The organism is Ectopseudomonas toyotomiensis, assembly GCF_017167985.1.
GTDB classification, from domain to species: domain Bacteria; phylum Pseudomonadota; class Gammaproteobacteria; order Pseudomonadales; family Pseudomonadaceae; genus Aquipseudomonas; species Aquipseudomonas toyotomiensis.
Window position 1 is genome coordinate 1,124,347 of sequence record NZ_CP070505.1, and the last position, 57,671, is coordinate 1,182,017.

At 61.7% G+C, this 57,671-nt stretch carries 44 protein-coding genes and 1 pseudogene (2 of these 45 only partly in view); 13 read left to right on the plus strand and 32 right to left on the minus strand.

Annotated features, from left to right (window positions below; genetic code table 11):
* From glmM to rlmE, 4 genes are all read right to left on the minus strand, one after another.
* Nucleotides 1-1,010, minus strand: partial view of a phosphoglucosamine mutase gene (gene glmM, locus JWV26_RS05115; RefSeq protein ID WP_079782870.1) — the 5' portion only. 328 nt of this gene lie to the left of the window's left edge; only the first 1,010 of its 1,338 coding nucleotides appear in the window; its start codon is at nt 1,008-1,010; its stop codon lies off the left edge, out of view.
* Between the two features lie 13 nt (nt 1,011-1,023).
* On the minus strand, nt 1,024-1,875 hold the full coding sequence (folP, locus tag JWV26_RS05120; protein ID WP_079782868.1) for a dihydropteroate synthase: 852 nt from the start codon (nt 1,873-1,875) through the stop codon (nt 1,024-1,026).
* An 8-nt stretch (nt 1,876-1,883) separates the two neighbouring features.
* Nucleotides 1,884-3,797 (minus strand): ATP-dependent zinc metalloprotease FtsH, encoded by a 1,914-nt coding sequence (gene ftsH, locus JWV26_RS05125; protein WP_017675334.1) that lies wholly within the window; start codon nt 3,795-3,797, stop codon nt 1,884-1,886.
* A 172-nt stretch (nt 3,798-3,969) separates the two neighbouring features.
* On the minus strand, nt 3,970-4,593 hold the full coding sequence (gene rlmE / locus JWV26_RS05130; RefSeq protein WP_017675335.1) for a 23S rRNA (uridine(2552)-2'-O)-methyltransferase RlmE: 624 nt from the start codon (nt 4,591-4,593) through the stop codon (nt 3,970-3,972).
* Between the two features lie 90 nt (nt 4,594-4,683).
* Here rlmE and yhbY point away from each other — a divergent pair, with 90 nt between their 5' ends.
* The gene (gene yhbY / locus JWV26_RS05135) at nt 4,684-4,995 is read left to right on the plus strand and encodes a ribosome assembly RNA-binding protein YhbY (protein WP_017675336.1); all 312 of its coding nucleotides are present in this window, start codon (nt 4,684-4,686) and stop codon (nt 4,993-4,995) included.
* A 72-nt stretch (nt 4,996-5,067) separates the two neighbouring features.
* On the opposite strand, the gene JWV26_RS05140 is transcribed toward yhbY, so the two are convergent.
* From JWV26_RS05140 to grpE, 8 genes are all read right to left on the minus strand, one after another.
* Nucleotides 5,068-5,508: a DUF4149 domain-containing protein gene (locus tag JWV26_RS05140; RefSeq protein ID WP_093052800.1), complete on the minus strand. Its 441-nt coding sequence runs from the start codon at nt 5,506-5,508 to the stop codon at nt 5,068-5,070.
* Nucleotides 5,486-5,962 carry a transcription elongation factor GreA gene (greA, locus tag JWV26_RS05145; RefSeq protein WP_072424263.1) on the minus strand — a complete coding sequence of 159 codons (477 nt, stop codon included), beginning with the start codon at nt 5,960-5,962 and terminating at the stop codon, nt 5,486-5,488. Before greA ends, JWV26_RS05140 begins: the two co-directional genes overlap by 23 nt.
* Nucleotides 5,959-9,180 carry a carbamoyl-phosphate synthase large subunit gene (gene carB / locus JWV26_RS05150; RefSeq protein WP_072424264.1) on the minus strand — a complete coding sequence of 1,074 codons (3,222 nt, stop codon included), beginning with the start codon at nt 9,178-9,180 and terminating at the stop codon, nt 5,959-5,961. Before carB ends, greA begins: the two co-directional genes overlap by 4 nt.
* Before the next feature lie 36 nt (nt 9,181-9,216).
* The gene (gene carA / locus JWV26_RS05155) at nt 9,217-10,365 is read right to left on the minus strand and encodes a glutamine-hydrolyzing carbamoyl-phosphate synthase small subunit (RefSeq protein WP_072424265.1); all 1,149 of its coding nucleotides are present in this window, start codon (nt 10,363-10,365) and stop codon (nt 9,217-9,219) included.
* Nucleotides 10,366-10,555: 190 nt separating this feature from the next.
* The gene (gene dapB, locus JWV26_RS05160; RefSeq protein ID WP_021489334.1) at nt 10,556-11,359 is read right to left on the minus strand and encodes a 4-hydroxy-tetrahydrodipicolinate reductase; all 804 of its coding nucleotides are present in this window, start codon (nt 11,357-11,359) and stop codon (nt 10,556-10,558) included.
* Between the two features lie 48 nt (nt 11,360-11,407).
* A complete protein-coding gene (gene dnaJ / locus JWV26_RS05165; protein WP_021489335.1) occupies nt 11,408-12,535 on the minus strand; it encodes a molecular chaperone DnaJ in 1,128 nt (375 codons plus the stop codon).
* A gap of 135 nt (nt 12,536-12,670) precedes the next feature.
* Nucleotides 12,671-14,587 carry a molecular chaperone DnaK gene (gene dnaK / locus JWV26_RS05170; RefSeq protein ID WP_072424267.1) on the minus strand — a complete coding sequence of 639 codons (1,917 nt, stop codon included), beginning with the start codon at nt 14,585-14,587 and terminating at the stop codon, nt 12,671-12,673.
* A 99-nt stretch (nt 14,588-14,686) separates the two neighbouring features.
* Nucleotides 14,687-15,256, minus strand: a complete 570-nt coding sequence (gene grpE, locus JWV26_RS05175; RefSeq protein ID WP_079782862.1) for a nucleotide exchange factor GrpE — start codon at nt 15,254-15,256, stop codon at nt 14,687-14,689.
* A 157-nt stretch (nt 15,257-15,413) separates the two neighbouring features.
* Between grpE and recN the strand changes: the two genes are divergently transcribed.
* Nucleotides 15,414-17,090, plus strand: a complete 1,677-nt coding sequence (gene recN / locus JWV26_RS05180; protein WP_206418540.1) for a DNA repair protein RecN — start codon at nt 15,414-15,416, stop codon at nt 17,088-17,090.
* A 97-nt stretch (nt 17,091-17,187) separates the two neighbouring features.
* Here recN and fur read toward each other — a convergent pair whose 3' ends face one another.
* Nucleotides 17,188-17,592, minus strand: coding sequence for a ferric iron uptake transcriptional regulator (gene fur / locus JWV26_RS05185; RefSeq protein WP_003240531.1), 405 nt, complete (start codon nt 17,590-17,592; stop codon nt 17,188-17,190).
* 94 nt (nt 17,593-17,686) lie between these two features.
* Here fur and JWV26_RS05190 point away from each other — a divergent pair, with 94 nt between their 5' ends.
* Nucleotides 17,687-18,205, plus strand: coding sequence for an outer membrane protein assembly factor BamE (locus JWV26_RS05190; protein WP_072424270.1), 519 nt, complete (start codon nt 17,687-17,689; stop codon nt 18,203-18,205).
* 69 nt (nt 18,206-18,274) lie between these two features.
* Here JWV26_RS05190 and JWV26_RS05195 read toward each other — a convergent pair whose 3' ends face one another.
* From JWV26_RS05195 to JWV26_RS05205, 3 genes are read right to left on the minus strand one after another with little or no spacing between them, the layout of a single operon-like run.
* The gene (locus JWV26_RS05195; RefSeq protein ID WP_072424271.1) at nt 18,275-18,595 is read right to left on the minus strand and encodes an RnfH family protein; all 321 of its coding nucleotides are present in this window, start codon (nt 18,593-18,595) and stop codon (nt 18,275-18,277) included.
* Nucleotides 18,588-19,022, minus strand: coding sequence for a type II toxin-antitoxin system RatA family toxin (locus JWV26_RS05200; RefSeq protein ID WP_055987035.1), 435 nt, complete (start codon nt 19,020-19,022; stop codon nt 18,588-18,590). The genes JWV26_RS05195 and JWV26_RS05200 overlap by 8 nt, the downstream gene beginning before the upstream one ends.
* Nucleotides 19,023-20,426: a sodium-dependent transporter gene (locus JWV26_RS05205; RefSeq protein WP_206418541.1), complete on the minus strand. Its 1,404-nt coding sequence runs from the start codon at nt 20,424-20,426 to the stop codon at nt 19,023-19,025.
* Nucleotides 20,427-20,553: 127 nt separating this feature from the next.
* On the opposite strand from JWV26_RS05205, the gene smpB reads away from it, so the two are divergent.
* Complete coding sequence (gene smpB, locus JWV26_RS05210; RefSeq protein WP_099526116.1) at nt 20,554-21,036, plus strand: SsrA-binding protein SmpB; 483 nt, start codon at nt 20,554-20,556, stop codon at nt 21,034-21,036.
* 189 nt (nt 21,037-21,225) lie between these two features.
* On the opposite strand, the gene JWV26_RS05215 is transcribed toward smpB, so the two are convergent.
* Nucleotides 21,226-21,993: an FCD domain-containing protein gene (locus tag JWV26_RS05215; RefSeq protein WP_206418542.1), complete on the minus strand. Its 768-nt coding sequence runs from the start codon at nt 21,991-21,993 to the stop codon at nt 21,226-21,228.
* A 295-nt stretch (nt 21,994-22,288) separates the two neighbouring features.
* On the opposite strand from JWV26_RS05215, the gene JWV26_RS05220 reads away from it, so the two are divergent.
* The 3 genes from JWV26_RS05220 (at nt 22,289) to dld (ending at nt 26,922) form a co-directional block, all read left to right on the plus strand.
* Nucleotides 22,289-23,983, plus strand: coding sequence for an L-lactate permease (locus JWV26_RS05220; protein WP_206418543.1), 1,695 nt, complete (start codon nt 22,289-22,291; stop codon nt 23,981-23,983).
* A gap of 82 nt (nt 23,984-24,065) precedes the next feature.
* A complete protein-coding gene (gene lldD / locus JWV26_RS05225; protein WP_196459058.1) occupies nt 24,066-25,205 on the plus strand; it encodes an FMN-dependent L-lactate dehydrogenase LldD in 1,140 nt (379 codons plus the stop codon).
* Between the two features lie 4 nt (nt 25,206-25,209).
* Entirely contained in the window at nt 25,210-26,922 is a 1,713-nt protein-coding gene (gene dld, locus JWV26_RS05230; protein ID WP_206418544.1) for a D-lactate dehydrogenase, read from the plus strand.
* A 250-nt stretch (nt 26,923-27,172) separates the two neighbouring features.
* On the opposite strand, the gene clpB is transcribed toward dld, so the two are convergent.
* The 4 genes from clpB to JWV26_RS05250 all read right to left on the minus strand — a co-directional run bounded on the left by clpB (nt 27,173) and on the right by JWV26_RS05250 (nt 31,893).
* Nucleotides 27,173-29,737 (minus strand): ATP-dependent chaperone ClpB, encoded by a 2,565-nt coding sequence (gene clpB / locus JWV26_RS05235; protein ID WP_072424278.1) that lies wholly within the window; start codon nt 29,735-29,737, stop codon nt 27,173-27,175.
* Between the two features lie 129 nt (nt 29,738-29,866).
* Nucleotides 29,867-30,604, minus strand: coding sequence for a nitroreductase family protein (locus tag JWV26_RS05240; protein ID WP_074916343.1), 738 nt, complete (start codon nt 30,602-30,604; stop codon nt 29,867-29,869).
* Nucleotides 30,605-30,736: 132 nt separating this feature from the next.
* Complete coding sequence (locus tag JWV26_RS05245) at nt 30,737-31,222, minus strand: glutathione peroxidase (protein WP_072424280.1); 486 nt, start codon at nt 31,220-31,222, stop codon at nt 30,737-30,739.
* Nucleotides 31,223-31,407: 185 nt separating this feature from the next.
* Nucleotides 31,408-31,893: an FKBP-type peptidyl-prolyl cis-trans isomerase gene (locus JWV26_RS05250; RefSeq protein ID WP_074916345.1), complete on the minus strand. Its 486-nt coding sequence runs from the start codon at nt 31,891-31,893 to the stop codon at nt 31,408-31,410.
* Here JWV26_RS05250 and JWV26_RS24630 point away from each other — a divergent pair.
* The 4 genes and pseudogenes from JWV26_RS24630 to JWV26_RS05270 all read left to right on the plus strand — a co-directional run bounded on the left by JWV26_RS24630 (nt 31,862) and on the right by JWV26_RS05270 (nt 36,619).
* Nucleotides 31,862-32,189 (plus strand): annotated as a pseudogene (locus JWV26_RS24630) (DUF3565 domain-containing protein). The gene JWV26_RS05250 and the pseudogene JWV26_RS24630 sit on opposite strands and share 32 nt — an antisense overlap.
* A complete protein-coding gene (locus JWV26_RS05260) occupies nt 32,190-33,374 on the plus strand; it encodes an acetate kinase (protein ID WP_206418545.1) in 1,185 nt (394 codons plus the stop codon). It begins immediately after the preceding pseudogene.
* 9 nt (nt 33,375-33,383) lie between these two features.
* On the plus strand, nt 33,384-35,477 hold the full coding sequence (pta, locus tag JWV26_RS05265; RefSeq protein WP_206418546.1) for a phosphate acetyltransferase: 2,094 nt from the start codon (nt 33,384-33,386) through the stop codon (nt 35,475-35,477).
* Nucleotides 35,478-35,722: 245 nt separating this feature from the next.
* Nucleotides 35,723-36,619 (plus strand): acyltransferase, encoded by an 897-nt coding sequence (locus tag JWV26_RS05270; RefSeq protein WP_206418547.1) that lies wholly within the window; start codon nt 35,723-35,725, stop codon nt 36,617-36,619.
* A 159-nt stretch (nt 36,620-36,778) separates the two neighbouring features.
* Here JWV26_RS05270 and JWV26_RS05275 read toward each other — a convergent pair whose 3' ends face one another.
* The 6 genes from JWV26_RS05275 to JWV26_RS05300 form a co-directional block, all read right to left on the minus strand.
* Entirely contained in the window at nt 36,779-38,926 is a 2,148-nt protein-coding gene (locus tag JWV26_RS05275; RefSeq protein WP_074916355.1) for a putative bifunctional diguanylate cyclase/phosphodiesterase, read from the minus strand.
* A 45-nt stretch (nt 38,927-38,971) separates the two neighbouring features.
* Entirely contained in the window at nt 38,972-42,688 is a 3,717-nt protein-coding gene (locus JWV26_RS05280) for a response regulator (RefSeq protein WP_206418548.1), read from the minus strand.
* Between the two features lie 246 nt (nt 42,689-42,934).
* A complete protein-coding gene (locus tag JWV26_RS05285) occupies nt 42,935-43,591 on the minus strand; it encodes a YiaD family glycine zipper/OmpA-like lipoprotein (RefSeq protein ID WP_021489349.1) in 657 nt (218 codons plus the stop codon).
* A gap of 142 nt (nt 43,592-43,733) precedes the next feature.
* Nucleotides 43,734-44,402 (minus strand): YiaD family glycine zipper/OmpA-like lipoprotein, encoded by a 669-nt coding sequence (locus tag JWV26_RS05290; RefSeq protein ID WP_072424288.1) that lies wholly within the window; start codon nt 44,400-44,402, stop codon nt 43,734-43,736.
* A gap of 64 nt (nt 44,403-44,466) precedes the next feature.
* Complete coding sequence (locus JWV26_RS05295; RefSeq protein WP_206418549.1) at nt 44,467-45,114, minus strand: MBL fold metallo-hydrolase; 648 nt, start codon at nt 45,112-45,114, stop codon at nt 44,467-44,469.
* Entirely contained in the window at nt 45,114-46,136 is a 1,023-nt protein-coding gene (locus JWV26_RS05300) for an AraC family transcriptional regulator (protein ID WP_206418550.1), read from the minus strand. Before JWV26_RS05300 ends, JWV26_RS05295 begins: the two co-directional genes overlap by 1 nt.
* A gap of 213 nt (nt 46,137-46,349) precedes the next feature.
* Between JWV26_RS05300 and JWV26_RS05305 the strand changes: the two genes are divergently transcribed.
* Complete coding sequence (locus JWV26_RS05305; protein WP_206418551.1) at nt 46,350-47,195, plus strand: metal-dependent hydrolase; 846 nt, start codon at nt 46,350-46,352, stop codon at nt 47,193-47,195.
* A gap of 93 nt (nt 47,196-47,288) precedes the next feature.
* Here the strand turns inward: JWV26_RS05305 and JWV26_RS05310 are convergent, their stop codons facing one another.
* The 5 genes from JWV26_RS05310 to JWV26_RS05330 all read right to left on the minus strand — a co-directional run bounded on the left by JWV26_RS05310 (nt 47,289) and on the right by JWV26_RS05330 (nt 56,455).
* The gene (locus JWV26_RS05310; RefSeq protein WP_206418552.1) at nt 47,289-48,230 is read right to left on the minus strand and encodes an alpha/beta fold hydrolase; all 942 of its coding nucleotides are present in this window, start codon (nt 48,228-48,230) and stop codon (nt 47,289-47,291) included.
* A 117-nt stretch (nt 48,231-48,347) separates the two neighbouring features.
* Entirely contained in the window at nt 48,348-51,089 is a 2,742-nt protein-coding gene (locus tag JWV26_RS05315) for a winged helix-turn-helix domain-containing protein (protein WP_206418553.1), read from the minus strand.
* 149 nt (nt 51,090-51,238) lie between these two features.
* A complete protein-coding gene (locus tag JWV26_RS05320) occupies nt 51,239-52,606 on the minus strand; it encodes a DUF1329 domain-containing protein (RefSeq protein WP_031306640.1) in 1,368 nt (455 codons plus the stop codon).
* A gap of 32 nt (nt 52,607-52,638) precedes the next feature.
* Nucleotides 52,639-54,555, minus strand: coding sequence for a DUF1302 domain-containing protein (locus JWV26_RS05325; protein ID WP_206418554.1), 1,917 nt, complete (start codon nt 54,553-54,555; stop codon nt 52,639-52,641).
* Nucleotides 54,556-54,772: 217 nt separating this feature from the next.
* Nucleotides 54,773-56,455 (minus strand): fatty acid--CoA ligase, encoded by a 1,683-nt coding sequence (locus JWV26_RS05330; RefSeq protein ID WP_206418555.1) that lies wholly within the window; start codon nt 56,453-56,455, stop codon nt 54,773-54,775.
* A 190-nt stretch (nt 56,456-56,645) separates the two neighbouring features.
* On the opposite strand from JWV26_RS05330, the gene JWV26_RS05335 reads away from it, so the two are divergent.
* A protein-coding gene (locus tag JWV26_RS05335) for a thiolase family protein (RefSeq protein ID WP_206418556.1) crosses the window boundary here: on the plus strand, nt 56,646-57,671 show its 5' portion. 150 nt of this gene lie beyond the right edge of the window; only the first 1,026 of its 1,176 coding nucleotides appear in the window; it begins with the start codon at nt 56,646-56,648; its stop codon lies beyond the right edge, outside the window.

Sequence of the window (57,671 nt, forward strand, 5' to 3'; positions counted from 1 at the left end):
GTCGTGGTGTGCTGGAAGCACACCAGGTGCCCGGAGTTCTCGCCACCGAGCTGCCAGTTGCGCGCCAGCAATTCAGCGATCACATAACGATCGCCCACATTGGCGCGAATGAATGGGATGTTCAGATCGGCCAGAGCCAGTTCCAGCCCGAGATTGCTCATCAGCGTGCCGACCACACCACCACGCAGCCGCCCCCGCTCCTGCAGATCACGCGCAATGATGAACAACAGCTCATCACCATCGACCACCGCACCATATTGGTCGACCATCAGCACACGATCAGCATCGCCATCGAAGGCGATACCCAGATCGGCCTCCTGCGCGACCACTTCGGCCTGCAGCGCGGCAATATGTGTGGAACCGCAAGCATCATTGATATTGAGGCCATCGGGCTGCGCCGAAATGACTCGAACCTCCGCACCCAGCTCGCGAAATACACTCGGCGCGACCTTGTAGGCAGCGCCATGGGCGCAATCGATGACGATCTTCAGACCTTTGAAGCTGGTGCCACTGGGCACGCTGCCCTTGCAGAACTCGATGTAGCGACCGGAGGCATCGTTGATCCGCGAAGCTTTGCCAATACCGGCAGATTCGACCACGGTCATCGGCTGATCGAGCAACTCTTCGATCATCGCCTCGACATCGTCCGGAAGCTTGGTGCCTTCGCTGGAAAAGAACTTGATGCCGTTATCGTCATGCGGATTGTGCGAAGCACTGATGACGATACCGGCATCGGCCTGAAAAGTGCGCGTCAGGTAGGCAATGGCCGGCGTCGGCATTGGCCCGAGCAGTTGCACGTCCGCCCCCGCTGCAGCCAGCCCCGCCTCGAGGGCGGACTCGAACATGTAGCCAGAGATACGCGTGTCCTTGCCGATCAGGATCCGGCACTTGCCCTGCTTGCGAAACGCCATGCCAGCCGCCCAACCGAGCTTGAGCATGAAATCCGGAGTAATGGGAAACTGGCCAACGCGACCACGAATACCGTCGGTGCCGAAGTACTTTCTAGCCATAACGCTTTCCTTGTTATTGCGCCGCTTCAACCGCAGCGATCATGCGCACCACGTCCACCGTTTCGGCGACATCGTGCACACGCAAAATATGTGCGCCCTTGGTCAATGCCAGAGCAGCCAATGCCAGACTGCCGTAGAGGCGCCCGCCCACCTCGTGACCGAGCACCTTGCCGATCATGCTCTTGCGTGACACACCAACCAGCAATGGCCGCCCCAACGCAGAGAGCTCACTCATGCGCTTGAACAGGGCGAGATTGTGCTCCAGGGTCTTGGCAAAACCAAAGCCCGGATCGAGCAGGATCCGCTCAGCGGGAATACCGGCTGTCGCGCAGACAGCCATGCGCTCGACGAGAAAATCACGCACCTCAGCGACGATATCCGGATACTGCGGATCATCCTGCATGTTGCCGGGCTCGCCGCGCATATGCATCAGACACACCGGCAGCCCCGTATCTGCCGCCGCATCCAGAGCGCCATCACGCTGTAACGAACGCACATCATTGATCAGCCCCGCACCCAGCCTTGCACTTTCGCGCATGACTGCGGGGGTCGAGGTGTCCACGGAAATGATCACGTCGAGCTGACGAGCGATAGCTTCGACCACCGGCGCAACCCGTTCCAGCTCCTCGGTAGGCGAAACGCTTCGCGCCCCAGGGCGGGTGGACTCACCACCGATATCGATCAGCGTCGCACCGGCCGCGACCATCTGCTCGGCGTGACGCAATGCAGCATCGCGCGCCGTAAAGCGCCCACCGTCGGAGAAAGAATCAGGGGTGACATTGAGGATGCCCATCACCTGCGGACGGGACAAATCAAGAAGCCGGCTACCACAGGGTAGCCGGCTCGGGTGTTGCGCTTGAGACATATGAAACCTTAGTGCTCGGCCGCCGGCCCACCAATGGGCTTTTCAGAACGATCTGGCTCGTCGACCTTGGCCTGCGGAGCACCGGAGTCACCGCCACCATCCCAGCCGCGCGGCTCACGAGGCTCGCGACCATTCATGATGTCATCGATCTGCTCGGCGTCGATGGTTTCGTACTTCATCAGCGCTTCGGCCATGGCATCGAGCTTGTCACGGTTCTCAACCAGTAGTTTCTTGGCCGTGGCATAGCATTCATCGATGATACGACGCACTTCCTCGTCGATCTGCTTGGCAGTCTCGCCGGAAACGTTGCTGGCCTGGCTGCCCATGCTGCGACCGAGGAAAACTTCACCCTCTTCTTCCGCATACATCAGCGGGCCCAGCTTCTCGGAAAGACCCCACTTGGTGACCATGTTCTTGGCCAGCTGGGTGGCGCGCATGATGTCGTTCGAGGCGCCCGTGGTGACACCATCGAAGCCCAGAGTCATCTCTTCGGCGATACGACCACCGAACAGCGAGCAAATCTGGCTGATCAGCGCGCGCTTGCTGAGGCTGTAACGATCCTCTTCCGGCAGGAACATGGTCACGCCCAGGGCACGACCACGCGGAATGATAGACACCTTGTAAACTGGATCGTGCTCGGGCACCAGGCGACCAACGATGGCATGGCCCGCCTCGTGGAACGCAGTGTTGAGCTTCTCCTTGTCGGACATGACCATGGTCTTGCGCTCGGCACCCATCATGATCTTGTCCTTGGCCAGCTCGAATTCCTTCATTTCCACTAAGCGCTTGCCAGCACGAGCGGCGAACAGAGAGGCTTCGTTGACCAGGTTGGCCAGATCGGCACCGGAGAATCCCGGGGTACCGCGCGCGATGACCGCCGGATTGACGTCGTCGCCCATCGGCACCTTGCGCATGTGCACTTTCAGAATTTGCTCGCGACCGCGAATATCCGGCAGACCAACGACCACCTGGCGGTCGAAGCGGCCAGGACGCAGCAGCGCAGGGTCGAGAACGTCCGGACGGTTGGTGGCAGCGATGACGATGATGCCGTCATTCATCTCGAAACCGTCCATCTCCACCAGCAGCTGGTTGAGAGTCTGCTCACGCTCGTCGTGACCGCCGCCCATGCCGGCGCCACGATGGCGACCCACGGCGTCGATCTCGTCGATGAAGATGATGCACGGCGCGTGCTTCTTGGCCTGATCGAACATGTCGCGAACGCGGGAAGCACCCACACCCACGAACATCTCGACGAAATCGGAACCGGAAATGGTGAAGAACGGCACTTTCGCCTCACCGGCCACGGCCTTGGCCAGCAGCGTCTTACCGGTACCCGGCGAGCCGACCATCAGTACGCCACGCGGGATACGACCGCCCAGGCGCTGGAACTTGCCCGGATCGCGGAGGAATTCCACCAGCTCGCTGACTTCTTCCTTGGCCTCGTCGCAACCGGCGACGTCGGCAAAGGTGGTCTTGACCTGATCCTCGGAGAGCAGGCGCGCCTTGGACTTACCAAAGCTCATCGGCCCGCCCTTGCCGCCGGCCCCGCCTTGCATCTGACGCATGAAGAACATGAATACGGCGATGATCACCAGAATCGGGAAGCTTGCCACCAGCAGTTGAGTCCAGATGCTTTGCTGCTCAGGCTGCTTGCCTTCGATGACCACGTTGTTGTCGATCAGGTCGCCAATAAGGCCGCCGTCCTGGATCGCCGGACGAATGGTCTTGAACCCCTCGCCATCGGTGCGCTTGCCGGTGATCACGTAACCATCGACGGTCACGCGCTCGACGCGCCCTTCCTTCACCTGCTCGATGAATTGCGAGTAGCTCAGGGTCTGCGGCTCGCTCGGACTGGAGAAGTTGTTCATCACGGTAACCAGCACCGCCGCGATGATCAGCCACAGGATCAGATTCTTTGCCATGTCGTTCAATTAGCTACCCTCTGAAGCAGGCCTCGTGGCGAAGCAGGCTTCCCATGACGACCAATGATATACCGACTAACTTACACCAAACGCCCGCTTCCCGCAGGCGCCGTCTGTAACCCTTTATGAGGTTTCTGCCACTGAGACCGACAGGGCGGACACCAGTTTCAACTCACATCCCGCGAAAGCCGCGCGCCAACAGATATTGCTCACGGGAGCGATCGCGCGAGGACAGCGGCTTGCGCATCTGCACCTTGTCGAACGTCTCGCGCACCTGCTTGTGGTAGGCGTCGAAACCTTCGCCCTGGAAAATCTTGATCAGAAAATCGCCACCTGGGCGCAAGACACGCCCGGCCAGATCCAGCGCCAGCTCGCACAGATACATGGCACGTGCCTGATCGGCGGTTCTCACCCCACTCATATTGGGGGCCATATCGGAAATAACAAGGTCCACCGGATTTTCGCCGATGGCCTCGAGAATCTGCGCGAAGACCGCGTCATCGGTGAAATCACCCTGAATGAAGGTGACATCGGGAATGCTGTCCATCTCCAGGATGTCGGAGGCGATCAGACGCCCTTTGTCGCCGATCACTCGACTGGTGACCTGCGACCAGCCGCCTGGCGCGGCGCCAAGATCGACCACGGTCATGCCCGGGCGCAGGATGCGATCCTTCTCCTGGATTTCCAGCAACTTGTAGCTGGCACGCGAACGATAGCCGTCCTTCTGCGCCATCTTCACGTATGGATCATCGAAATGTTCTTTCAGCCAACGCTGGCTGGTCTTGGAACGTGCCACTGAAACCTCTGACTCAACGGGTCATGAATAACTGCGCGGGCTCGGGTAAGATAGGCGCCGTTTTCCAGACCGAATTAGGTACTAACGATTATGCCGCTCACTCAAGAGCAGAAGAAACAATTCAAATCTATCGGCCACCACCTGAAACCTGTATTGATCGTGGCTGACAATGGTTTGACCGAGGGCGTGCTGGCCGAACTGGACCGCGCCCTGAACGATCACGAGCTGATCAAGGTACAGCTGCGCCTCACCGAACGCGAGGATCGCCAGGCCGCCATTGTAGCCCTGTGCGAGAGCGGACGCGCTGAACTGGTCCAGTCGATTGGCAAGGTCGCCCTGCTCTATCGCAAGAACCCCAAGCCGAATCGCAACCTGTCCAACGTTATTCGTTACCAGGGTTGAGGCGCTTCCATCGCGATCAGAGGCAGGCATGGCGTGCCCTGATCGCGAATGAATTCGCGTCTGAAAGCGTCGTTAGCGCCTGACCGGCGCCCCAGGCACGGGCTGCAGCACCAGCAACAGCCCACAAAACGCCATCACCAGATAGCTGAAGCGCAGCCAGTACTCGACATCGGGCCAGTAGCGCAACACAGCGAAGTAGCTCAGGGCCATGACCGCAACGGTCAGCAGTAGTTGCCCACGCATATCCCGCAATAGGCTCGACAGACCTTCACTGCGCAGCAAGGCAAAAGCCTGCAGAGCAACGCATACCGCTGTCAGACCGACCAGTAGCGACACCAGCCGCGTGGCTATCTCCTGCACCAGCAGAGGTGCCAGGCCGGTCTGGCCGATGGCTGGCAGAATGACGAATTGCAGCAACCACAAGCCGCCGACCCAAAGAGTCTGGGCCAGCTGCCAGCTAACGGCAGCCGCCCGCGACGGCTGCTGTGACTTATATGTGGCGGACTTCGACAATCTCGTACTCGATCAGGCCACTGGGGGTCTGCACCGCAACCACGTCGCCTTCATTCTTGCCAATCAAGGCACGGGCGATAGGCGAGCCGACGGAGATCTTGCCCTGCTTGATGTCGGCTTCATCTTCGCCAACGATCTGGTAGGTCACGCTTTCGTCAGTCTCGACGTTGGCGATTTCCACCGTAGTGCCGAAGATCACCTTGCCGGTGTGCTCGATAGTGGTGACATCGATGATCACCGCGTTCTGCAGACGACCTTCGATATCACGCACACGCGCTTCGACCATGCCCTGCTGCTCACGCGCGGCGTGGTACTCGGCGTTTTCCTTGAGATCACCCAGCTCGCGGGCTTCACCGATGTCCTGACTGAGTTTCGGGCGAACCACCTTGGTCAGGTGCGCCAGCTCTTCTTCCAGGGCGCGAGCGCCCTGAACGGTCATTGGATATTTGTTCATGCCTTGATTCCTGCATGCAGATCCTGCAGCCGGCGCACAGTCTTCTCCGGGCCGAACTTGAGCGCTTCACAGACCGCCTGACCCGCCGCGATGGTCGTGGTGCAGTAGATCTTGTGCTGCAGGGCGTTACGACGGATCGAGTAGGAGTCAGCGATGGACTGGCGCCCCTCGGTGGTATTGATGATCAGGGTGACCTCATCATTCTTGATCATGTCGACGACATGCGGACGACCTTCAGTCACCTTGTTCACGCGACGAACTGGCAGACCAGCAGCCTCGATCACCTTGGCGGTGCCGGCAGTGGCAACCACTTCAAAGCCCAGCGCGACCAGATCACGGGCGACCTGAACGGCTTCCGGCTTGTCATCTTCACGTACGCTGATGAAGGCGCAACCGGAGTTCGGCAGGATCTCGCTGGCACCGAGCTGGGCCTTGGCGAAGGCTTCGCCGAAGGTGTCACCGACCCCCATGACTTCACCGGTGGACTTCATCTCCGGGCCGAGAATCGGGTCGACGCCGGGGAACTTGGCGAAGGGGAACACCGCTTCCTTGACGCTGAAGAACGGCGGGATGATTTCCTTGCTGTAACCGGCCTCGGCCAGGCTCTTGCCAGCCATGACGCGTGCAGCCACCTTGGCCAGCGACTCGCCGACGCACTTGGAGACGAACGGCACGGTACGCGAGGCGCGCGGGTTCACCTCGATGACGTAGATGTCTTCGCCCTGCACCGCCATCTGCACGTTCATCAGGCCAACCACGCCGAGCTCCAGGGCCATTTTCTTGACCTGGTCGCGGATCTCGTCCTGGATGTGCATCGGCAGCGAGTATGGCGGCAGCGAGCAGGCGGAGTCACCAGAGTGCACGCCGGCCTGTTCGATGTGCTGCATGATCGCGCCGATCACCACGGTCTCGCCGTCGCACACCGCATCCACGTCCACCTCGATGGCGCAGTTGAGGAAGCGATCGAGCAGCACTGGGCTGTCGTTGGAGACTTTCACCGCTTCGCGCATGTAGCGCTTGAGTTCTTCTTCCTGGTAGACGATTTCCATCGCCCGGCCGCCCAGTACATAGGACGGACGCACCACCATCGGGTAACCGATGTTCTTCGACAAGGCCAGGGCCTCGTCTTCGCTGCGCGCAGTGGCGTTGGCCGGCTGACGCAGATTCAGGCGCTGCACCATCTGCTGGAAGCGCTCGCGGTCTTCGGCGCGGTCGATGGCCTCGGGGCTGGTGCCGATGATCGGTACGCCCGCTTCTTCCAGGGCGCGGCAGATCTTCAGCGGAGTCTGGCCGCCGTACTGGACGATGACGCCTTTCGGCTGCTCGACACGGACGATTTCCAGCACGTCTTCCAGGGTCACCGGCTCGAAGTACAGGCGATCGGAGGTGTCGTAGTCGGTGGAGACGGTTTCCGGGTTGCAGTTGACCATGATGGTCTCGTAACCGTCTTCACGCATGGCCAGCGCGGCGTGTACGCAGCAGTAGTCGAACTCGATGCCCTGGCCGATACGGTTGGGGCCACCACCGAGGATCATGATCTTCTCGCGACTCGACGGATTGGCCTCGCACTCTTCCTCGTAGGTCGAGTACATGTAGGCGGTGTCGGTGGCGAACTCGGCGGCGCAGGTGTCCACGCGCTTGTACACCGGCAGCACCTTGAGCTTGTGGCGATGGGCACGCAGACTCTTCTCGGAAACACCCAGCAGCTTGGCCAGGCGCGCATCGGAGAAGCCCTTGCGCTTGAGCTTGAACATCAGGTCGCGGTCGATAGCCGACAGACCGAGGGTCTGCACGGTGGCCTCGTCCTTGATCAGATCTTCGATCTGCACCAGGAACCACTCGTCGATACGGGTCAGCTCGAACACTTCGGCGACGGTCTTGCCGGCGCGGAAGGCATCGGCCACGTACCAGATGCGGTCGGCGCTGGGCACGGTCAATTCGCGGCGCAGGGTGCTTTCAGCTTCAGGGTCGTTCAGGTCGAGCTTTGGATCGAAGCCGGCAACACCCACTTCCAGGCCGCGCAGGGCCTTCTGCATGGACTCCTGGAAGGTACGACCGATGGCCATGACCTCACCGACGGACTTCATCTGGGTGGTCAAGCGCGCATCGGCCTTGGGGAATTTCTCGAAGGCGAAGCGCGGCACCTTGGTCACCACGTAGTCGATGGCCGGCTCGAACGACGCCGGGGTACGACCGCCGGTGATGTCGTTGGACAGCTCGTCGAGGGTGTAGCCGACAGCCAGCTTGGCGGCGATCTTTGCGATCGGGAAGCCGGTGGCCTTGGAGGCCAGCGCCGAGCTGCGCGATACACGCGGATTCATTTCGATGACGACCATGCGGCCGGTATTCGGGCAGATACCGAACTGCACGTTGGAGCCGCCGGTTTCCACGCCAATCTCACGCAGTACCGCCAAGGAGGCGTTACGCAGGATCTGGTATTCCTTGTCGGTCAGGGTCTGTGCCGGCGCGACGGTGATCGAGTCACCGGTGTGTACGCCCATCGGGTCGAAGTTCTCGATGGAGCAGACGATGATGCAGTTGTCCTTCTTGTCACGGACCACCTCCATCTCGTATTCCTTCCAGCCGATCAGCGACTCGTCGATCAGCAGCTCACTGGTCGGCGACAGGTCGAGACCACGGGCGCAGATTTCCTCGAACTCTTCACGGTTGTAGGCGATGCCGCCACCGGTGCCGCCCATGGTGAAGGACGGACGGATGATGCACGGGAAGCCGACCTTCTCCAGGACGCCGTAGGCATCTTCCATGCTATGGGCGATGCCGGATACCGGGCAGGCCAGGCCGATGTCCTTCATCGCCTTGTCGAAGCGCGAACGGTCTTCAGCCTTGTCGATGGTGTCGGCGTTGGCGCCGATCATCTCGACGCCAAATTTCTCCAGTACGCCATGACGCTCCAGATCCAGCGCGCAGTTCAGCGCGGTCTGGCCACCCATGGTCGGCAGCAGGGCGTCGGGGCGCTCCTTCTCGATGATCTTGGCCACGGTGGCCCATTTGATCGGCTCGATGTAGGTGGCGTCGGCCATCGACGGGTCGGTCATGATGGTGGCCGGGTTGGAGTTCACCAGGATGACGCGGAAACCTTCTTCCTTCAGCGCCTTGCAGGCCTGAGCGCCGGAGTAGTCGAACTCACAGGCCTGGCCGATGACGATGGGGCCGGCGCCGAGGATCAGGATACTTTTGATGTCTGTACGTTTTGGCATTTTTTCTCTCTCGAATCCGTAGGTCGGTCGGCGGGCTTAGCGGCGCTTGGCCATGGCTTCGATGAAGCGGTCGAACAACGGCGCCACGTCGTGCGGGCCGGGGCTCGCTTCGGGGTGACCCTGGAAGCTGAAGGCGTCCTTGTCGGTACGCTCGATGCCCTGCAGGGTGCCATCGAACAGCGACTTGTGGATCGCACGCAGGTTGCCCGGCAGGCTGCTCTCGTCCACGGCGAAACCGTGGTTCTGGCTGGTGATCATCACCACACCGCTGTCGAGATCCTGTACCGGGTGGTTGGCACCGTGGTGGCCATGACCCATCTTCAGGGTCTTGGCGCCGGAGGCCAGGGCCAGCAACTGGTGGCCGAGGCAGATGCCGAATACCGGGATATCGGTTTCCAGCACGTCCTTGATCGCCTGGATTGCGTAGTCGCACGGCTCGGGATCGCCAGGACCGTTGGAGAGGAACACGCCATCAGGATTGAGTGCCAGCACCTCACTGGCCGGAGTTTGCGCCGGCACCACGGTCAGGCGGCAGCCACGCTCGACCAGCATGCGCAGGATGTTCAGCTTCACGCCGTAGTCGTAGGCAACCACGTGATAAGGCAGCTCGCTGGCCGGAATCTCCGGGTGGCTGTCGGACTGCAGGTTCCAGGTGCTTTCGCGCCACTCGTAGCGCTCGGTGCAGCTGACGACCTTGGCCAGGTCCATGCCTTTGAGGCCCGGGAAACTGCGTGCCAGCTCCAGTGCTTTCTCTTCGGTGGCGTCGTCACCGACCAGAATGCAGCCATTCTGCGAACCCTTTTCGCGCAGGATGCGGGTCAGACGGCGAGTATCGATACCGGCGATGGCGACGGTGCCATTGGCTTTCAGGTACTCGTCCAGCGGCTGCTTGTCGCGCCAGTTGCTGGAAATCAGCGGCAGGTCGCGAATGATCAGGCCAGCGGCCCAGACGCGGTTGGACTCGGCATCTTCCGGCGTGGTGCCGGTGTTGCCGATGTGCGGGTAAGTCAGGGTAACGATCTGCTGGGCATAGGATGGATCGGTAAGGATTTCCTGATAGCCGGTCATGGCGGTGTTGAACACCACCTCTCCGATCGTCTGGCCATCGGCCCCGATGGAATCGCCGCGAAAAATGCTGCCGTCAGCAAGGGCCAAAATGGCAGGTTTGGGGGCTGGCTTAGTCAAGAAGACCTCCGTCTCGATCAAGGCTTGAAGCAAACGCAGGTTGTAAAAAAGCGGGATGACGTGTGAAGGTCATCCCGCTTTTTTATTTGAGCCATTCTGCGTAACTTTTAGTGGACACACTAAAACAGGAAGCTTACAGGAAAACCCTTTTTCGGTCCACCCGATAAGACGCCTCAGTCACACATTCGCATCAGCGCAGACCCAGCACGTCCTGCATGTCGTACAGAGCGGCATCACGCCCCTGCAGCCACAGCGCCGAACGCACCGCGCCCTTGGCGAAGGTCATGCGGCTGGAGGCCTTGTGCGTGATCTCGACACGCTCGCCATCGGCGGCGAACAGCACGGTGTGGTCACCCACCACGTCACCGGCACGCACGGTAGCGAAACCAATGGTCTCGCGCTCACGGGCGCCGGTCTGACCTTCACGGCCATACACGGCGACTTTCTGCAGATCACGCCCCAGTGCATCGGCAACCACTTCGCCCATGCGCAGTGCTGTACCGGACGGTGCGTCGACCTTGTGCCGGTGGTGGGCTTCGATGATTTCGATGTCCACGTCGTCACCCAGCACGCGAGCAGCGGTATCCAGCAGCTTCAGGCACAGGTTGACGCCGACACTGAAGTTGGCGGCAAAAACGATGGGGATCTGCTTGGCCGCTTCGCTCAGTTGCTGTTTCTCTTCCACGGTGAAACCAGTGGTACCGATGACCATAGCCTTGCCCGCCTGGCGGCAGACCTCCAGGTTCTTCAGGGTCACCGACGGATGGGTGAAGTCGATCAGCACGTCAAAATCGTCGACCACTGCGGCCAGATCACCCGCCAGGGTTACACCAATCTTGCCCAGGCCGACCAGCTCGCCGGCATCGGCACCGATCAGGCTGCTATCGGCGCGGTCGATGGCGGCACTGAGCTTGGCGCCCTCGGCCTGGCTCACCGCTTCGATCAGGGTCTTGCCCATACGCCCGGCTGCGCCCATCACTGCAATACGTTGCATACATCAGCTCCAAGCTGTCGCCCCGGCGTCCACCGGGGCACTTTGGGGTTAAACGTCGCCGAAGAAGCGCTTCACACCTTCGAACCAGCCACTGGCCTTGGGTGAGTGGGAATCGTCACCCTGCAGCGACTTGCGGAACTCATCGAGCAGTTCGCGCTGACGCTTGTTCAGGTTGACCGGTGTTTCCACCGCGACCCTGCACATCAGGTCGCCCGCCGCACCGCCGCGCACCGGGGCCACGCCCTTGCCACGCAGACGGAACAGCTTGCCGGTCTGAGTACCTTCCGGGATCTTCAGCTTGACCCGACCATCGAGAGTCGGCACTTCCAGCTCGCCACCCAGCGCCGCATCGGCGAAGCTGATCGGCACTTCGCAGTAAAGATGCTTGCCGTCACGCTGGAAGATCGCATGCTCACGGACGTTGACCACCACATAGAGGTCACCGGCCGGACCGCCGTGCGTACCGGCCTCGCCCTCGCCGGACAGGCGAATGCGGTCACCGGTATCGACACCTGGCGGCACCTTGACCGACAGCGTCTTGCTCTCTTCCACGCGCCCCTGACCGTGGCAACTGCCGCAAGGATCGGTGATCATCTTGCCGCTGCCATGGCAGCGCGGGCAGGTCTGCTGCACGGAGAAGAAGCCCTGCTGCATGCGCACCTGACCGATACCACCACAGGTGGTACAGGTGACCGGGCTGGTACCCTTCTTGGCGCCCGAGCCATCGCAGGTCTTGCAGCCGACCAGAGTCGGCACGCGGATGGTCACGGTGGTACCGCGCACCGCTTCTTCCAGATCCAGTTCTAGGGTGTAGCGCAGATCCGAGCCGCGCTGGGCACCGCCACGCGAACCGCCGCGAGCGCCGCCGAAGAAGTCGCTGAACACGTCACCGAAGATATCGGAGAAGTTGGCGCCGCCGAAACCAGCGCCACCGCCGCCACCCATCTGCGGGTCGACCCCGGCGTGGCCGTATTGGTCGTAGGCCGAACGCTTGGCCGCGTCAGAAAGCACTTCGTAGGCCTCGTTGGCCTCCTTGAATTTCTCTTCGGCGTCTTTGTCGTCCGGGTTGCGGTCCGGGTGATACTTCATCGCCAGGCGCCGGTAGGCCTTCTTCAGCTCGGCTTCACTAGCGCCGCGCTCGACCCCCAGGATCTCGTAATAGTCACGTTTTGCCATAGTTGTGCTGCACTCTCAGATTCGTGAGCTCCAGATACGCCGACGCGGGAGAAGGCTCCCGCGCGGCGAATCCTGCCCGTCGCGAGCGACGGTGGAGCGTAAAGAAGAGGCGGCCCGCCGAGCAGGCCGCATCCCTTACTTGTTCTCCTTGACCTCTTCGAACTCAGCGTCGACCACGTCGTCACCGGCATCCTTGGCGTCGCCAGCGTCAGCCTGGGCAGCACCGCCTTGCGGCTGCTCAGCGTACATCTTCTGCGCCAGCGGCGTGGTGGCTTCGGACAGTGCGTTCATCTTGGCTTCGATGGCGGCCTTGTCGTCACCCTTCACGGCCACTTCCAGTTCGCCAATGGCTTTCTCGATGGCCGCCTTCTCGTCGGCAGTGGCCTTGTCGCCAGCCTCGGTGATCATCTTGCGGGTGGCGTGCACCAGCTGATCACCCTGGTTACGTGCCGTGGCCAGCTCTTCGAACTTGCGGTCTTCCTCGGCATTGGCCTCGGCGTCACGCACCATACGCTCGATTTCCTCATCGGACAGACCGGAGTTGGCCTTGATCACGATGGACTGCTGCTTGCCGGTGGCCTTGTCCTTGGCGGACACGTGCAGGATGCCGTTGGCGTCGATATCGAAGGTCACTTCGATCTGCGGCACGCCACGCGGAGCCGGCGGAATCTCGGCCAGGTCGAACTTGCCGAGGGACTTGTTCTGGGCGGCCTGCTTGCGCTCACCCTGCAGCACGTGAATGGTCACGGCGCTCTGGTTGTCATCGGCAGTAGAGAACACCTGCGACTTCTTGGTCGGAATAGTGGTGTTCTTCTCGATCAGCGCAGTCATCACGCCGCCCATGGTTTCGATACCCAGGGTCAGCGGGGATACGTCCAGCAGCAGTACGTCCTTAACGTCACCGGCCAGAACGGCGCCCTGAATGGCAGCGCCCATGGCGACGGCTTCATCCGGGTTGACGTCCTTGCGTGCTTCTCTGCCGAAGAACTCGGTCACCAGCTTCTGCACCAACGGCATGCGGGTCTGACCGCCGACCAAGATCACGTCGTTGATCGAACCGACGTCGACACCGGCATCCTTCAACGCGATACGGCAAGGCTCGATGGTGCGCTGCACCAGGTCCTCGACCAGCGATTCGAGCTTGGAACGGGAGATCTTCACGTTCAGGTGCTTCGGACCGGTGGCATCTGCAGTGATGTACGGCAGGTTGACGTCGGTCTGCTGGCTCGAGGACAGCTCGATCTTGGCCTTCTCGGCAGCTTCCTTGAGGCGCTGCATGGCCAGCGGATCGCCCTTGAGGTTCATGCCGGTTTCTTTCTTGAATTCGTCGACGAGGTAGTCGATCAGACGAATATCGAAGTCCTCACCGCCGAGGAAGGTGTCACCGTTGGTAGCCAACACTTCGAACTGGTGCTCGCCATCGACTTCCGCGATCTCGATCACCGACACGTCGAAAGTACCGCCACCCAGGTCATAGACGATCACGGTGTGGTCGCCCTTGGCCTTGTCCATGCCATAAGCCAGCGCAGCCGCAGTCGGCTCGTTGATGATGCGCTTGACGTCCAGACCGGCGATGCGACCAGCATCCTTGGTGGCCTGACGCTGGCTGTCGTTGAAGTAGGCCGGAACGGTGATGACCGCTTCGGTGACTGGCTCGCCCAGGTAGTCCTCGGCGGTCTTCTTCATCTTCTTGAGAATTTCAGCCGAGATTTGCGGCGGCGCCATCTTCTGGCCGTTCACTTCAACCCAGGCGTCACCGTTGTCAGCCTTGGCGATCTTGTACGGCACCATCTGAATGTCTTTCTGCACGACTTCTTCGTCGAAACGACGACCGATCAGACGCTTCACCGCATACAGGGTGTTGTGCGGGTTGGTCACGGCCTGACGCTTGGCCGACTGGCCCACGAGAATTTCACCGTCATTGGCGTAAGCGATGATGGACGGCGTGGTACGAGCGCCTTCGGCGTTCTCGATTACCTTGACGTTGCCATTCTCCAAAATGGAGACACAGGAGTTGGTGGTCCCCAGGTCGATACCGATAATTTTGCCCATGAATGTTCTCCCGAAACTTTGATTTTTCCGTCGCCTCGTTTCTCAGGCGCCGGCAGCACTAAAACGCTTGACTTAAAAATGGGGTCGTTACAGCTGATTTCAAGCCTGCTCGTCGATACTCGGCGGCGGCGTGGTTGGTGCCTTGCTGACCACGACCATGGCCGGACGCAGCAGACGACCGTTGAGCAGATAGCCCTTCTGGAACACCTTGAGCACCGAGTTCGGCTCGGCGTGGATGCTCTCTTCCATGGCCATGGCCTGGTGATGCTCCGGATTGAACGGCGCACCATGCGGGTCGATGGCTTCCAGGTTGTAGCGAGCCAGAGTGTCGTGGAACAGTTTGAGGGTCAGTTGCATGCCCTCACGCACGGCCTTGATCGACACATCGTCAGGGCTGGACAGCTCCAGGCCGCGTTCCAGACTGTCGATGACCGGCAGCAGATCGCCGGCGAACTTTTCCAGCGCGAATTTGTGTGCCTTCTCTACATCCTGCTCCGCGCGACGACGCACGTTTTGCAGGTCGGCAGCCATGCGCAGCGACTGATCCTGCGCAGCGGCCAGTTGCTCTTCCAGCGTTTGCACGCGAGCAGCCAGGTCGTCACCAGGCGCCACAGCGTCTGCTGCCTGCGCCTCGGGATTCTGCGTATCCAGGGTCTGTTCGTCAGCCATGCCTTTCTCCTCTCGAAAAAACTGGCGCGATACCGACTCGCGCTCCTGCCGCCTATATGGAGTCAATTCCACAGGTTTCAAGGGGCAATAGGGAGGATTGCCAGAGAAAGAAAAAACACTGTATAAATAACCAGACATCAATTCGGGAGCGTTCGCCATGCTGGTGCACCTGTCCATTCACAACTACGCCATCGTCGACCACCTGGATCTCGAGCTGGATGCCGGCATGAGCGCCATCAGCGGCGAGACCGGCGCGGGCAAATCGATCATGCTCGACGCCCTCGGCCTGTGCCTGGGTGATCGCGCCGACAGCGGCGTAGTACGCCCAGGCGCAGACAAGGCTGACATTCTCGCCAGCTTCGATCTGGCGGACATTCCCGAAGCCCGTGCCTGGCTCGCCGAGCGGGATCTGGACAACGACGGCCCGTGCATCCTGCGCCGGGTGATCACCGCTGAAGGGCGCTCGCGTGGCTATATCAACGGCAGCCCCTGCCCGCAGGCCGACCTCAAGGCCCTTGGCGAGCTGATCATCGATATCCATAGCCAGCATGAGCATCAGTCGCTGCTCAAGACCGACACCCATCGCCGCCTGCTCGACGAATACGCCGGCAGCCAGGACCTCGCGCGCCAGGTGCAACTCGCCGCGCAACGCTGGAAGCAGACACGCAACGAACTGGAGCGCATCTCCAGCCAGGGTGACGAACAGCGCGCCCGCCACCAGTTGCTCAGCTATCAACTGGAAGAGCTGGAAAATCTGGCGCTGGGCGACAACGAACTGGAACAGCTGGAACAGGAGCACAAGGCGCTGAGCAATGCCGAAGCGCTGCTCGCGGCCTGTCGCCAGGTGCTCGATCTGTGCAGCGAGAGCGATGCTGGCAACGTGCTGTCCGCACTGACCGCCAGCCTTAACCGCCTGGGCGCCTTTGGCGGCCAGGGCGGTGCCTTGAACGAAGCCAGCAACCTGCTGGCCAGTGCGCAGATCCAGGTCGAAGAAGCAGTCGGCGAGCTGAATCGCTTCCTCGATCACTTCGACGCCGACCCGGAGCGTCAGCAGTTTCTCGAAGAGCGCCTGGACACCATCTACACCCTGGCACGCAAACATCGCATCCAACCCACCGAGTTGGCCGCCTTGCAGCAACAGTTGTTCGAGGAGCTTGAAGGCCTGAATGCCGACGACCAGGCCAGTGAACGCCTGGCCGAAGAGCTGGCCGCCTATGAGCGCCATTACCAGGAGAAAGCCGCCGAACTCAGCACACTGCGCTGCAATGCTGCCGAGCGTCTGGCCGCTGCAGTGGAGCAGGAAATGCAGGCGCTGGGCATGCCTGGCGGCCGCTTCAACATCCAGCTCCAGGCCATGAGCAGCGAAGAACCGCATGCCAGTGGCCTGGAAATGGTGGAGTTCCTGGTCAGCGCCAACCCCGGCCAGCCGCTACGCGGCCTGGCCAAGGTAGCCTCCGGCGGTGAGCTGTCACGTATCAGCCTGGCGATCCAGGTGATCACCGCGCAGACCTCGCGTGTACCGACCCTGGTATTCGACGAAGTGGACGTCGGCATCGGCGGCCCGACCGCCGAAGTGGTCGGGCAGCTACTGCGCCGCCTCGGCGAACGCGGCCAGGTGCTGTGCGTCACCCACTTGCCGCAAGTCGCAGCGCAGGGCCATCAACATCTATTCGTGCACAAGCGTCGAGACGAAGATGCCACGTCTACCGCCGTGAGCAAGCTGGACGAGAGTGGCCGCGTCGAGGAAATAGCCCGCATGCTCGGTGGCGTTGACCTGACCGAGGAATCCCTGGCTCACGCGCGCAAGATGGTCACCAGCGCTCAGGCTGCCTGAAGCGAAGTAGCCCGGAGCACCAAACCCGGGACTGCTTCCAGGCGAGACAAAGCAAAAAGGCGACCCGAGGGTCGCCTTTCTCATTGCCGCAGAAGAATCAGCTCTTCTTGCGCACGTACAGCACCAGATTGTGATCGACCAGTTCGAAACCGTGCTCCTTGACGATCTCCTTCTGACGCTTCTCGATCTCGGCGTCGAAGAACTCGATCACTTCACCCGAGTCGACGCAGACCATATGGTCGTGATGGCCGCTGTCAGCCAACTCGAACACGGCATGGCCGCCATCGAAGTTGTGGCGCACCACCAGGCCGGCAGCCTCGAACTGAGTCAGCACGCGGTACACGGTGGCCAGGCCAACGTCCTCACCCGCCTCCATCAGAGCCTTGTAGACATCCTCCGCACTCATGTGGCGGTGCTCGGCGTTGTCGAGCATTTGCAGGATTTTGACTCGTGGCAGAGTCACCTTCAGTCCAGCTTTGCGCAGTTCGTTATTTTCAACCATGGTCTGCTTTCTCATGGATGCTGCTTCGCAGCACCCTTCAATACGGGTATGATCCGGGGTTCAAGTTGCCCAAGATAGTGGAAGTCACCCTCCGATGCAAAAAACCAAGCTCTTGCTGACCAGCCTGTCGCTAACCGGGCTCTTCGCACTCGCCGGTTGTTCATTCCCCGGGGTTTACAAGATCGACATTCAACAGGGCAATGTCGTGACACAGGACATGATAGACCAGCTACGCCCGGGAATGACCCGACGCCAAGTGCGGTTTATCATGGGCAACCCGTTGATCACCGACACCTTCCATGCCGATCGCTGGGATTATCTGTACAGCATCCAGCCTGGCGGCGGTCAGCGCCTGCAGGAACGCGTCAGCCTGGTATTCGACGGCAGCGACCAACTGGTTGGCCTGGCCGGCGACTTCATGCCCGGCGTCAGCCGTGACCAGGCAATCATGGGCGAAGGTAGCGACACCGACAGTGCGCAGCCGCAAGCCAAACCACAGGACGAAACCCCGCCGGCGCCAGGCTCGTTGCTCGAGCAGATTCAGCGTGAGGTGGATCAGGTCGAAACCGTCCCGGTTCCGACTCCCGAGCCGCTGGACACCGATCCGCAGTAACACGCGGACACGAAAAAGCCCGGAGCGAATCCGGGCTTTTTCATATCTGCCGCCTTACGAGCTGACGGGTCAGCTCGACTCCTCGCCTTCTTCCCTGGCCTTGGCTTTGGCCGCACGCTGCTTGCGCACTTCCTTCGGATCGGCGATCAGCGGTCGATAGATCTCGACGCGCTCCCCCTCCTCCAGCACTCGCTCTTCCGGCTTGCCTACCGCCTTGCCAAAGATGCCCAGCGGCGCCTGGCTCAGATCCAGCTCTGGAAAGAACTGCTGCATACCAGAACGCAGCGCGGCCTCGCGCACCGTGGTACCGGTCGGTACGGACAGACGCAGGAGCTTCTGCCGTTCGGCAAGGGCATAGACCACTTCGATGGCGATACTGGGCTTATCCATATAGCTGCTTGGCTCGCTGGCAGAAGGCGTCGACCATGGTATTGGCCGCCTGATTGAACAGCGGGCCCAGCGTGGCACGCACCAGCGGCCCAGCATAGTCGAAGGTAAGGTCCAGGCTGATCTTGCAGGCCTTGTCGCCCAGCGCCTTGAACTCCCAGACGCCATGGAGACTGGTAAAAGGCCCTTCCTGCAGGTTCATCTCGATACGCTGTCCAGGCTGCAAGACATTACGCGTGACGAAGCGCTGGCCGATACTGCCTTTGGCAACCTCGAGGCTGGCCAGCATATGCGTCTCGCTGACCTCCAACACCTCACTGGCGCGGCACCAAGGCAGAAACTGTGGGTAACCGGCCACGTCGTTGACGAGATCAAACAGTGCCTGCGCCGGGTACGGCAACAGCGCCGAACGCTGGATTCGAGTAGCCATTTACTTGCTCAGCTCCGCAATGAACACGATCAGCACGCCGATTGGCGCCACTACGCGAATCAGCCAGAGGGCCAGATTGAACAGCAGCGGGCTTCTGATGGACAACTCTTCACGCACAGCATCACGGCTCAGCACCCAACCAGCAAACATGGCGAAAGACAGACCGCCCAGCGGCAGCAGGATACGGCTGGTGAGGTAGTCGATGCTGTCGAAGAAGGTCTTGCCGCCCTCGGCACCCCACTGCAACAGATGGAAACCGTCCTCGGCGAAGACGAAGAACTTGGCCTCGGCCCACAGGTTGAACGACAGCACCGTGCCCATCCCCACCAGCCAGCACAGCAGCGCCAGCGCGGCGGTTACCTGCGCACGGCTGCGCCCGGTTTTTTCGACGAAGTAGGCCACGGCCGGCTCCAGCATGGAGATCGACGAACTCCATGCGGCAACAGCCACCAGCACGAAGAAGATCAACCCCATCACCTGACCGAAAGCGATATTGCCGAAGGCGATCGGCAGGGTGACGAACATCAGCCCCGGGCCACCGCCCGGCTCCAGGCCGGCGGCAAAGACGATGGGGAACAATGCCAGACCCGCCGTCAGCGCCACCAGGGTATCGAGCAGACCGACGGTCAGCACCGTGGCGCCGATCGAGGCCTTCTTCGGCATGTAGGCGCCGTAGACCATGATCGAGCCCACGCCCACACTCAGGGTAAAGAAGGCGTGGCCCATGGCTGCCAGAATGCCGTCCTGCACCTTGCTCGGATCGAAATGGAAGAGGAAGTCGAAACCTTCGCGAAAATGCCCAGTGGTGAAGCTGTAACCCAGCAGCACCAGCAACAACACGAACAGCAGCGGCATCATGATGCGCAGGCTGCGCTCCAATCCCGCTACCACGCCCTTGCCGATGACGAACGCGGTGACCAGCATGAACAGGCTGTGCCACAGGGTCAGTCGCCACGGATCGGAGGTGAGACCGCCAAACGCCGCACCTGCCCCATCGGCGCTGATGCCGGTGAAGTCGCCACGGCCCATGCCGATGATGTAATCCAGCGACCAACCGGCTACCACGCTGTAGAAGGACAGGATCAGTAGCGCAGCGACCATCCCCATCAGCGCAGCCAGCGACCAGTGCTTCGAGGCTCCGGCTTCGATCGCCAGGCTCTTCATCGCATTGACCGGGCTCTGCCGGCCGCGGCGGCCGATCAGGGTTTCCGCCAGCATGATCGGCACACCCACCAGGGCGATGCAGAACAGGTACATAACGACGAACGCACCGCCGCCGTAGACCCCGGTCATATAGGGGAATTTCCAGATATTGCCGAGCCCGACAGCCGAGCCGGTCGCCGCCAGAATGAACACCCAGCGACTGGCCCAGGCACCATGAATCGAAACTTTGTCGCTCGCCATTGCGGCCAAGACCCCATACTGCGGGAAAAAAGATCGCGCATTGTCGGAGATTCGCGGCATGGGCTCAAGTTTGGCCCGGTAAAGCCCCATGGCGCAGGCGCGGACGACTCCCTATAATGCGCGCCCTATGGCTAAGCAAAAGAAACATCCTCAAGGCACCATCGCGCTGAACAAAAAGGCGCTGCATGACTATTTCATCGAACACAAGTTCGAGGCCGGCCTGGTGCTGTCCGGCTGGGAAGTGAAGAGCCTGCGTGCCGGCAAGGCACAGTTGGTCGACAGCTACGTGCTGCTCAAGGACGATGAAGCCTGGCTGATGGGCTGCCACATCGCGCCCCTGAAAACCGCCAGCACCCACGTCATCGCCGACCCGACCCGCACGCGCAAGCTGCTGCTGAACAAGCGCGAGCTGGAAAAGCTGTTCGGCTCCGTACAGCAGAAGGGCTACACCGCCGTGGCGCTGTCGCTGTACTGGAAACAGCATCTGGTCAAATGCGAAATTGCCCTGGCAAAGGGCAAGAAGGACTTCGACAAGCGCCACACCGAGAAGGAACGTGACGCCGACCGCGAGGTTCAGCGCGCCATGCGCAGCAAGGGCAAGGAAGACTAAGGGCGGCGACAGGCGGCAGGCAAAGTTGGCGTAGAGCGGACCGGGACACCCGCCGCTCGTAGCGCCAGCGAACAGTTCGCCAGGCCATGCCCAGCTTGGCACTACAACCTACGCCCAATACTCCCAACGGCGCACTGCTTCCGAGCGGCCAGCGCCCCGGTAAGCCCTACGCGCAGCTTGCCGCTCGCTTTATATCCCCAAGCGCCTCTGCGCGCGCGCCACGCGCTGGGCTTCCAGCTGCACTTCCGAAAGGACTTCCTGCACATAGTCGATGTGCTGATTGGAGAGCTCGCGGGCGTCTTCCGCGCGACCTTCGATGATCGCCTGGTACAGCGCGCGGTGCTGTCCGATCAGCATGTCGCGGGTCTCTTCGCGCTGGGCATACATGCCACCGATGTTGGTCACCACGTTGCGCTTGAGCAGGTCGAACAAGCCACGAATAGTGTGCAGCAGAACAGCGTTGTGGCTGGCCTCGGCAATCGCCAGGTGAAAACGCGCATCGGCCGCCCCCTCCTCGGCTCGGGTCACCTTGCCGACTCGCGCGTAGCAATCCTGCAAGGCTTCGAACGCGTCGGTGAGACGCTGGCGGTCGATATCGGTGGCGCGCCTGGCCGCGTAGTAGGCGCAGGAGCCTTCCAGCGTATGACGGAACTCCAGCAGATCGCGCTGGGCGTCTTCCTTGTGCTCGAGCAGTTGCAACAGCGGGTCGCTGAAGGTCGAGCCGAGTGATTCGGCGACATAGTTACCGCCACCTTGGCGACTGACCAGCAGCCCCTTGGCCACCAGCTTCTGGATCGCTTCACGCAGGGACGGACGAGACACACCGAACTGCTCGGCCAGCGCACGCTCTGCAGGCAGCCTCTCCCCGGCGCGCAAGGTGCCCTCGAGAATCATGGTTTCCAGTTGCGCGACGATGTCATCGGAGAGACGACGCTGCCGCACCTGACCTACTTCCATTACCCGCATCTCCATTGGTTTGACCAGGCCGAAGGCCTCAGAAGACAAGCCTATAGCGCCCCTCTTCGCTGAACAAGCAAGCACTCTACGACCAAAGTCTTAGCATCTCGATTTGACAGCCTATTGAGCAACTTTTAACCTGAGCCCGCTACTTTGTAAATTGGTATTACCAATTTAACCAACAAGAACAACAAACCATCGAGGTCACGCCATGACAGCCCTAAGCGCTGCAAGCCTGTTCGATCACGCCTCATCCCTGCCGCGCCAGTTGCGCGCTCGTGTGGAGTAAGACCCAATGTCCAACGGAATTCTCGCCCTGCTGGCGTTCTCGCCGATTCTGCTTGCTGCCGTTCTGCTGATCGGTCTGCGCTGGCCGGCCAAACACGCCATGCCTCTGGTTTACCTGGTAACTGCCGCCGTCGGCCTGTTCGCCTGGGACATGACCTTCAACCGCGTCCTGGCCTCCACCCTGCAAGGCTTGCTGATCACCGTCGGCCTGCTGTGGATCATTTTCGGCGCCATCCTGCTGCTCAACACCCTCAAGCACTCCGGTGGCATCACCGCCATTCGTGCCGGCTTCACCACCATCAGCCCTGACCGCCGCATCCAGGCGATCATCATCGCCTGGTTGTTCGGCTGCTTCATCGAGGGCGCATCGGGCTTCGGTACGCCGGCCGCCATCGCGGCTCCGCTGCTTGTCGCCATCGGTTTTCCGGCCATGGCCGCGGTGTTGATGGGCATGCTGGTACAAAGCACGCCGGTATCCTTCGGCGCCGTCGGTACACCAATCATCGTCGGCCTCAATACCGGCCTGGATACGGCCACCATCGGTGCACAGCTGGTCGAACAGGGCTCGTCCTGGGCGCAGTTCCTGCAACTGATCACCAGTGAAGTAGCGATCATCCATGCCACCGTTGGCGTGGTCATGCCGGTCATCATGGCGATGATGCTGACGCGCTTCTTCGGTCAGGAGAAAAGCTGGAAAGCTGGCCTAGAGGTCATGCCGTTCGCGATTTTCGCCGGTCTGGCCTTCGTTGTGCCGTACGTTTTCACCGGCGTCTTCCTCGGCCCCGAATTCCCGTCGCTGCTGGGCGGCCTGATCGGCCTGGCCATCGTCACCAGTGCCGCACGCTTTGGCTTCCTGGTACCGAAGAAGACCTGGGACTTCGCCCCGGCGGACAAATGGCCGAGCGAGTGGCTGGGCACCGTCGAGATGAAACTGGACGAACTGACCGCCAAACCGATGAGCGCACTGCGCGCCTGGCTGCCCTATGTGTTGGTCGGTGCGCTGCTGGTGGTCAGCCGCGTATTCCCGGAAGTGGGCAACGCGCTGAAGGCGGTGGTGGTGAATTTCCCCGACCTGCTCGGCGAAGCGGGCGTCAGCGCCAACTTCCAGCCGCTGTATCTGCCGGGCGGCATTCTGGTTGCCGTGGTCCTGGCCACCTTCTTCCTGCATGGCATGAAGGTACGTGACCTGGGCAAGGCTGTGAAAGAGTCGTCCAGCGTGTTGCTCAGCGCCGGCTTCGTGTTGCTGTTCACCGTGCCGATGGTGCGCATTCTGATCAACTCCGGGGTCAACGGCGCCGAGCTGGCCAGCATGCCGATCCTCATGGCGCGCTGGGTGGCCGACAGTGTTGGCGGCATCTACCCGCTGTTGGCCCCAAGCATCGGGGCTCTGGGTGCCTTCATCGCCGGCTCCAACACCGTCAGCAACATGATGTTCAGCCAGTTCCAGTTCGGCGTGGCCAGCAGCCTGGGCATCTCCAGCGCGCTGATTGTCGCGGTACAGGCCGTGGGCGCAGCCGCCGGCAACATGGTGGCGATCCATAACGTGGTCGCAGCTTCGGCTACCGTTGGCCTGCTAGGCCGCGAAGGCAGTACCCTGCGCAAGACCATCTGGCCGACGCTGTACTACCTGCTTTTCACCGGCATCATCGCGATGATCGCGATCTATGTGCTGGGTGTCAGTGATCCGCTGATGCCCCGTTGATCGACTGTTAGTGCCCGCCCCGACATCGTCGGGGCATTTGCCGTAAGGCTACGCTTCCCCTTTTCAGCAACAGGATGAGCCCATGATCATTTCTGCCTCGACCGACTATCGCGCTGCCGCGCAACGCAAGCTGCCGCCGTTCCTGTTCCACTACGCCGATGGCGGTGCCTACGCCGAGCACACCCTGCGCCGCAATGTCGCTGATCTGTCGGACATCGAACTACGCCAGCGCGTGTTGAAGAACATGTCCGAACTGGACCTGTCCACCGAGCTGTTCGGCGAGAAGATGTCGATGCCGGTCGGCCTGGCGCCGGTCGGCCTGACTGGCATGTTCGCCCGTCGCGGCGAGGTGCAGGCAGCCAAGGCGGCAGCGGCCAAGGGCATTCCCTTCACCCTGTCCACCGTGTCGGTGTGCCCGATCGAGGAAGTGGCGCCAGCCATCGACCGGCCGATGTGGTTTCAGCTCTACGTGCTGAAAGATCGCGGTTTCATGAAGAACGCACTGGAGCGCGCCAAGGCCGCTGGCTGCTCGACCCTGGTGTTCACCGTCGACATGCCCGTGCCCGGCGCACGCTACCGTGACGCCCACTCCGGCATGAGCGGCCCGAACGCGGCGCTGCGCCGCATGCTGCAGGCCATGACTCACCCGCAGTGGGCCTGGGACGTCGGCCTGATGGGCAAGCCGCATGATCTGGGTAACATCTCAGCGTACCGCGGCAACCCCACCGGCCTGGCGGACTATATCGGCTGGCTGGGCGCCAACTTCGACCCATCGATCTCCTGGAAGGATCTGGAATGGATCCGCGACTTCTGGGACGGCCCGATGGTGATCAAGGGCATCCTCGACCCGGAGGACGCCCGTGATGCGGTGACCTTCGGCGCCGACGGCATCATCGTCTCCAACCACGGTGGTCGTCAGCTCGACGGCGTGCTGTCCAGCGCCCGCGCGCTGCCGGCCATTGCCGACGCGGTCAAGGGCGAGCTGAAGATCCTCGCCGACTCCGGCATCCGCACCGGCCTCGACGTAGTACGCATGCTCGCCCTTGGCGCCGACACCGTGCTACTGGGCCGCGCCTTCCTCTATGCCCTGGCCGCAGCCGGTGGTGCTGGCGTGAGCAATCTGCTCGACCTGATCGAGAAGGAAATGCGCGTGGCCATGGTGCTGACAGGCGCCAAGTCCATCACCGAAATCACTCCGGATCTGCTGGTAAAGGAGCGTTGATCCCATGACTGCTGCCGCCTCCATCACCCGTGACGCCCTGCTGGCGCAGATGCGCCAGATCGTCGGCAGCAGCCATGTGCTGACCGACGAACAAGCCACACGGCGTTTCCGCAAGGGCCATCGCACCGGTGAGGGCAACGTCCTGGCGGTGGTGCGCCCAGGCTCCTTGCTGGAGCAGTGGCGCATTCTGCAGGCGGCGGTGGCGGCAGATCGCATCGTCATCATGCAGGCGGCCAACACCGGCCTGACCGGCGGCTCCACCCCCGACGGTGCCGATTACGACCGCGAGATCGTGCTGATCAGCACCCTGCGCATCACCGGCGTACAACTGATCAACGATGGCGAGCAGGTGGTGTGCCTGCCCGGCGCCACCCTGGATCGCCTGGAACAGGCCCTGACGCCGCTGAACCGCGAGCCGCATTCGGTGATCGGCTCGTCCTGCATCGGCGCCTCGGTACTCGGCGGCATCTGCAACAACTCCGGCGGCGCCCTGGTGCGCCGTGGCCCGGCCTATACCGAGCTGGCGCTGTATGCACAGGTTAAAGATGACGGTTCGCTGGAACTGGTCAACCACCTGGGGATCGAGCTGGGCAACGATCCGGAGGAAATCCTCACCCGCCTGCAGAACGGCGACTACACACCGCAGCAAGTGCGCAACGAAGAAACGGCAAAGGCCTCCGACGCGCGCTACGGCGAGCACGTGCGCGACGTCGATGCCGACACCCCGGCACGCTTCAATGCCGACCCGTCGCGCCTGTTCGAAGCCTCCGGTTCGGCCGGCAAACTGTGCCTGTTCGCGGTGCGCCTGGACACCTTCCCGAAAGAGCCGAGCACGGTGTTCTATATCGGCAGCAACGACCCGCACGATCTGACCGAAGTGCGCCGCCACCTGCTGGCCAGGTTGCCGCGCCTGCCGATTGCGGGGGAATATATCCACCGCACCGCCTTCGACATCGGCGAGAAATACGGTAAGGACACCTTTCTGGTGATCGACAAATTCGGTACGTCCAAGGTGCCGGTTGCCTTCGCCATGAAGAGCCGGGTCGACGGCTTCTTCGAACGCTTCGGCCTGCGTGGCGTGACCGACAAGGTGATCCAGGCCCTGATGAACCTGCTGCCCAGCCACCTGCCGCCACGCATGCGCGAGTACCGTGACCGTTTTGAGCATCACCTGCTGGTGCGTGTATCCAACGACACGCTGGAACAGACCCGCGCTTTCCTCGCCGAATACTTCACCGGTAGTGACAGCGGCGCCTATTTCGAATGCGATGCCGATGAGGGACGCAAGGCCTTCCTGCATCGCTTCGCCGTGGCCGGTGCCGCGATCCGCTACCGCGAGTCGCACCGCAGCAGCGTCGAGGACATCCTCGCCCTGGACATCGCCCTGCGCCGCAACGACCGCGACTGGGTCGAAACGCTGCCGCAGGAGATGGAAGAGCAGATCATCCACAAGCTGTACTACGGGCACTTCTTCTGCCACGTGTTCCATCAGGACTACATCGTCAAGAAGGGTAATGACCCGCTCGCCATGGAACATGCCATGTGGAAGCTGCTGGACGAACGCCGCGCCGAGTACCCGGCCGAGCACAACGTTGGCCATCTCTATGTGGCCAAGCCGGCGTTGGCGGGGTTCTACCGCGAACTCGACCCGACCAATACCTTCAACCCCGGCATCGGCCATACCTCGAAGAAGAAGCATTGGGGCAATTGCTGCTAAGAGGATGAAGCCGCTCCTATGGATTAGGTGTAGGGCGGCCTCACGAGCGTAGCGAGTAGCCCGCCGGGCCATGCCAGGCCTGGCAGCACAACGACCGGCGTACTGCTTCGCGACGACTGCATGGATGCAGGAGGTAGAGCGACGCAAGAAGCCAAAGCCGAGTACGCCCTACGGGTTTCCCCTTTTCCCTACGGCTACAAAAACAAAGGCCCACCAATTTGGCGGGCCTTTGTGTTGACGCAGCAACCGATCAGGCGAAGACGATCTCCTCGCCGTCCACCTTGGCATGCACCACCGCACCCGGGGCGAAATCGCCGGCGAGTATCTGCTGCGCCAGCGGGTTCTCGATCCAGCGCTGGATCGCTCGCTTGAGCGGGCGCGCGCCGTACACTGGGTCGTAACCGACGGCGATCAGCTTGTCGAGCGCCTCCGGCGTCAGCTCCAGGCTCAGCTCACGCTCGGCCAGGCGGCCACGCAGGCGCTGCAACTGGATCTCGGCGATACCGGCGATCTGCTCGCGGCCCAGCGGCTCGAACACCACCACCTCGTCGATACGGTTGATGAACTCGGGACGGAAGTGACTGCTCACCGCATCCATCACTGCCGCGCGCTGCGCTTCCCTGTCGCCGACCAGTTCCTGAATCTGCGCCGAGCCAAGGTTGGAGGTCATCACGATCACCGTGTTCTTGAAGTCCACAGTGCGGCCATGGCTGTCGGTCAGACGGCCGTCCTCGAGCACCTGCAACAGCACGTTGAACACATCCGGGTGGGCCTTCTCCACCTCGTCCATCAGCACCACCGAATAAGGCTTACGACGCACCGCCTCGGTCAAGTAACCGCCCTCTTCGTAGCCGACATAGCCAGGCGGCGCACCGATCAGGCGAGCGACGCTGTGCTTCTCCATGAACTCGGACATGTCGATGCGCACCAGCGCCTCCTCGGTGTCGAAGAGGAATTCCGCCAGCGCCTTGCACAGCTCGGTCTTGCCCACCCCGGTCGGGCCGAGGAAGAGGAACGAGCCGCTTGGCCGGTTCGGATCAGCCAATCCTGCACGGGAGCGGCGCACGGCGTTGGCCACGGCCACCACTGCTTCGTCCTGGCCGATCACACGCTGGTGCAGCAGACCTTCCATCTTCAGCAGTTTCTCGCGCTCGCCTTCGAGCATCTTGCTTACCGGGATGCCGGTCCACTTGGACACGACCTCGGCGATTTCCTCGTCGGTGACCTTGTTGCGCAGCAGCTGGTTCTCAGCCTTGCCGTGCTGGTCGACCATCTGCAGGCTACGCTCCAGATCCGGAATGATGCCGTACTGCAGTTCGGCCATGCGGTTGAGGTCACCTTTGCGCCGTGCGGCCTCGAGCTCGGTCTTGGCCTGCTCGATGCGCTGCTGAATTTGCGCCGAACCTTGCACCTCGGCTTTCTCCGACTTCCAGATTTCCTCCAGGTCGGCGTATTCCTTCTCCAGGCGGGCGATATCTTCCTTGAGCTTTTCCAGACGCTTGAGGGCCGCGTCGTCGTCTTCCTTCTTCAACGCTTCGCGCTCGATCTTCAGCTGGATCAGGCGACGCTCCAGGCGATCGAGCTCCTCCGGCTTGGAATCGATTTCCATACGAATGCGGCTGGCGGCCTCGTCGATCAGGTCGATGGCCTTGTCCGGCAATTGTCGGTCGGTGATGTAGCGATGGCTGAGCTTGGCCGCTGCGATAATCGCGCCGTCGGTGATGGTCACACCGTGGTGCACCTCATAGCGTTCCTTCAGGCCACGCAGGATGGCGATAGTGTCCTCCTCGCTCGGCTCGTCCACTAGCACCTTCTGGAAGCGGCGTTCCAGCGCAGCGTCCTTCTCGATGAACTGGCGGTACTCGTCCAGCGTGGTGGCGCCGACGCAGTGCAGCTCGCCACGGGCCAGGGCCGGCTTGAGCATGTTGCCGGCATCCATGGCGCCTTCGGCCTTGCCGGCACCAACCATGGTGTGCAGCTCGTCGATGAACAGGATGATGCGCCCTTCCTGCTTGGAGAGTTCGTTGAGCACCGCCTTCAGGCGCTCCTCGAACTCGCCGCGGAACTTGGCGCCGGCGATCAGCGAGCCCATGTCCAGCGACAGCAGGCGCTTATCTTTCAGGCCATCGGGCACTTCGCCGTTGATGATGCGCTGGGCCAGGCCTTCGGCGATGGCCGTCTTGCCCACACCGGGTTCGCCGATCAGCACCGGGTTGTTCTTGGTGCGGCGCTGCAACACCTGGATGGTGCGGCGGATCTCGTCGTCACGGCCAATCACAGGGTCGAGCTTGCCCTCTTCGGCACGCTTGGTCAGGTCGACGGTGTACTTGTCCAGCGCCTGGCGCGACTCTTCGACGTTGGGGTCGTTGACCGCCTGACCGCCGCGCAGGTTGGCGATGGCATTTTCCAGGGCCTTCTTCGACACGCCCTGGCCGAGCAGCAGCTTGCCCAGCTTGGTGTTCTCGTCCATCGCCGCGAGCAGCACCAGCTCGCTGGAAATGAACTGGTCGCCGCGTTGCTGTGACAGGCGGTCGGCCTGGTTGAGCAGACGCGCCAGATCCTGCGACAGGTTGATGTCGCCGGTGGGGTTCTGCAGCTTGCCGAGCTGATCCAGCTCGCGGGTCAGGGCCTGCCGCAGACTGTTGATGTCGAAGCCAACCTGCATCAGCAGCGGCTTGATCGAGCCGCCCTGTTGCTCGAGCAGCGCCTGCATCAGGTGCAGCGGCTCGATGGCGGCGTGGTCCATGCCCACCGCCAGGGATTGGGCATCGGAGAGTGCAAGTTGCAGCTTGCTGGTCAAACGATCGATACGCATATATGTCCTTCCTCCAGAGTGGCGAGCCGGGACAACATCCCCGAAAAAAGAAACTCGCTGAGATGCAGACTAGATAAGGACGATTACGCCGTATTCAAGACAAGGCGATTTGATCCAAGTCAAACCTGGTTACCGCCAGGTGACCTGCTGCTCCAGCGGAAAGCGCAGGCGCGGGTTGTAGATGCCCTTCTCACCCTGGCGCCCGACGGCCAGCAGCATGATGGGGATGGCCTGACGCGGGATATCCAGCACACGACGCAGGCGCGGCTCGTCGAACCCCTCCATCGGACAGGTGGCATAGCCATGGCTCTGGAAGGCCAGTATCAGGTTCTCCGCCGCCAGCGCCGTCGACTTGACCGCCCACAGTCGCATGTCGGCCTTGCTGTTGGGCTTGCGCATCAAGGGTTTGCGCACCCCCATCAGTCGCACCAGCTGACGCTTGAACAAACCCAGCAAGCCCAGCGGCCCCTGGTTGTACTGGAAGGGCGCGGTCTTGCTGTAGAAGCTACGGATGCGCGCCGGCACCTCGGCCTCCGGCCAGTAATCGATGACATTGCGGCAGGCCTGACGCCAGGTGTCCGGGCGCGCCAGCACGGCGATGATCAAAGGTGCACGGGCGGCGTTCTGGCTCATGCATACCGGGTGCAGCTGCGCCAGCAGCGCCGGATCGCGAATCACCTGAAAACTCCAGGGCTGCAGGTTGCAGGAATTTGGCGCCAGCACGGCCAACTCCAGGCAATCGCGAATTACCGCGTCCGGCACCGGTTCGGGGGTGAAGCGGCGTACCGCGCGGCGACTTTCGATCAACGCGCGCAGTTCGGCCGGCGAAGCCATGGCGGGTGTTTGCTCGTTGAGAAAGCTAGTCATAGGCGCACTCCTCGGCAGTCGCCCGATTAAGCAGCCGGGCGACTTTGCGAACAAGAGGATGGGAGGAAATGGCCGTGGATTTGGCTGATCAGCCTCACCTGCGCCTCTGATCGAGGACGCAGGAGCCAAGACCTAGAGACCGAGCGCTTTCTCGATGGCCTGGATCAGTGCAGGATCGTCCGGCGTGGTGCGCGGCGAGAATCGCGCCAGCACACGGCCATCCTGGCCGACCAGAAACTTCTCGAAATTCCAGGTGATGTCACCTGGAAACTCAGCGCCCTCGCCCGCCAGCAGGCGATACAGCGGGTGGCGACCTGGGCCATTGACCTCCAGCTTGCTGCCCAGCGGGAAGCTCACACCATAATTGAGGCTGCAGAACGAGCGGATCTCGTCCTCGCTGCCCGGCTCCTGACCGGCAAACTGGTTGCAGGGCACGCCGAGCACGGTAAAGCCATTGCCCTTGTACTGCTGATAGAGCTTTTCCAGCCCCGCGTACTGAGGCGTCAGGCCGCACTTGGAGGCGACGTTTACCACCAGCACCACCTGGCCCTTGTAGGGCGCCAGCGGCAGTTCCTGGCCATCCAGCGCGCGTAGATTGAGATCGTGAAAGGCACTCATGACGAACTTCCTCAGCGAATTCAGTGCAGCGGGCGCAAGGCCCTGTAATCCTAGAGGCAGCTGCGTTTGGGCAAGCCGCCATGCATAAAAAAGGCGCCCTAAGGCGCCTTTATCGCAAGCTTGAGCTTAGCAGCGGTTTAACCTGTGAGAACGACCGCAAGTCGCCTGACGGGCAACTCAGCCTGTCAGTGGTGGTGACCACCTTCGCCATGGATATGACCATGAGCCACTTCTTCTTCGCTGGCGTCACGCACGCCTACGACCTTGACCTTGAAGTTCAGGCGCTGACCGGCCAGCGGGTGATTGCCGTCGACGGTCACGTCGTCGCCGTCGATATCGCGGATGGTAACGATCTGCATGCTGCCGTCCGGGCCCGAAGCGTGGAACTGCATGCCCACTTCCAGGGTGTCGACGCCTTCGAACATGGCGCGGCTCAGAGTCGCGACCAGCTCGGCGCTGTATTCGCCGTAGGCTTCTTCCGGCTCGACGGAAACGTCCAGCTCATCGCCAATCTGCTTGCCAACCAGGGCCTTCTCGAGGCCGGCGATGATGTTACCGGCACCATGCAGATACACCAGCGGCGCGCCGCCAGCGGAGCTGTCGATCACCTCACCGGCATCGTTGGTCAGGGTATAGTCGATGGAGACGGCCTTGTTGGCGGCGATCAGCATGGGGAGACCTTTTGCGAAAGATAAATGAACGGGCAAGTTTAACCAACGCCAGCCTGGATTGCGACCCGAGCCCGGACAAACGGGCCGTGCGCATCGTTGATTTTCGTCAGGACGATGACGGCGACTGGGTGGCAGTCTTGTCTTGTGGCCATACTCAACATGTACGCCACCGACCACCCTGGCAGAATCGGCCCTGGGTACTCGATCCAGAGCAGCGCCAAGTCAGGCTGGGAAGCCTCTTCCCCTGTGGTTGGTGTGCCATGGATCGGTCGCACGATGAATCCAAGGAAGTCTAAATGTCTGCACGCAACATTCTGGTGATCAACTGCGGCAGCTCGTCGATCAAGTTCGCCCTGATCAACGAAGCGCAGGAAACCTTCATGCTCAGCGGCCTGGCCGAGCGTCTTGGCAGCCCCGAGGCGGTGCTGCACTGGCAACAAGGTGAACAAAAGGACAGCCTGGTACTGCCGGGCGCTGACCACCGCCTGGCCCTGTCTCATCTTCTACCTGTGGTACAGCAGGCCGCAGCCGGCGAGCTGCACGGCATCGGCCACCGCGTGGTGCATGGCGGCGAGCACTTCTCCGGGGCCTCTCGTGTGGACGCCACCAGCCTGCAAGCGATCCGCCAGGTCGCACCGCTGGCACCGCTGCATAACCCGGCCAATCTGCAGGGTATCGAGGCGGCGATGAAGCTGTTCCCGGACCTGGTCCAGGTGGCGGTATTCGATACCGCCTTTCATCAAAGCCTGCCCGAGCACGCCTACCGCTACGCCGTACCGCAGGCGCTCTACGTCGAACACGGCGTGCGCCGCTATGGCTTCCACGGCACCAGTCACCACTATGTCAGCCGCCAGGCCGCGCAGATGAGCGACCTGGCGTACGACGCCAGCAGCTGGCTGGTCGCGCACCTTGGCAATGGCAGCTCCACCTGCGCCGTGGAAAATGGCCACAGCCGCGACACCAGCATGGGCCTGACGCCGCTGGAGGGCCTGGTGATGGGCACACGCAGCGGCGATGTCGACCCTAACCTGCACGGCCACCTGGCACGCACCCTGGGCTGGAGCCTGGAGCGGATCGACAGCATGCTTAACAAGGACAGCGGCCTGCTCGGCCTGTCCGGCCTGTCCAACGACATGCGCACGCTGGAGCAGGCCCGCGAACAGGGCCATGCCGGCGCCACCCTGGCCATCGAGGTGTTCTGCTATCGCCTGGCCAAATCGCTGGCGGCGATGAGTTGCGCGCTGCGCCGTCTAGATGGCCTGATCTTCACCGGCGGTATCGGCGAGAACTCAACACTGATCCGCAGCAAGACCGTGAACCATCTCAGCCTGCTCGGGCTGCAGCTGGATGCCCAGGCCAACGCCCGCTGCGTGCGCGGCGTCGCCGGTGCCATTCACGCCGACGGTCACCCGCGCGTGCTGGTGGTACCCACCAATGAAGAGCGGCAGATCGCCCTCGATACCCTTGCCCTGCTCGACTGAGGCTTTTTAATGCATACCTTCTTCATCGCTCCCACCGGTTTCGGTGTCGGCCTCACCTCCATCAGCCTCGGCCTGGTCGGCGCGCTGGAGCGCAGCGGCCTCAAGGTCGGTTTCTTCAAGCCCATCGCCCAGCCACATGCCGGCGACCTCGGCCCGGAGCGTTCCAGCGAGCTGATCGCCCGCACCCACGGCCTGAACTCCCCTAAGCCGCTGCCGCTCAGCCATGTCGAGCGCATGCTCGGCGACGGCCAACTGGATGAACTGCTGGAAGAGATCATCAGCCTCTACCAGCAGGCGGCAGTCGGCAAGGACGTGGTCGTCGTCGAAGGCATGGTACCGACGCGCCACGCCAGCTACGCCGCACGGGTCAATTTCCACCTGGCCAAGAGCCTGGATGCCGACGTGATCCTAGTCAGCGCCCCGGAAGACGAGAACCTCACCGAACTGTCCGACCGCATCGAAATCCAGGCGCAGCTGTTCGGCGGGCCGAAGGACCCGAAGGTGCTCGGCGTGATCCTCAACAAGGTGCGCAGCGAAGATGGCATCACGGCCTTTGCCGAGCGCCTGCTGGAACTCTCACCACTGCTCAAGAGCCAGGACTTCCGACTGCTCGGCTGCATTCCCTGGCAGGACGAACTGAACGCGCCACGCACCAAGGACATCGCCGAGCTGCTCGGCGCGCGCATCCTCAACGCAGGCGATTACGAGCAGCGACGCATGCTCAAGATCGTGCTCTGCGCCCGCGCCGTGGCCAACAGCGTACAACTGCTCAAGCCGGGCACTCTGGTGGTAACGCCGGGTGATCGTGACGACATCATTCTCTCCGCCAGCCTGGCGGCGATGAACGGTGTGCCGCTGGCCGGGCTGCTGCTGTGCAGCGATTTCGCCCCCGACCCACGCATCATGGAGCTGTGCCAGGGTGCCCTGGCCAGCGGCCTGCCGGTGATGACCGTGAGCACCGGCTCCTACGATACCGCCACCAACCTCAACCGTCTGAACAAGGAAATCCCCCTGGATGACCGCGAGCGCGCGGAGAAGGTCTCCGACTTCGTTGCCGGGCATATCGATCATGACTGGTTGAGCGCGCGCTGCGGCACACCACGCGAGCTGCGCCTGTCGCCCCCGGCCTTCCGCTACCAGCTGGTGCAACGCGCCAAGGCCGCCGCCAAGCGCATCGTCCTGCCCGAGGGCAGCGAGCCACGCACCGTTCAGGCAGCCGCCATCTGCCAGGCGCGCGGCATCGCCCGCTGCGTGCTGCTGGCCAAGCCGGAGGAGGTGCAGGCTGTCGCCCGAGCCCAGGGTATCGAGCTACCGGAAGGCCTGGAAATTCTCGACCCGGACCTGATTCGCGGTCGCTACATCGAGCCGATGGTCGAGCTGCGCAAGGGCAAGGGTCTCAACGCGCCGATGGCCGAGGCGCAGCTGGAGGACACCGTGGTGCTCGGCACCATGATGCTGGCACTGGACGAAGTGGACGGCCTGGTGTCTGGCGCCATTCACACCACCGCCAACACCATTCGCCCGGCGCTGCAGCTGATCAAGACCGCACCGGGTTACAACCTGGTGTCCTCGGTGTTCTTCATGCTGCTGCCCGACCAGGTGCTGGTCTACGGCGACTGCGCGGTGAACCCTGATCCCAACGCCGAACAGCTGGCGGAGATCGCCCTGCAGAGCGCCGCCTCGGCGCAGGCCTTCGGCATTCCGCCGCGGGTGGCCATGCTCAGCTACTCCACTGGTGATTCCGGCAGCGGCGAGGAGGTGGAAAAGGTACGGGCCGCGACCCGCCTGGCTCGCGAGAAACGCCCGGACCTGCTGCTCGACGGCCCGCTGCAGTACGACGCTGCGGCCATCGAGAGCGTCGGCCGGCAGAAGGCGCCGAACAGCCCGGTAGCCGGTCGCGCCACGGTGTTCGTGTTCCCTGATCTGAACACCGGCAACACCACCTACAAGGCAGTACAACGCAGCGCCGACTGCATCAGTGTCGGGCCTATGCTGCAGGGCCTGCGCAAGCCGGTGAACGACCTGTCGCGCGGTGCGCTTGTCGACGACATCGTCTACACCATCGCACTGACGGCCATTCAGGCGGCCGATCTGCCGAGCTAGAGAGGTCGTAGGGTACAGCGTGCGCGCCATGTAAAGCTGGGTGCGCGCGGGCCGCAGCAGCGAGCAGACAAAACCTGATGGTCAACACTGGCACTTGCAGGTCAGTGCACAACCGTTACCCTTGGCGCCGAACCAGCTCGCTGCACGGAACGCCGCAGCTCTTTCGACTGATACGGGGCGCAGAGAAAGCCCCTTTCTCAGGCTGCCCGCCGGACGTGCAGCCTGCTTATGGAGGCGTTCGCCCGATGCTGCACTTTCTTCTCGCGCCGCTGCGCGGCCTGATCGCGAGCCTGCTGCTGGCTCTCAATACCCTGTTCTGGTGCTGGCCGCTGTTCTTCGTCGCCCTGCTCAAACTGCTGCTGCCCTTCGCGCCGATCCAGCGCGCGCTGCGCTTCGTCATGCACGGCATCGCCGAAAGCTGGATCGGTATCAATAAATTCTGGATGCGCCTGGTTGGCCACATCGAATGGAAGGTTCAGGGGCTGGAGCGCTTCGATACCCGTCATTCCTATCTGGTGACCAGCAACCACCAGAGCTGGGTGGACATCCTGGTGCTGCAATACCTGCTCAACCAGCGCATGCCGCTGCTGAAATTCTTCCTCAAGCAGGAGTTGATCTGGGTACCGGTGATCGGCCTGTGCTGGTGGGCGCTGGAGTTTCCCTTCATGAAGCGCTTCAGCAAGGAATACCTGGCCAAGTACCCGGAAAAGCGCGGCCAGGACCTGGCCACCACGCGCAAGGCTTGCGCGCGTTACAAGACCAATCCCGTGGCGGTATTCAACTTCCTCGAGGGTACCCGCCTGACTCCGGCCAAGCATGCGCAACAGCAGTCGCCGTTCAAGTACCTGCTCAAGCCCAAGGCCGGCGGCATCGCCTTCGTGCTCGACGCAATGGGTGAACAGCTGCATGCCATCGTCAATGTCACCATCCACTATCCCCACGGTGTGCCGGGCTTCTGGGACCTGCTCTGTGGCCGCCTGGATGCTGTGCAGGTGATTTTCAGGCAGGTCGATATTCCGCGCGAATTCATCGGCCGCAACTACGATCAGGACGACGACTACCGCCTGGCATTCCAGCAGTGGGTCAACCGTCTGTGGGAAGAGAAAGACGCGGAGCTCGCCAGCCTTCACCAGCAAGCCTGAAACGCGCCTGGCGCTTCAGGGCTCCTCTAAAAACGTTAACGAGGCAGTCAGCGCAAGGCAAAAACAACCGAAAAGGCGGAGTTTACGAATTGTAAATGAGCACTTTGAGCTTGTTTTTAACGCAGCGATGACAACGCAGGTAGTTTTTAGAAGAGCTCTTCATTCGCCGCGCGGCAGCGGCAGCCTGCTCCAATCCAGCTGTGCCGGCACCTGCATCGCGGTGCCGGCCGGCACACCCGGCGCCACCAGAAAGCCCTGCATGATGTTGCAGTGGTGCCGCGTCAGCCACTCGCGCTGCGCCTGAGTTTCGACACCCTCGGCGATGACCTCCAGCCCCAGATGCCGACCAAGATCGATGATGGTGCTGACCACCGCGGCATCACGCGGTGAGTCCAGCATGTTAGAGACGAACAGACGGTCGATCTTCAGCGTGTCCAGTTCGAAATGACGCAGATAGGCCAATGACGAGTAACCGGTGCCGAAGTCATCAATGGCGATCTTCACCCCCAGCTCACGCAGCTGACGCAGCTGCGCCTGGGTCAGCTCCAGGTCCTGCATCAGCGCACTCTCGGTCACTTCCACCTCCAGCTGACTGGGCTTCAGTCCGTGGGCGTCGAGCACACGCTGCAGATCAGTCACCAGTTGCGGCATACCGAACTGCACCGGACTGACGTTAAGGCTGAGCACCATGTCTTCGCCAAACTGTTGCTTGAAGTCCGCCAACTGCCTGGCGCCCTCACGGAAGATCCACTCGCCGAGACGATTGATCAGGCGGGTTTCTTCGAGCAGTGGAATGAACACGTTCGGTGCCACAGTGCCAGCGACACGATGCTGCCAGCGCAGCAAGGCCTCGAAGCCACGCAGGCGCCCGCTATCGAGATGGAACTGGGGTTGATAGACCAGCACGAAGTCATCGTTCTCGATGGCGTGACGCAGGCTTTCTTCGAGCATTAGCCGCGACCGCGCGCGGCCGTTCATCTCCGGTGAGAAGAAGCGGTATTGCTGACGACCGGCGCGCTTGGCTTCGTACATCGCCATATCGGCCGAACGCAGCAGGCCTTCGACGCTCTGCCCGCACTCGGGAAAGCAGGCGATGCCGACACTGGCGCCGAGGGTGAAATCCACACCATCAAGGTTATGCCGCACCGAGACCAGCTCGATCAGCTTCTCCGCGACCTTGGCCGCATCCTCGGGGTGACCGAGGTTGTCCAGCAGCGCAGTGAACTCGTCACCACCGATGCGTGCCAGGCTGTCGTAGGGGCGCAAGCACGCCTTGAGCTGCTCACCGACGCGGCGCAGCAGCTGATCGCCGACATCATGACCCAGCGAGTCATTGATGCGTTTGAAACCGTCCAGGTCCAGGTACAGCACCGCAACCCGCTGACCGCTGCGTTCGATACGCGCCAACGCCGATTCCAACGCCAGATGAAAGCCACGGCGATTGAGCAGGCCGGTCAGCGCGTCAGTGACCGCCTGCGACTCCAGCTGCGCGTGCAGATTGCGCACCACCGACATGTCCAACGCGATCAATACCATCGCGCGTTGCGGCCGCGGCAGTGGCGAACAGGACAACGCCACGGGCAGGCAACCACCCTTGAGCGTGCGCATGATCGCTTCATGCACGCGGTAGGTCGCCTCGCGCCTGAAGTGCAGATAGAACTCCGATTGCTGCCAACCGTCTTCGCTGGCCGGATTCTTGAGAAACGACAGCAGATCGGCGCCCTCGAGATCGCCTACCTCGCCATCGAGCATCTGCGCCATGGCCGGGTTGGCGAACTGGATGCGACCATCCTCGCCGACCACCAGGATACCCTCGGCGGCGTTCGCCAGCACCGAGGCGTTGAATGCCCTGGCGCGCTCGAGCTGCTGTGAAAGTGTCTGTAATTCGCAGCGATTGTGCTCGTGCTCCAGCAGGCTCTGAATCTTGTGGCGCAGCACGCTGGAATCGAAAGGTTTGAGCACGAAGTCCACGGCGCCAGTGCTGTAACCACGCAGCACGGCATCGTGGGTCTGCGCGATGGCGGACACGAAGATGATCGGCGTCAGCCGCGTACGCGGGTTGCCGCGCATCAACCGGGCGACTTCGAAGCCGTCCATACCCGGCATCTGCACGTCCAGCAGCACCAGCCCCACATCCTCTTCGAGCAGACAGCGCAGGGCCTCTTCGCCGGAACTGGCACAGCGCAGCAGCCACTCTCCATCTTCGAGCAGCGCCTGCATGGCCTCGAGGTTCTCTACACGGTCATCCACCACCAGCAGAACCTGCTTGGCGGGTACGGCGGCGTTCTTGCTCTGCGCCTGGGCCATCGTCACTCCCCTATCCATCTGCCCTTGCACCAGTCACTCCTGTCATCAGGGTAGTCCATCGCCGGGCGAAGGCATGGTCGGCATCGCCAGCCAGCGCTCCAGCAGTGCCAGCAGCTCATCACGCTTGATCGGCTTGGCCATGTAGTCATCCGCGCCAGCGGTGATGCACTTCTCGCGATCGCCCTTCATGGCATGGGCCGTGAGCGCAATGATGGGGATCACGCAGCCGTGCTCCTGCTTGAGCAGCCGCGTGGCCGTGTAGCCATCCATATTGGGCATGGCCATATCCATCAGAATCAGGTCGAAGGGATCACGCTGGTAACTGGCGATGGCTTCCAGGCCGTCCTTGGCGGAGCTGACGCGCAACCCCACTTCATCCAGCAGCGCCGTCAGTGCATAGACGTTACGCACGTCGTCATCCACCAGCAGAATGCGCTTGCCCTGTAACGGGTTGAGCCGTGCATGGGCCGGTTGCGGCGCACGCACGTCACCGAGAAAGCCCTGTACCGCCTGGCACAACGCGTCGGTGTCGTCACCATGCTTGCGCACCACCACGGCGCTATAGCGCCGCAGCCGTTGCAGGGTCTGCTGAGTGACGTCCACACCGGTGTTGATCACCACGCGTGTACCTTGCAACGTGCGTAACTGGTTGAGACTCTCGAGCAGGGAAAAACCGTCCTGATCCGGCAGGTCGAGATCGATCACCAGCGCGCAGAACTGGCCCAGCGCATAGGCCTCGCGTGCCTGCTCGCCATCGGCGCAGGCGATGACCTGGAAGCCCAGCTCCGTCAACTGCTCACGGTAGTGCTCGCGCTCTATCTCGACATCCTCCACCAACAACAATGCCTGCTCCTGCTGCGCACCGTGCTGCAGCTCGATGAACACCTGCTCCAACTCATCGCGGCCGATGGGTTTGACCAGATAGCGGGTGCCATCGTCGTTCCAACCCACCGGTTGTGGGACGCAGGAAATAATGTGCACCGGCGTATGCCGATGGTTCGGCTGGGCGCGCAGACGCCGAAACAGCTGCCAGCCACTGAGATCGGGAAGCAGGATGTCGAGGATCACCGCATTGAACGATTCCTGCTGCAGCAGTCCCAGCGCCTGTAACCCGGTGCGGCAGTGCACGCTGGAGAAGCCGTGAGCATGAGCCTCCTCGGCGATCACTGCGGCGAAATTGGCATCGTCCTCGATGATCAACAGCGGCGGGCCGTCACCTGCACGCTGCGGCCCCTCGAGTGGCGCTTCGACACTGAGCGAGCCCGCCTGCACCGGCAATCTGACGGTGAAGGTAGAACCCTGCCCCGGCGCGCTCTGCAGGCTGATGTCGCCATCCAGGGCCAGCACCAGCTGACGGGTGATGGCCAGCCCCAGGCCGGTACCGCCGAAACGCCGGCTGGTAGAACCATCGATCTGCTGAAAAGCCTGGAAGACCTGCTCGTGCTGGGCCGGATCGATGCCAATGCCGGTATCACGCACGCTGAAGCAGAGCAGCTCGCGCTCATCCTCCTGGCGCCCCTGACTGCTGACGCTCAGCGTGACCTCACCCTGGTCGGTGAACTTCAGCGCGTTGGACAGCAGATTGCGCAGGATCTGATGCAGACGCACACGGTCGGTGTGAATGACGCGTGGTACCCCGGCCTCCAGCTGGGTGTGCAGACGCAAGCCCTTGAGTTCGGCCATCGGCCGCAGGCTGGCATCGAGCTCCACCAGCACGTCCTGCATGTTGATCGGCTCCAGCTTGAGCTGCATGCGCCCCGATTCGACCTTGGCCAGGTCGAGTACATCGTTGATCAGTTGCAGCAGATCGCTGCCAGCGCGGTGCACGATATCGGCGTGCTTGGTCTGCTTCTCGGTGAGATTGCCCGCCAGATTCTGGCGCAGTTGATCGCTGAGAATCAGGATGCTGTTGAGCGGCGTGCGCAGCTCATGGGACATGTTGGCGAGGAACTCGGACTTGTAGCGGTTGGCCAACAACAGTTGCTCGGCCTGCTCTCGCAATTTCTGCTCGGCCGCCTTGCGCTCGCTGATATCGATGATCACCGCCTGCACCAGGTTTTCATCGCCGCTGCGAATGGGTGACAGGCCGACCTCCAGAGGAATCATGCGGCCTTCACGATGCTGCCCGAACAGCTCGCGATTGCCGCCCATGCGGCGCTGTTCGGGCATGGCCTGGTAACCACGACGCAGCGCCACATGGCTGCCACGCTGCGCCGCCGGCAGGAGCATTTCCACCGGCTCGCCGAGCAACATCTGCCGCTCGTACCCGAACAGCAGCTCGGTCTGTCGATTGACCATGGCGATGCGCCCCAGCGCATCGACCAGCACGATGGCATTGGGCGAAGCCTCGACCACCAAACGAAAACGCTCCTCGGCCACCTTGCGCGCACGCAGGTCCACCAGGTTGATCAGGTAGCTGCTGCCCTCGTGCAGCGGGTTGAGGCTGATGCTGACCGGAATCGACTCACCGCGTAACGTGCGCACCATGCGTTCGTCACTCTCGGCCAACTGCTCCTGCAGGTCTTTCGGCGACTCGATATTGGGCAGCACGCGCAACACGGTCTCACCCGGCAAGGCATTGAGCGGGCAGTCGAACAGCTCGGCAGCGCTGCGATTGGCCATTTCGATGCGGCCCCTGTCATCACAGAGCAGGGTCGCCACCGGCAGCCGTTCGACCAATAGACGAAAGCGCTCTTCGCGCTCGCGCAGGGCCACGGCAGCCCGCTCACTGATCTGCAGCTTGCGGTCGCGCTGATAGAGAAAGCCGCCGACCAGAATCGACAGCAACAGCGTTGCGGCCAGCCCCGCCCAGAGACCGAGCATGCTGCTGCGATCGACCAGGCTGCGCTCGTATTCAGGGGTGCCTATCACCTCAAGCGCCCAGGTGCGGCCATACAGGGATAACTCCTGCTGACTGCGAAATCTCGGCTGCCAGCCATTGGCCTTGGTTTCGCCGCTGAGCAGCTGAAGGTCAGTTGCCTGCGGATCTTTCAGAACGATGTCGAACAAACGCGTCTGAGCGCCAAGAATCCCATCGATCAGGTCATGGCTGCGAAACGCCCCATGCACCAGGCCCAGTAATGCAGATCGCCGCTGCTCTGCGGTATTGACGGGTAACCCTGGGCGAAACACCGGCAGGTAGAGCAGTACGCCAGACTGCACGTCTACATCGACCTCCTGACGCAATATCAGCGGCGCGCTGAGGCTGGCTTCGCCAGTCTCGACACTGCGCTCGATAGCCGTCCGCCGCACTGCTTCGCTGAGCATGTCGAAGCCGAGCACGCGCCGATTGCGCCAATCCACAGGGCTGACGTAATCGATAGGTAGATAATGCTCACGCTCACCAGAAGGGAAGATCTGATAGTCGAGGCGACCGTCGGCAGCTACCTCGGCAGCAAAGTCAGTCAGTTGCTCCGGCAGCAGATAACGTGACCAGGCCACGGCCTGAATACCAGGGTAGCGATCCTGAACCTGCAACTGATCCAGAGCACGTTCCCACTCGGCGAGCGAGACCTGATCACTGCCTATCATCAGCCCGGATACGCCGCGCAGGACCATCTCGTATGTGCGCATACGCGCCAGCACCCGCTGGCTTACGTCCTGAGCCTCCAGTTGAAAGCGGCGCTGACTGTTCTCGCGCTCACGCTCCTGCAAAGTATTCCACTGCCAGAAAATCAGGCCACCCAACCCCAGTAGCAGGCCAAGCGCAACCAGCAGCGGCGTCCAGGGCCTTGGTGGCCGCTCGACAGCTCTGTCGTCCATTCGCTCTCCTTCGGTCATCCAGAACCAACGCGCACGGTACATCCGCACGCGGACATCACAGAACCACAGCAAGCATTCTAGTCAGGATTTGAATGAGTGGCCTTTTGCCAGAAGAGACTCGACGGGCGGTCACGGACATTGCCGCAAACACCTTCTGGCGCCTCAGCTACATACGTCCGCAGCCATGAATGTCAGCGACATAAAAAAGCCTCCCGGAGGGAGGCTTTGATTCAACGCGACGAGGCCTTAAAGCGGACGCAGGTTGATCTCGACACGACGGTTCTGCGCACGACCAGCATCGGTGGCGTTGCTGGCAATCGGCTGGCTCGGGCCAGCACCGTATGCAGAGATGCGCTGACCCGGCACGCCGTTGGCGGTCAGGTAGTTGGCCACGCTCTGAGCGCGACGCTGCGACAGGCTCTGGTTAAGCTCCTGCGAACCGGTGCTGTCGGTGTGACCGACGATGTTCACACCGTTCTTGTTGAACTCCTTGAACACCAGCACCAGTGAATTGAGGGTCGGGTAGAAGCTGCTGGAGATATCCGCCGAGTTGCTGGCGAAGGTGATATTGCCCGGCATGATCAGTTTCAGATCATCGCCGTTGCGTTGCACCTGCACGCCGGTGCCCTGCAGGGTCTGGCGCAGCTTGGCCTCCTGGGTGTCGACGTAATAGCCGTAACCACCACCGGCGGCGCCACCGACGGCTGCACCGATCAGCGCGCCTTTGGTGCGGTCCTTTTTGCTAGAAGTCGCAGCACCGATCACCGCGCCGGTCGCGGCGCCAATACCGCCATAGATGCCGGCTTTGCCGGCCTGGCTCTCGCCGGTGTAAGGGTTGGTGGTACAGCCGGCCAGCAAGGCCATGAGCGCAGTGGCTGCGATCAGATTACGCCTGGTCTTCATAACATTTCCTTAGGATTTCTTCTGGTATCGGGCAGACATGCCGCAGCCTTCGAACCGCCAAGGCGCGGTGAAGTTCCGCCCAAGCTTATCAGCCTGGGGCTATCAGAACTGCGAAGCAGAGCAGATCGACCCGATACGTACCTTACTGCACACCGGGCAGCGGTCGCAGCGTTACTTCGACCCGGCGATTCTGCGCACGACCTTCAACGGTGGCGTTGCTGGCCACCGGCTGATCCGGCCCCATACCACGGGTACTCAAGCGGCTGGGGTCCACCCCCTGCGCCAACAGATAGTCGGCTACGCTCTGCGCACGACGCTGCGACAGCCCCATGTTGTGGCTATGCGAGCCGGTGCTATCGGTATGCCCGACCACCTCGATGCTGTTCTGGTTGTACTGGCGGAAGGAATTGGCCAGGTTGTTCAGCGGCTGATAGAAGCTGCTGGCGATCTGCGCCGAGTCAGTGGCGAAAGTGATGTTACCCGGCATGATCAACTGAATCACATCGCCTTGGCGCTGCACCTCGACGCCGGTGCCCTGCATGCTGCGGCGCAGCTCTTCTTCCTGCTTGTCGGCGTAGTAGCCATAACCTGCCGCCGCGGCACCAGCCACGGCCGCGCCGATCAGCGCGCCCTTGCCGCGGTTGTCATGGTTGATCAGCGCACCGGCAGCCGCGCCGGCCAGCGCCCCGATACCACCGTAGGTGGCGGTGCGGTTGGAGCTCGGTGCACTCTGGTCATAGGGGTTCTGCGAGGCGCAGCCGCCAAGCAACAGCGCGGACGAGCAAAGGGCAATCAGAGAAAGACGGAACATGAAGGAATCTCCATGAACGGTGGATGATGGCTCTTTGAGTTCCGGCGCGGTCATTAGTGCCCCGTCAGGCACGAATAAAGGGATTCTCCCGCATTTCGTCGCCCAGGCGGGTATCCGGGCCATGGCCGGTGACCACGGTGGCATCCTCGTCAAGGCTGTACAGGCGCTGCCTGATCGAACGCTCGATAGTGGCGTAGTCGCCGCCCCACAGGTCGGTACGGCCGATACCGCGACGGAACAGGGTGTCGCCAGCGATCAGCAGCTTGGCGTCCTCGAACCAGAAGCTCATCGAACCCGGCGTGTGCCCTGGCGTATGCAAGGCCACGCCGCAGCCACAGGCCAGTTCCTCGTCATCGGCCAGCCATTTGTCCGGTGCCGGCACAGGCGTGTAAGGCACACCGAACATGCTGCACTGCATCTCCAGATTGTCCCAGAGGAACTGATCTTCCTTGTGCAGATGCAGCGTGGCACCGGTCTTCTCCTTCATCTGTCCAGACGCAAGAAAGTGATCGAGATGGGCGTGCGTGTGAATGATGCTCATCACCTTGAGGCCATGAGCCTCCAGACGCGCCATGATCAGATCGGGATTGCCACCCGGATCGACCACGATGGCCTTCTTCGTCACCGGGTCGCCGATGATGGTGCAGTTGCACTGCAAGGGGCCGACGGGGAAGGTTTCGCGGATCAGGGCGGGACGTTCTACAGAACTCATCAGGGCACCTCATTTCGGTAATCGCCGGGCAGTTTACCGGTCCATTTGCGGAATGCACGGCGGAAGTTGGACGGGTCGCTGAAACCCAGCAACTGGGCAATTTCATACAGCGGCAAATGCGTGGTGCTCAGGTACTGCAGGGCCAGCCGTTTGCGCACGTCGTCGAGCACCTGCTGATAGCTGGTACCCATCTGCGCCAGGTGCCGGCGCAGGCTGCGTCCACTGGTATGCAGGGCACTCGCGGCGCTTTCAAGATCAGGAAAGTCACCGGGGCGCGCCAACAACAGGCGTCGCACCCGTGTGAGCAGGCCGTCCTGCACGTCGAGGCTGGCCAGTAGCGCTTCGCACTGCTGCTCGCACATCTGCACCGTGGCCGGGTTGGCCAGGGCCATGGGCCGCTGCAGATAGTGCCGCGGCAGGCGCAGCCAATGACAGGGCTGCTCGAACTGCGCGGCCACACCGAACACCTCGGCATAGCGCTCGGCGTAGTCCGGTGCAGGATGAGCGAAACCGACGGCCAAGCCCTGTAACTCTTCCCCCAGGAGAAAACGTGCAATGGTGTGAATGCTGGTCAGCAGGCCCTCGGCGGTAAAGCGCGATTGCGGCCCCATGGGGAAAGACTCGACGGCGCGCAATTCCACATCCTCGCCCTGCTCTACGAGTTCCAGCTCGAAGGACAGACCGAGCACGCGATAGTACTTCAGGGCGAACTGCAGCGCCTTGCCCAAATTGGCGCTGGACAGCACCGCGTAACCGAGAATGCCATGGGTGGAGACGTTCAGGCGCTGGCCCAGTACCAGGCCAAGTGCCGGTTCTCCGCACCGCTCCAACGCAGCCTGAGTCAGATGGTGAAAGTCGATAAAGGACAGTCGACCATTGGGACTGCCAAGCACCTCTGGGCGTACCCGCGCGGCGGCAAACAGCTCGGTACGCGCCAGGCCGAGTTCTTCGGCCAGCGCCAGCAACGCCTCGGCGTAGGCGACGGGAACCAGTTCGGCGGTGAAGTTGAGGGTTTGTTTCATCAGTTCGTTGTTCTGGCAGCTGGCCGCAAATGACCTTCCCGATTGCGAACCTTAGCTCAGCGAATCCACGCTCGCCGCCCTGCTGCTGCCCCAACTTTTTGCTGGAATGACGCACTGGCCGGATATGACTGCCACCTTGGCTGTTACGAACCTGTGCCCAACAGCGCATGACGCCCATAGTAGTTAGCAGTCAAACAGCGCAATGGAGCTCTCATGGCCAGCACTACACCGGAAGGATTGCAGATTCGCCCCAGGCACATGGATTTCGATCTGCCCAACCCGCTGCCGCGCCACTGGAACGGCGGCGACGCCTTCAAGACCCATCTGTTCGATGCCATGTCGGTGTTGTTTCCCGACGGCGAGCGTTTCTTCATCGATTCGGTACGCCATTTCCGCGACCGTATAGAAGACCCCGTACTCAATGAACAGATTCGCGGTTTCATCGGCCAGGAGGGCCATCACAGTCGTGAACATCTGGAGTACAGCCAGCGTCTGCGTGATCTGGGTTACGACGTCGAGCGCATCGAGAAACGTGCCCGGACGCGCATCCGCTACACCCAGAAGAAGTTCTCGCCACAGCGCCAGCTGGCCGCAACCGCAGCACTGGAACACATTACCGCGATCATGGCTGATGGCCTGCTGAGAAATAACGCGTACATGGCCGACGCTCACCCAGCCTTGGCTCGCCTGTGGCATTGGCATGCTCTGGAGGAGACCGAGCACAAGGCGGTGGCCTTCGACGTTTACAACCAGGTATGTGGCAGCCGCAAGCTGCTGCGCCGGGCAATGCTCATGGGCACCTTCTTCTTCGTGCTCGACACTACGCGTGGCCTGGCACACATGCTCAAAGTGGACGGCCTGTTGTGGAACTGGCGCGTGTGGCGCGACGGCATCCGCTGGATGTGGGGCAAGGAAGGCGTGTTCCGCCCGCTGATCAGCACTTATCTGGACTTCTTCAAGGACGGCTTCCACCCTTGGGAACACAACAACCTGGACCTGTTGCACGCCACCCGCGAGGAGTTTGACGGTACCCCGCTGATTCAGGCCGGAGCCGCCTGAAACGCAGCACCTGCCACGTAATACAAACAAGCCCGAAAACTGTCCGGGCTTGTTTCGTGGCTCGGATTTTCTCTGGGCCTTTCCAGGGCAAACTCAACCCAGCAGAAATCTCATTGCATCGGCCGCGCTCTGCTCGGGAATTTCTTCCATGGGGATATGCCCGACACCCGGATAGACCCTGACCTGAACACCCGGCAGATCGCGCTGCCAATGCGGCACATGTTTGGGTGAGATCCAGCGATCACGATCGCCCCACATGAGCAGGGTTGGCGCCTTGATCAGCGCAACTCGTTCCGGCGTCGTGTGCAACTCCTCCTTGTTGACCTTCAGCAGCACGCGGAAGATCTCCATCATGCCGCGGCGGTTACCCGGGCGTCGCGACAGGTCGTAGTAGCGCTCGACCACTCCTGCTTTGATTCGCCCCGGCTCACCGTAGACCTCCTTGATGCCCTGGGCGATCAAGGCACGCGGCATCCACATCGGCATGGCGACAGTCGCACCGGGCAGCGCAGCCGCAGCGATCATCCACGGCACCTTGTGCATGGGATAGCCGGCCGGGTCGATCAGCACCAGCTTGCCGACGCGCTGCGGCTGCACCAAGGCGAAGTTCCAGGCGATATAGCCACCAAGGGAGTTGCCGGCGATATCCGCCTTGCCCACCTGCAGGTAATCGAGCAGTTGGCCAAGCACGTGCATCATTCGCTCGACCGAATAGACGCCGTCGCGCGCCGGACCGGTGAGGCCGAACCCCGGAACGTCGAAGCGGATGATGCGGTAATGCGGGGCGAAGGCCTGCACCCACCCGTCCCAGGTGTGCAGCGAAGCGACCACGCCATGGATCAGTACCAACGCCGGTTTGTCACGGCTGCCTTCGTCACGGTAATGGACATTGAAGCCGTCAATCTCGACATAGCGAGAACCCTGAGCAGCATTGCCATAACGCGATTTCAGGCGCTCCAGAGGCAGAGACCCGAAGCCCATACGGGCGAAGCCTGCAGCCAACGGCGGTTGCAGAGACAGTCTATTGGCAGACATGCACGATACCTCGACACTTGCAGTAGGTATCCGCGATCAGAGCATGAGTGGGCGCCAAACACCGCCCAACCTAGGTTGAGCCAAGCACCGTCTTGATCGGCTGCCGCAACGCCCAGATCAGCGCAGTAGCCCGAGGCCCTTGGCCCGCGCCACCGCCTGAGTACGCCGCTCGACACCGAGTTTGCTGTTGATGTGACGGGCGTGGGTCTTGACCGTGTGCAAAGAGATGAACAGACGCTCGCTGATCTCCTGATTGGAACAGCCACGCGCGATCAACTGCAGCACGGCCAACTCGCGGCCACTGAGTTTTTCCGTCAGGCCACCCGCCTCTACGACCACCTCCTCGTCCGAATCCCGGCTGCCTGGCAACTGCGCGAGCAGCGCGTTGCGCAGCGGACACGGCGGACGCAACTGCAGACGCTCGCGCAGCCAGCGCGGCTGATGCTGCAACAGCTCGATGAAAGGTAGCAGCGCGCCGCCCTGAGCGAGATCCAGACAACTGTCGAGCTGCTGCTGCGCCTCCCGCTCTCGCCCGGTCTGCTTCAGTAATTGGGCGAGCTGCGCCTGCGCCGCCAGACCGACCAATTGACCACCCAGCCCCTGTGCACGCTGCTGCAACGCACGCAGACGACGCTCCGCATGCTCTAGCTCGCCCTGCAAACGCTCCAACGCTGCCTGCTGCAGATCGATATGCAACGCCAGCTGCGGGTGAAACTCCGGCGCCAGTGCTCGCCCCTGCTCACCATAGGTTTCCGCCAGCTGAGGCAACCAGGCGGCAGCCAACTCCACCTGTCCTTGCCGCAGCCACAGCTCACACTTGATCAGCGTGATCATCGCCAGGTAGTAGATCGCCGGCACATCCCAGACATGCATCAAGCGTTCGGCCTCACCCAGCAGGGCAAACGCTTCGGCTGGCCGTCCATCACGCCCTTCCAGGCTGGCCAGCACGCAATAGCCAATCAATGCACCGACATCGCGGCAAGCCCTGGCTTCGGCAATCCCCACCCGTAAGCGTTCCACGGCCTGAGGCTGCAGACGCAGACTGAGCAGATAGCCCTCATAAATCGTCAAGCGCGCCCGCACCGAGTAATTACGCTGTGCCGGCAAACGCTGCACCAGCAGCAATCCCTGGTGCACTTCCTCCTGCGCGCGCAGCACCTCACCACGGGCCTGCAACACACGAGCCCGCTCATAATGGGCAAGCGCCTCGAGCAGAGGGTTGTCGATACGCTGTGCCAGCTCCAGGGCGTCGCGGTTCAGCCCACGCGCACGCCACAGATCGCCACGCACCATGGCCAGGTTGGACAACGCCGACAGACACATGAAATGCGGGCCATAACGCTCCGCCGGTAAACCGGCCAAGGCCTCGCTGCATTGCAGTTCGGCACGCACACCATCGCCACGGCCACGGGCGATAACCCCATCGAGCGCCTGCCATTGCGCCAGCAGGCTGCGTTGAGCGGCAGGCTCGGCAGCCGGCAGGAAGCGTACGAGCTGATCGAGCAACTCTTGGGCAGCATCCAACTGGCAGGCCAATGCCAGTGCCCAGCCATAGAGCATGATCAGTCGTGGTGTGCTGGCCAGCAGATCGTCCGGCAGATTGGTTTTCCAGCGCAGCAGCATGGCGATGTTCTGTTCCGCCAGCATCTGCTCCTCGGACAGGTTCTGCACCAGGCTGGCGGCCACATCGGCCTGCCCTGCCAGCAACGCCTGCTCGATGGCGGCATCCAGCATGCCTTGCGCAGCGAACCAGCGACAGGCACGCAGGTGGGCGCTACCGTGCGAACGACTCAATCCGTCGGCAGAGCGCGCATTGAGCAAGTCGGAGAACAGGTGGTGATAGCGAAACCAGTGCCCCTGCTCGTCGAGCGGCACCAGAAACACCTGATTGGCCTGCAGATGGCGGATGATCGCGGCGCTGTCATGGCTGTCACGAACCGCATCGCACAGCTCAGCGCAGAAGCGCTCCATGCAGGCGGTGTCATACAGGAACTGTTGCACCTCGGCGGGCTGTCGCTCGATGACTTCTTCGAGCAGGTATTCACGGATCAGCCCTTCACCGCCGTGCAGTTGAAGCACCTCGCCAGCTTCCGCCAGTTCCTCGACAGCCAACAGCCAAAGACGTAAACCAGCGATCCATCCCTCGCTGCGCTGCAGAATCCCGGTGACCTGCTCCTTCTCGAGGCGCGCGCCCTGACTTGCCAACAGCGCGTCGAGCTCGGCGGTCGTCAGACGCAGATCCTGCTCGTTGAGCTCCAGCAACTGCCTCGACAGACGCAGGCGCGCCAGGTGCCAGTCAGGCCGCTGACGGCTGGTGACCAACAGCAGCACACCAGGGGGTAAATGGTTGAGGAAGAATTGCAGACAACGATCCAGCACCGGCCCCTGCGCCAGATGGTAGTCGTCCAGCACCAGCAACAGCGGCTGACCATCATCGAGCTGCTGGGTCAGCTCATCGAGTAAACCGTCGAGCCACTGCTCGAATGCGAAGGGTTGGTGGCGCTGACGCATCTTCAGCAGCCCGAGCGCTTCCTCGCCGAGGCCAGGATAGAACTGCTGCAGCCCATGCAGGAGACGCTCGAGAAAGCGCCCCGGATCATGATCGCGCTCGTTCAGCCCGAGCCAGAGGCTGTGCCAGTGATCGGGTAGTCGTTCGCAGAACTCGATGGCCAGTGAGCTCTTGCCAAAACCTGCTGGCGCACTGACCAGCAGCAATCGCCCTTGCAGGCCCTCTTCAAGACGCTGACACAGCCTGGGTCGCGGCATATGCCCTACTGGCAGTGGCGGACGATAGAAACGCGCTTCCACCGGTGTGGCCGGCGTGTAGGGAAAACCTGGCGAGCGGGAGAGATCTGTCATCGGCCTATTCTTGGAAGTCTTCTGATGCATCGGCGGGCTCGATCTGAACCCAGCCTAGCGACCTGCAATGGCCATTTGAAGCGCCCGCTACAGTCCGTAACGAAAAAGCCGGCACAAGGCCGGCTTCGTCGTGTTGCTTGAGGCAGGTTTTAGCGAACGCCAGCCTGACGCAGAGCAGCCGGGGTGTAATCGCTGCCAGCGGCCTTGTAGTTGAAGTCGTAGGCTTGTTTCTCCTCGTTCTTCATACCCAAGGCCAGGTAGCGACCGGACAGCAGGTCGTACAGGGTTTCCACGGTGTACCACGGCACTTGCTTGTCGTAGTAGTACTGGGCATGCGCCTCAGCTACGCGCCACAGGGTGCCACGGCCATCGTAGTGGTCGATCAGAGCGGCTTGCCAGGTGTCCTCGTCGATGTAGAAGTCACGCTTGGCGTAGATGTGACGCTCGCCCGACTTCAGGGTCGCGGTCACGTGCCATACGCGGTGCAGCTCGTAACGAGTCAGATCCTGGTTGATGTGGCCGGCCTTGATGATGTCGGAGTACTTCAGGCTCGGCGAGTCCAGCTTGTAGGCGTTGTAGGGGATGTAGATCTCCTTTTTGCCGACCAGCTGCCAGTCGTAGCGGTCTGGCGCACCGTTGTACATGTCGAAGTTGTCGGAAGTACGCAGGCCGTCAGCGGCGGTACCCGGACCATCGTAGGACACCTGCGGAGCACGGCGCACGCGACGCTGACCAGCGTTGTACAGCCACGCCAGACGCGGCTCCTTCACCTGGTTGAGGGTTTCGTGCACCAACAGCACGTTACCGGCCAGACGCGACGGAGCGGTTACGCGCTGCTTGAAGTAGAACAGTACGTTGCTTTCCTTGCTCGCATCGAAGTCGGTCAGCGCATCACGGAAGGTGAACTCGTCCTGGAAGTAGACCAGCGAGTAGGAACCGTTCGCCTGCGGAGTCGCCTGGGTCACCAGACGACGCACGCTGCCACCGCGGTAGCGGGTGATGTGGTTCCAGATCGCTTCCAGACCGTTCTGCGGGATCGGGAAGGGGTTGGCGGTCTGGAAGTTCTCCAGGCCGTTGCCACCTTCCACCATCTTGGTGTTCACCGCGTTCTGCTTGGTCGCCTCCAGCACCGCAGCCGGCAGGCTGGCCGAACGGTGAGTCGGGAAAACCGGCATCTTGTAGCTTTCCGGGTAGCGCTTGAACATCGCCAGCTGGCCGGGAGTCAGCTTGTCCTTGTACTGGTCGACGTTCTGCGCGGTGATGGTGAACAGCGGCTGCTCGTTGGCGAACGGATCGGCCAAAAAGCCACGCGGATCGACCGCACCGGCGTTGGCCGGCAGACCGCCAGTCCAGGCGGGGATCGAGCCATCGGCATTGCCGGCCATCTCGGCGCCTACCGGAGTCAGGGTGTTGCCCAGCTTCGCAGCCTCGTCAGGCGACACTGCCGCCATCACGCTGGTCGCCAGCAGAGACAGGGTCAGGACACCGCTTTGCCACAGTTTTTTTGTTGTTTTCATTTGCATCATGATTCCTCGAAATTCCTGGCCGCTTAGAAGTTCATACCAAAGCTGAGCGCGACGAAATCGCGGTCACGCTGGGTGTTGTACTTTCCGCCACCGAAGAAGTTGGTGTACGACAGATCAGCGGTGTAGGTGTTCTGGTACTCGGCATTAAGGCCAAGGCTCACGGCTTTACGACCTTCCTCGAAGTTGGCGCCTGGGCCAGGAGAATAGCCCTTCACATCGTGCGACCAAGCGACACTCGGACGCAGGTTCACGCCAGCCAGGGCATTCGGGTATTCCCAAATAGCGCGAGCGCGATAACCCCAGGAGTCGGAGGTAGTGAAACCGTCATTTTCACAATAGCGGCCGACATTCTCGGCCGTACCACTTCCCAAAGTCCCTGTATTCAGGGTTTGGCAAGTGCCACCAGGAAGAGGCCCCGGCCCAAAGACTGGGTCACGCCCGTAACGTGCCTCGCTGTTGCTTTCCAAACCACCGACATGGGTCCAACCGAGTTCACCCACCAACGTCAGACGACTTGCGCCCATGACTTGATCGAAGAAATGGGTGAAGGTCGTTTGAAGCTGAGTGATTTCCTTACGGCGATAACCATGCAGATCGGTGCCAGGAGTCCCCTGCAGTACCGACACGTTAGGATCCAGCGGCGTAACGCCGGCAAAGAGGATATCGGTGGTATTCAGCTGCACCGGTGCATTGGGTCGATAGCTGATTTCCCCGCTCCATGCTGTCCCAGTGGGCAAGGTAGTCGAGAAGCTCAAACCATAAAGACGAATGTCTTCCGGATACTCGATAAAGTACTGAGAGTTGCCCGCTACTATCAATGGGGCCAGAGCTCCAAACCCAGCAGCAGTGGCATATACAGACGCATCCGGCGCACTACCGCTGAAAATTGGCAGTCGACTGTGATAATTCATTGCATAGAAACCAAACTCGGTATCCAGCGGCTCGAACATGTAACGGAAAGCAACACCCCACTGTCCGCTATCGCGAGCATCTCGATCCGCTCCTCGAGCTACCACAACCCCCTCGTCCGGGCTTCCCCAGGTGACGCCCTGGCCAGCGAGAGCTGCCACGGTACCGGCTGCGGTGGCATTAGCAACTGCATCGGACGCACCTCCTGCAATAGCCTGCGCGTAAACAGCATCGAAAACGCCTTGCTCTGTCCGCAGTACAGCCAAGTTCTGATCACAACCGTCCGCAATCACGTCTGCCTGAGAGAAGAATGTGCCGCAGTTATCCACCACGGTCTGGTCCCACTCTATTTGATAGAAGGCTTCCATCGACAAGTTGTCGGTCAGACTCTGTGCCACATAGAACATGTTTACAGGGATCAGGCCTTCCTTGATCTCCGCGCCTGGACGGCGAAATGCAGAGACATCGATAGGGTTGATGGCGTTGACGCCACCACCGATGAAGGTGCTTTCCCCCCAGTTGACCACTTGTTTACCGAGGCGAACGCTGCCCGGCATATTGCCGATGGCATAGTTGTGATAGATGAACGCATCGAGAATTTCAGCGCCAGAAGACTGGGCACCCTCTTTACGGTTGCTATCGCTGATGTCCTTGAACAGACGGCTCTCGTCCTTCAACTCGAAGTCATACCAGTACTTACCGCGCACGAATACGCCGGTGTCACCGTATTTCAGTTCAAGGTCATGGATACCCTTGAAGATTTTCGAGAAGGTCTCACCACGCTTGAAATTCAGGTGACCATCATCAGAGGTCTGCGACAGACCACGACCGCCGTTATTCACGCCAATCAGATCTTTATCTGCCTTGGAAGTCGACCAGCTAGCACCGACCGACAGCGACGAGTCGAACTGCCCTTCGATCTCACCGATATTGAAAGTGACGCCGAATGCCGGAGCGGCAAGGGTGGAAGCGAGGCTGACGGCCAGCGGCAGTTTTGCCAGGCGCCAGTAGGGTTTTGTTTTTGTTGTCATCGACGCTACTCCATGTGTTTTTTGTTATGGATGCTTGGACTATAGCCAGCAGGTGGTACTGCTTGATCCCTCGAAAGTGTGATTTGCAGCCCCCAGGCACTCTGGCTCGCAGGTTTCAGGCCCTGTCCCTAGCCAAGCATGGACGTGAAACAGCAATTAGCAAGCCAAACGCTTGTTTGACTGAGTGGTCACTTTCACCACCCAGTCAATTCGCACCTCACAGCGTGGACAGGAACGCGCTGCCAGCCTCCTGCCACTGGGCGATTTCGACGCGAATGCGCTTCTTGTCCAGTTTGCCGACACTGGTCTTGGGAATTTCAGTAACAAGGGCGATCTGCGTGGGAATCGCCCACTTGTTGATGTGACCTTGCTCGACGAAAGGCTTGAGATGTTCCTTCAAGCCTTTGGCATCCAGCCCCTGCTCTTCAAGCAGTACCAGCAGCGCAAACGGGCGCTCGCCCCACTGCGGATCGGGCACGCCCACCACCGCCACTTCACGCACCGCCGAGTGACGGCTGATCAGGTCCTCCAGCTCCAGCGAGGAAATCCATTCCCCCCCGGTCTTGATCACATCCTTGATTCGGTCGCGGATTTCGATGAAACCCATACCGTCGATGGTCGCCACATCGCCGGTGTGCAGCCAACCATGTGCCCAAAGCTCCTCGCCCTTCTCTGGCTCTCGGAAATAGCCTTGGGTCAGCCAGGGCGCGCGCAGCACCAGCTCGCCCTGGGACTCTCCGTCGCTCGGCAGCAATTTGCCATCGGCATCCATGATTGCGGCTTCCACCAGCGGCACCGGAATACCGGCCTTGATTCGATAGGTGGTGCGCTCGTCCTCGCTACCGGCACGCAGCTCTTCATTGAGGTAAGCGCAGGAAATCAGCGGGCAAGTCTCGGACATGCCATAGGCCGCGGTCAGCTGGATACCACGCTCCTTGGCCGCCTCGTAGAGGGAGCGATTCAGCGCGCTACCACCGATGATCATCTTCATGCCGCCGAAGTCATGGCCCTGCGCACCTGGCGCGCTCAGCACCATCTGCAGGATGGTCGGCACGCAGTGGGAGAAGTTGACCTTCTCTTCCTTGATCAGGCGGCAAAGCATTTCCGGCTCGTAGCGGCCGGGATATACCTGCTTGACCCCAAGCATGGTGGCCACGTAGGGCACGCCCCAGGCATGCACGTGGAACATGGGCGTGATCGGCATGTAGACATCGTCGTTGCCGAGCAGGCGGATGCTGTCCAGGCCGCCCATGGTGGTCGCCATGGACATGGTGTGCAGCACCAGTTGCCGATGAGTGAAGTACACGCCCTTGGGGTTACCAGTGGTGCCTGTGGTATAGAAGGTCGTAGCCACCGAGTTCTCATCGAAATCGGCGAAGTCATAGTGCAGGCTGGCTGCGGCCAGCAGGCTCTCGTACTCGCCAACGAGGTTCGGCAGCTCGGCGTTCTTGTCTTCGCCATCGGTCAACAGCAGGGTCTTCTCGACGGTGGTGAGCTGGCCGGCAATGCCGTTGTACAGCGGCACGAACTCACTGTTGACCAGCACGAAACGGTCCTCGGCGTGGTTCATGGTGTAGAGAATCTGATCCGGCGACAGGCGGATGTTGATGGTGTGCAGCACCGCGCCGAGCATGGGAATGGCGAACATGCACTCCAGATAGCGGTGGCTGTCCCAATCCATCACCGCCACGGTATCGCCGGCCTTGACCCCCGCCTCGCTAAGCACGTTGGCCAGGCGCGCGACACGCTCGTTGAATGTGGCGTAGCTGTAACGCAGCTTGTCGCGATAAACGATTTCACGGGTCTTCTCGTAACGGCTACCGGATAGCAGCAGACGCTTGATCAGCAGCGGATAGGCGTGGGTGTTGTTGGCGGGAGGGATCAGTCGAGTCTGCAGCATGAAGTCACCTTGAGGCACGCGAGGAATAGGTATGCAACGACTCTAGAACGGCTCATGCAGCGCTAAATCAGCCCAAAGAATGATTTGCCACGTGACTCTATGGCCACTTTTGGTCACAGGTTAGAATCAATCCAGCTAGTCAGTCCTGAAACAGGCTTCATCGCCCCATACTTTCGTTCGAGGTAACACCATGTCCGATATCGTCATCGTCAGCGGCGCCCGTACTCCCATGGGCGGTTTTCAAGGCAGCCTGGCCAGCGTGCCCGCTGTCGAGCTGGGCGCTGCTGCCATTCGTGAAGCAGTCAAGCGCGCCGGTATCGAGCCGGCCGATGTGCAGGAAGTGATCATGGGCTGCGTACTGCCGGCTGGTCTCAAGCAAGGTCCGGCCCGCCAGGCTTCGCTCAATGCCGGACTGCCCTCTGCCACCGGTTGCACCACCATTAACAAGCTGTGCGGCTCGGGCATGAAGGCGGTGATGATGGCTTTCGACTCGCTCAAGGCCGGCAGCAACCAGGTAATGATCGCAGGCGGCATGGAAAGCATGTCCAACGCGCCCTATGTGCTGGAAAAGGCCCGCACCGGCCTGCGCATGGGCCATGGCGAGATCAAGGACCACATGTTCCTCGACGGCCTGGAAGACGCGCGCACTGGCCGCCTGATGGGCTCCTTCGCCCAGGAAACGGCCGACCAGTACGGCATCAGCCGCGAGGAAATGGACGCCTATGCCATCGAATCGCTGCGCCGCGCGCAGGCGGCGATCAAGGACGGCTCGCTGGACGCGGAGATCGTTCCGGTCACCGTCACCTCGCGCAAGGGTGAGGTGGTGGTCAAGGATGACGAACAGCCGCTGACGGCCAACCTGGACAAGATTCCTGCGCTCAAACCCGCCTTCAAGAAGGACGGCACCATCACCGCCGCCAACGCCAGTTCGATCTCCGACGGCGCCAGCGCGTTGCTCTTGATGACTGCTGATGAAGCCGCCAAGCGCGGTCTCAAACCACTGGCCAAGGTGGTTGCCCATGCTACCCAGAGTCAGGACCCGAGCGAGTTCACCCTGGCCCCCATCGGCGCCATGAGCAACCTGCTGAAGAAGACCGGCTGGAGCAAGGACGAGATCGACCTGTTCGAGATCAACGAAGCCTTCGCCATGGTGACCATGCTCGCCATGCGCGAACACGGCCTGGATCACGCCAAGGTCAACGTCTTCGGTGGTGCT

Bases quoted from the DNA above. Each gene is read 5' to 3' on its own strand.
- folP (WP_079782868.1), bottom strand. From the start codon at position 1,875: ATGTCTCAAGCGCAACACCCGAGCCGGCTACCCTGTGGTAGCCGGCTT.
- ftsH (WP_017675334.1), bottom strand. From the start codon at position 3,797: ATGGCAAAGAATCTGATCCTGTGGCTGATCATCGCGGCGGTGCTGGTT.
- yhbY (WP_017675336.1), top strand. From the start codon at position 4,684: ATGCCGCTCACTCAAGAGCAGAAGAAACAATTCAAATCTATCGGCCAC.
- greA (WP_072424263.1), bottom strand. From the start codon at position 5,962: ATGAACAAATATCCAATGACCGTTCAGGGCGCTCGCGCCCTGGAAGAA.
- carB (WP_072424264.1), bottom strand. From the start codon at position 9,180: ATGCCAAAACGTACAGACATCAAAAGTATCCTGATCCTCGGCGCCGGC.
- dapB (WP_021489334.1), bottom strand. From the start codon at position 11,359: ATGCAACGTATTGCAGTGATGGGCGCAGCCGGGCGTATGGGCAAGACC.
- dnaJ (WP_021489335.1), bottom strand. From the start codon at position 12,535: ATGGCAAAACGTGACTATTACGAGATCCTGGGGGTCGAGCGCGGCGCT.
- dnaK (WP_072424267.1), bottom strand. From the start codon at position 14,587: ATGGGCAAAATTATCGGTATCGACCTGGGGACCACCAACTCCTGTGTC.
- grpE (WP_079782862.1), bottom strand. From the start codon at position 15,256: ATGGCTGACGAACAGACCCTGGATACGCAGAATCCCGAGGCGCAGGCA.
- recN (WP_206418540.1), top strand. From the start codon at position 15,414: ATGCTGGTGCACCTGTCCATTCACAACTACGCCATCGTCGACCACCTG.
- fur (WP_003240531.1), bottom strand. From the start codon at position 17,592: ATGGTTGAAAATAACGAACTGCGCAAAGCTGGACTGAAGGTGACTCTG.
- JWV26_RS05190 (WP_072424270.1), top strand. From the start codon at position 17,687: ATGCAAAAAACCAAGCTCTTGCTGACCAGCCTGTCGCTAACCGGGCTC.
- JWV26_RS05195 (WP_072424271.1), bottom strand. From the start codon at position 18,595: ATGGATAAGCCCAGTATCGCCATCGAAGTGGTCTATGCCCTTGCCGAA.
- JWV26_RS05200 (WP_055987035.1), bottom strand. From the start codon at position 19,022: ATGGCTACTCGAATCCAGCGTTCGGCGCTGTTGCCGTACCCGGCGCAG.
- JWV26_RS05205 (WP_206418541.1), bottom strand. From the start codon at position 20,426: ATGGCGAGCGACAAAGTTTCGATTCATGGTGCCTGGGCCAGTCGCTGG.
- smpB (WP_099526116.1), top strand. From the start codon at position 20,554: ATGGCTAAGCAAAAGAAACATCCTCAAGGCACCATCGCGCTGAACAAA.
- JWV26_RS05215 (WP_206418542.1), bottom strand. From the start codon at position 21,993: ATGGAAGTAGGTCAGGTGCGGCAGCGTCGTCTCTCCGATGACATCGTC.
- JWV26_RS05220 (WP_206418543.1), top strand. From the start codon at position 22,289: ATGTCCAACGGAATTCTCGCCCTGCTGGCGTTCTCGCCGATTCTGCTT.
- lldD (WP_196459058.1), top strand. From the start codon at position 24,066: ATGATCATTTCTGCCTCGACCGACTATCGCGCTGCCGCGCAACGCAAG.
- dld (WP_206418544.1), top strand. From the start codon at position 25,210: ATGACTGCTGCCGCCTCCATCACCCGTGACGCCCTGCTGGCGCAGATG.
- clpB (WP_072424278.1), bottom strand. From the start codon at position 29,737: ATGCGTATCGATCGTTTGACCAGCAAGCTGCAACTTGCACTCTCCGAT.
- JWV26_RS05240 (WP_074916343.1), bottom strand. From the start codon at position 30,604: ATGACTAGCTTTCTCAACGAGCAAACACCCGCCATGGCTTCGCCGGCC.
- JWV26_RS05245 (WP_072424280.1), bottom strand. From the start codon at position 31,222: ATGAGTGCCTTTCACGATCTCAATCTACGCGCGCTGGATGGCCAGGAA.
- JWV26_RS05250 (WP_074916345.1), bottom strand. From the start codon at position 31,893: ATGCTGATCGCCGCCAACAAGGCCGTCTCCATCGACTATACCCTGACC.
- JWV26_RS05260 (WP_206418545.1), top strand. From the start codon at position 32,190: ATGTCTGCACGCAACATTCTGGTGATCAACTGCGGCAGCTCGTCGATC.
- pta (WP_206418546.1), top strand. From the start codon at position 33,384: ATGCATACCTTCTTCATCGCTCCCACCGGTTTCGGTGTCGGCCTCACC.
- JWV26_RS05270 (WP_206418547.1), top strand. From the start codon at position 35,723: ATGCTGCACTTTCTTCTCGCGCCGCTGCGCGGCCTGATCGCGAGCCTG.
- JWV26_RS05275 (WP_074916355.1), bottom strand. From the start codon at position 38,926: ATGGCCCAGGCGCAGAGCAAGAACGCCGCCGTACCCGCCAAGCAGGTT.
- JWV26_RS05280 (WP_206418548.1), bottom strand. From the start codon at position 42,688: ATGGACGACAGAGCTGTCGAGCGGCCACCAAGGCCCTGGACGCCGCTG.
- JWV26_RS05285 (WP_021489349.1), bottom strand. From the start codon at position 43,591: ATGAAGACCAGGCGTAATCTGATCGCAGCCACTGCGCTCATGGCCTTG.
- JWV26_RS05290 (WP_072424288.1), bottom strand. From the start codon at position 44,402: ATGTTCCGTCTTTCTCTGATTGCCCTTTGCTCGTCCGCGCTGTTGCTT.
- JWV26_RS05295 (WP_206418549.1), bottom strand. From the start codon at position 45,114: ATGAGTTCTGTAGAACGTCCCGCCCTGATCCGCGAAACCTTCCCCGTC.
- JWV26_RS05300 (WP_206418550.1), bottom strand. From the start codon at position 46,136: ATGAAACAAACCCTCAACTTCACCGCCGAACTGGTTCCCGTCGCCTAC.
- JWV26_RS05305 (WP_206418551.1), top strand. From the start codon at position 46,350: ATGGCCAGCACTACACCGGAAGGATTGCAGATTCGCCCCAGGCACATG.
- JWV26_RS05310 (WP_206418552.1), bottom strand. From the start codon at position 48,230: ATGTCTGCCAATAGACTGTCTCTGCAACCGCCGTTGGCTGCAGGCTTC.
- JWV26_RS05315 (WP_206418553.1), bottom strand. From the start codon at position 51,089: ATGACAGATCTCTCCCGCTCGCCAGGTTTTCCCTACACGCCGGCCACA.
- JWV26_RS05320 (WP_031306640.1), bottom strand. From the start codon at position 52,606: ATGAAAACAACAAAAAAACTGTGGCAAAGCGGTGTCCTGACCCTGTCT.
- JWV26_RS05325 (WP_206418554.1), bottom strand. From the start codon at position 54,555: ATGACAACAAAAACAAAACCCTACTGGCGCCTGGCAAAACTGCCGCTG.
- JWV26_RS05330 (WP_206418555.1), bottom strand. From the start codon at position 56,455: ATGCTGCAGACTCGACTGATCCCTCCCGCCAACAACACCCACGCCTAT.